Source organism: Bombiscardovia coagulans (assembly GCF_002259585.1).
Taxonomy (GTDB): domain Bacteria; phylum Actinomycetota; class Actinomycetes; order Actinomycetales; family Bifidobacteriaceae; genus Bombiscardovia; species Bombiscardovia coagulans.
In genome coordinates this window covers 115,343-173,013 of record NZ_MWWS01000005.1, presented here as the reverse complement: position 1 = coordinate 173,013, position 57,671 = coordinate 115,343, and the positions used below count along the sequence as shown (strand labels likewise).

Genomic DNA, 57,671 nt, shown 5'->3' with positions numbered 1-57,671 from the left:
GACTGCCAAGAGTTCTTGATTGATCGACATACACGGGGCAAGCACAACCAGCACTGAGCAAGCATCCGCGTCAAACGAACAGTTGAAAGGGGGTCAAGATGAGCAGAACAGTAGAAGCTGCGGGAGCCATTGTTTACCGGTGGAAGCAAGGAGATGAGCACATTCCAACCAGGGTAAGCACGCACAATACCCAACAGAACAGCAATCCACGTTCCTTACTTGACCACATAGAACTGTGCCTGGTTCACCGACCAAAATACAACGACTGGTCATGGCCTAAAGGCAAGCTAGAGGCCCATGAAACTCATGCCCAGGCTGCTGTGCGAGAAGTAGGCGAAGAGACAGGGCATGTCATCCGTTTGGGACCCTACCTTGGGGACATTGAGTACCCGCTTAACAACGAAGGCAAGCAGAAAAATGCTCATGGGAATGGCAGGCGTAAGCACATTTCATACTGGATGGCCAGTTTAGCTGGAGAAGACCGGGCAGAACGCTTGCGGGCAGTTATAGGCAGAGTCTCCTCTCCCGATCCTGGTGAGGTCGATCAAGTAACTTGGGTTAGTGTCAAGAAAGCTCGAACTAAGCTCACCCATGCTACCGATAGGCAGATTCTTGATCTCTTTGTAGACAGAGTTGAGCAAGGAGCTTTAACAGCTTCCTCCATCATCATTGTCCGGCATGCTAAATCTATTGCCCGCAAGGAGTGGAGCGGGAATGACGCAGAACGACCCCTAACTCCTCGAGGAGCAGCAGCTGCTTACGCTCTCAACAAACAGTTAGTCTGCTGGGCTCCAGATGAACTATTTTCCTCTTCATGGACCCGCTGCGTACAGACGATTCGCCCCTATTCAGCAGAGACTGAGCAACCCATAGCAACTGCTGATTGCCTGACCGAGTCAGCATTTGCAGAGAATCCGGCTATTGCATACGCCTGGTTAGATGCGCTCATAGAAGACTCTTTAACACAGCAGACAACTAAGCTAGTCTGCATGCATAGGCCTGTTTTAGGAGGCATTTTTGAGCACCTCCGCTCACTATGCCCCACAAAAAGCTTGAGACGCTTCCTCCCCAGTCGTTCTCCTTACATGCCTACCGGCACAGCTTTGACGCTGCACATCATTGAAGGCGAGCAGGGACCGACTATCATTGATATTCAGAAAGTAGGACCTATTGTCTACTAGTACTTCAAACCTCGGTTCCTCTTCAATTCGATCTTCTCGCTCTGGGTTCATCAATACAGCTCAATCCAACCACCCCTCCCGCCCAGGACAGCTCGATGCTTCTCTGCTCGACCAACTTTCTGGAGGTAGGGACCCTCAAGAAATTGACGACATGAGTCACGTATCAGCAGCTTCCCTGCTTGATAAAGTCCATCACACTACTGACCCACAAATTGTAGAGAAAGTAGTGTCACTTGTAGACCGTGAGGGGGTAGATATCGTAGCGGAGCTGTGGAGCAGCGCACCACCAGATACCCTGCCAGGAACCTTGTGGAGACTCTACCTTCTTCGCTCTTGGATGCAGCGCCAGAGCGACAGTATTAGTCATTTATGGAAGATTGGGGAGCCAACGCATACGGCAGCCTCAGCCATTGCGGGGGTAGATTCAACACCAACAGCAGATGACATGGATCGATTAGCTGATTCCATTCTGACAGGAGCTTTTACTGGGGACTTTGCCATAGCCCTAGAAAGAGCCAGCGCTTTTTGCGAGGTAATAGCTCGAGGTTTAGCTGCAACTACGCCAAGCTTCGACCATGCCTCCCAAGCTAGCCAACATCTACAAGCAGCCCAACAGGCAGGACAGGCGGGGCGAAACTATGCCACTGCCCGAAAAACTGTTTCATCATTAATGATTACATCTAAAGATTTTGCGAAGGCTGCCAAACTTTGGCGGCAGAACAAACTGGAATAACAACCTTTGCGTAACGCATTACCCATCTCCCCAAGCGTAAAATGTGATATCTGTTCTCACAACCTAAATCTGCCGTAGAATAGGTACTGCGTCGGATCGTGTTTAAGCCCCGGGCTCCATTGGTTGCCGCTGCGAGCGGCGTTTGCGCCGACAGGCGCTTTCACGGTTCGGCGTTTCTTTCTTTATGAGCATCATCTTCTCAAATACATGTTTTTTCTGTTTTGTGCTCCCTATTTGTAAGTAAAAATGAAATTCCTGCGCTAGGCTAAGAAGTATGGAACTCCACGTATTACAGCACCCGCTCATTGAGCACAAGCTCACTGTCTTGCGGGATAAGAACACTCCTTCCAACACTTTCCGCGACCTGACTAGCGAGTTAGTCATGCTCGAAGCATACGAAGCAACCCGCAATCTGGACATTGAGGACTCCCGGATTGAGACACCCGTGGCCTCAATGGTTGGTAAGAAACTCTCTTCACCTCGCCCCATGGTGGTACCTGTCCTCCGTGCTGGACTAGGTATGCTTGACGGCATGACACGCCTGCTTCCCACAGCAGAAGTAGGCTTTCTCGGCATGAAACGTGATGAAAATACACTTGATATCATCACTTACGCCAATAGACTTCCTGAAGATCTTTCTGGACGACAATGCTTCCTGCTTGACCCTATGCTAGCAACCGGCGGCACCCTTATCGCAGCCACCAATTATCTGGCAGAGCGCGGCGCTAAAGACGTCACTTCTATCAACATTTTGGCAGCTCCAGAGGGGTTAGACCGACTGAAAAAGGAAATTGATCCCCAGATAAACCTCAAGGTCGTTGTCTGCGCAGTTGACGAGAAAATCAATGAGCATGCGTATATTGTCCCTGGTCTTGGAGACGCAGGAGACCGACTCTACGGGGTCATTGACTGAGTAACACTCATACCCGCAAGCTGGCCCTGTTTCAATTCCTAATCTGATCTGAAACAGGGCCAGCTTGTACTCATGGACAGTTACGAGGACCGTTAGCTTGTTATGCTGACACGCGACTTAGGCTTCGGGAGCAGACGGCTAAAGTCAACCACAGACATGAGGATAGCGACAAAAATCAAAGCAAACCCTATCAGGGAAGTTACTGTGATGCGTTCGCCCATGAACATGGCAGAAAAAGCTACGGAGAAGAGCGACTCTGTGCACATAATGATTGAAGCTGAAGACGCCTGTATGTGAGCAAGACCAACATTTTGCATAATCTGAGCAGCAAAAGTGGCGAAGAAAATAAGGTACAAAAAGCTCAACATCACTGGTGTCTGAAGCCAAGCTGTACTTGGCGCAGGTTCAAAGACAACAGCGCTGGTAAGGAAACAGATCCCTGCAACAGCAAATTGCAAGAAGGTCATTGATAAAGGCGAGAAAATACGGGTGAAATACCCCATAAGCGCCAAGTTAAAGGCATATAGTAATGCACAACCTAAGGTCATCCAGTCGCCTACAGACAGAGCAAGCCCTGTAGTGCCTGGCTTTAAGGATACAAACCCAACACCTAACAAGCAAATAACCGCAGCAATTATGTTGACGAGGCGGGGTTTCTTGTGGAAGAGGCCCCAAATAGCAAACGGCGTAATGACACAGTAAGAGGCAGTCAGGAAGGCACTCCGTCCTGGTTCTATCGATTTGAGGGCTATCGTTTGCAAAGACATATTGCCGTAGTAGGTCAGTCCCACAGCAAGTGCAGGCCAAATAACCTTTCGCGTCAAATGAGGCGTAATGCGCCTACGGAAGAGCAGCATAAGTAGAAGGCAAGCGCACATCATGCGAACACCCATGAGCCATAGGGGAGGAATTACTCGTATAGCAACCTTGGCCACAATGTAACTGCCGCCCCACAAGGCCGCACAAGTAAAGAGCAGGATGCGGGCTAGATTCGGCGGAAACGATCGAGACAGGTAAGAATTCAGCTTACGGAAACCAGCTTTCACCATACGAATCCGGCCACGGAAGCCAGACCCATCTCCATGAAGCGCTCTCACGCCGCCCTTTATGATCCGTACACCCGAATGAAAGCTCATAATCGCCCAGCCTGTTGTAGCGTTTAGCTAAGAACACCCTTTTGGAGTAGCTTTACTATAAGCAAAAGTTGCCAGCAACATGCCGCTTAAGGCTACAAAAGTGTGAAATAATCTGTATTGTTTTGTGAGTTCTACTATCCAGCATACCTTCCACAGCAAACCGATGAGCCACTATACCGTTCTCGAGAAAACTATTGGGATGCTGATGGCAAATAGCCTTCAAAAATGAAGTGGTCGAACATCGCTGCTGCTTCACACTCTGCCTGCCGAGATCTCACTGTCCAAGCCACAGGAATACCACCCAGGGCACGAAAGAGCTTCATCGGAACAGAAGAACCAGAATGCCATTCGTAGGCCACAAAATCGGGTCGTCCCAACCAGTTAAACAAAAGAGAACTAGCCATAGCTTGACACAGTTGCTCACTTGATGAGATTCGTCCGTGGAAGGACACAGCCAGCTGCCCCCTACAGACTGATGGTCGATAACGACGGTACCAGGCCAAGACCAGAGGATTAAACGATTCAATCACGTATGGGCCCTTATAAGCAGCTAAAAGAATGTCTGCACTCTCCATGAGCTGTCGGTCTAGGACCCTGCCCATTTTGTACTCAACAATTAAAGGAACGCGACCATCGACTAGGCGAAGCACATCACTCAACAAAGGAACATGTACAAAAGCTGTTTCTGGCGAACGCCGGGCATGCCGAGCACGCCGACCAGCAGTGGAGACTGGCCCGTGGTTGATGGCCTCTCCGCCAGTGTTAGAACCGTGCACTGAGCTCAGAGGTATCTGCTGTAGTTCTGCATAGGTTAAGTCACTTACCTTACGGCCGTCTCCAGCAACGCGCTTGAGGTCATCATCATGGATAACCACAACTTGCCCGTCCCGACTCAAGTGCAAGTCTAATTCAATGCCATAACCCATCTGGCAGGCTGCCGCAAATGCGGGTAGTGAATTTTCTGGCGTCAGAGATGCAGGTTGGCTTCCGGATTGAACGGTAGCCAAATCTTGTGTGACAGCGTCCGAATTTGTCCCTGGGTCAGCAGATTCGATGTTCCCTACAGCCAGCTGACGCGATACAGACAAGTATTCTCTCTCATCACGTGTGGCTTGAGACCAATCAGATTCGATACCAGAACCCGAATCATGAAGCCCCCTATGCGCAAAATAAACACCAGGCACATCACTAGCCCTTTGCTTCTTCCGGACAGTTTTACCTCTGGGTGCTATTGCCCAGACTCCAAGTGCTCCAGCGGCTAATCCAGCCCCCAGCAACACTTCACCCATTCTGGCAATTCGCCCCAGAAACCCCATGTACACACCTCCCCTGCCTATCGTAACGGATAAAGACATGAGTACCTACTTATGACCACACTAATTAGATGACTGGCCTGTCTGCCGACGTTTAGAAGCACGATTTTTTAGGAGGATGTCTAAGACAATCCAAACTGAAAGCATAAAAGCTACTACGTAGCCCAGCATTCCCACCAAGGGGATACCAAAAACCAAGGGCTTCATATGAGCAAAGTACACAATTGAGGAACCCACATATAAGCCTGCCACAATTAAAGCCATAGCCAAACGATTCACCATATCGGAGAGCTGACGTAACGGTTCCTCAGATCCTACGACTTGCACATTTGCCCTGAGCTGGCCTCTTGTGAGCATGCGCGCCGCAGTTCGCGATTCGGAGAGCGTTCCAAGCAGCCCATGCAAAGCTTGGTCAGATTCAAGAGCTAGTTTCTTCCCACCTTGCTTGAGTCTGTCATTAAGACTTACAGAACTAGCGACATGTTGAGAAATAATCTCAACCATGTTGGCATTGGGCATGAATTCGTCTAAGAGACCCTCCAAAGTCACTAAGCAGCGGGCAACCATAGTTGCCGAACTAGGTACTGTAATATTATGGCGCTGGGCCAACAGCATGATTGAGTTGATATATTCGCCGATATCTAAGTCTGCCAAATCAACCTTGCCGAACTCTTGAACGATGGAATCCAGGTCAGACAGTAAAGCGGAATAATCGTCAGCTTGGACAGCGCTTGTACCTGCGAAGCGCAAAAGACCTTCCGCTAATCCCGGTGAATCTTCCCTACCAACTGCAAAGATCATATCTTTCAACACGGAACGCGTTTTAGTATCTAAGCGACCAACCATGCCCAGATCAATCAGAATAATCTTGCCATCGCGCACAATGATATTACCCGGGTGCGGGTCAGCATGGAAAAACCCGACGTCCAGAATTTGAGTAGCATAGTTATCTACCAGCTTGGTGCCAATCTCATCTAAATCGTAACCAGCAGCTACCAACTGTCCCGGTCGTGAAACGGAAATACCGTCCACGTATTCCATGACGACTACGTGCTCAGTGCAATATTGCGGATAGGGTTCGGGGCAATCAATGTATGCGTAGTTCTTACAGAAGTCCTTAAATTGCACCAAATTGTGGGCCTCAGTCACAAAGTTAGTCTCTGTTTGGAAGGTCTGCCACAGCTCCTCCACCACACCTTTGATATCGACCACCTGAGCTTGCTTGGGCGCTAGCCGCCCGAACCATTTGACAAAGGTGCGCATGATATCGATATCTTGAACCATGGTCTCACGGACACCAGGCCTTTGGACTTTCACTGCCACATCTTCGCCGGTCACAAGCTTTGCTCGGTGAACCTGGGCCAAAGAAGCCGAACCTAATGGAGTTGGATCTATCGAGGCAAAGATACTATCTAAAGGTCGTTTGTACTCCTTTGCAAGGGTATCCATTACCGTCTCATAAGCAATGGGGTCAGCGTCCGCCCGCAATTTCGAAAGCTCCTTGCAGAATGCCTCAGGCAGAATTTCGGAACGCATGGATAAAATCTGTCCCATTTTTACGAACGTGGGCCCTAATGCTTCAAACATGAGTCTGAGGGTTACTGGCGTTAACCCCTGAACCACATTAAACTGGGTTACAATATGCCATATTTGCCTGAGGCGTTTAAACCTACTATGGCGATTAGGGCGGAGTCCATTAACTCCACTGACCGAACCTCGTTCCGAAATACCAAAGAGACCAATGGTAGGCATCTTCTGATCATCTGAATTAGTTTGATCGTTCTGAGACGAATTATCTAAACCTGAGGCTTCTGCACCTTCCCTTGTCTTATTCACTAATGCCGCTACCTTGACTACTCTTGATGCTTAATGGTGTAGACCGTACCGGGGGCAGGAGTCGGCATCGAAGCAGTAGCCTCATCCTTCGGTGTGGCAGGACTTGCTTGCTGTGCAGGACCCTCATGCTGGGCCTGAGCTTTCCGCTTTAGCTCAGTATTGAGTTCCTTGCCCTGATTTACGGTCAGCTCCCCCTTTTCGACCAGCTGATCCACAATCTCTTGCCCCTTCTCAACGCCAGTTGCCAGAGCACCAATGCCTGCTAGCATAACCTTGCGCAAACCATCACCGATATTGAAATCACCCATCGCAAACCTCCTTTACTTAGGGCCACGCCTCTATGCGACATAGCACCTGCTTACCATACTAGTCGCAATCGTACAGAAATCTTGCTCTTCTCCACATCATGGATCCGCACCTATTGCACCCTCACTCTGTGCATACTCTTGCTGGCTTCGCGTTTGCACAGGATTACCAGCGAAACTGGTCTCCACTACTTCTCTGTAGATGCAGCGATTCACATTGAAAGTAAACCAAAAAATGACAGTACCTCATATGACAAGTGGTCACATGCTTGAAACATGTGACCACTTGTCTGGCTCCTACTTGTGGAGCGTAGTTGTGTCTCTTCTCAGCTGTTATTGGCTGTCGGCGGCTTGTACCGTGATGGCACGCACATAACCACCAATTGTGTGACCACAGCAGCGATCATGCAGATTACTGCACCATATGCAGAAGGAGTGGCTACGCCCCCCTTGCTCATCTCTCCGTTTAGCAAGAAACCGACTGCGGCGAAAGACAGACCCCAAGGAATCAGAGCCAACCAGCCTGACAGTTTCAAGTCATGCAGCCGACGCACAGTCAATGCATACTGTGGAACTGCTAGCACCAACGAAACTACACCAGGAATAAACGTCCAATCACCAGTACGATAGATGTGGGAAAGTATAGAAGTTATCGCCGTAACAAAAATCGCAAATACCCATATTTCCTTACGGCATGCACGACCCTTACCTCTTGCAAACAAGTAAAACGGTCTCTGTAAGCATTCCTGCAAGTTTGCGTCAGGCATGGCATCGAAACCTTTCATAACCTCTACCCGACAAGGTCCCTTTGAAAATAGGGCAGTAGACATCTTCTTTTTTTCTCCTTGAACTGCTCATGGACCCACTCAACAGGTCACTACTACAAATCAACACAATAACATCTAAAAGCCACACACAGCAAGAAACAACCTCAACAGTTATCAGAGGCAACAGCTAGCTTTCCTGTACGGATCCCAGACTAACGGTCTGTTCATAGTAGTACCGAACCGGCAGCACCGGCAGCTCAACGAGGACGAGCAGAGGCAACTTGGCGGGCCTTATCAGCTAGAGCATCCAAGCGTACAATTTCTGCTGAACCGGGCGCTCCAGTTGAATCAAAGCTTCCTTTTCCATATCGGTTTTCCACCGCCGTTTGGATTAAAAAGTCACTGATGGCAGGATTTTTGGGCAGGAGAGACCCATGCATATAAGTGCCGATGACATTGTAAACACGAGCTCCTTCAGTACCATCTTCACCATTGTTGCCACACCCTTGGGCATCCACCAAGCCAAGAGGCTCCACACCCTCATTGAGGAATGTTTGACCTGAATGGTTTTCATACCCAATCACATCGCCAAAGACACTGGTATGTTCAACTACATTACCAATCATTCGTACAGGCCGCCCCAAGCTATACGCCCCAATGATGCCTATACCATCTAGACGTTCACCCTCAGCAGTCTCAAAATAATCGCCAAACAGCTGGTATAGGCCGCAAACCATTAACATTGGCACACCCTTATCTGCAAGCGAGTGCAGAACTTGCGAGCGCTCGAACAGGTCAGCCATAATTTTGCTCTGTCCCTGATCCTGACCACCACCACCGAGAATCATATCGACTTGGTCCGGCCATGGATCACCCTGATTGATCTTGTGTATAACTGGCTGATAACCGTATAAGCGCAGGCGGTGAGCGATTGTGAGCACATTACCCGAGTCACCATAAATGTTCATATCACGGGAATACAGAGACACCAAGTCTATCTTCTTATTGGCTGTTTCAAGAGCACTTTGATTTTTCATATCTTCGGTCGAGGTTACCTTCATCACACCATTCTCCCTCTTTTGAAGTTCCGACTGCCCACCAATGAGCTCACATACCAGCAGCTCTCATTATCATGTTCAACCACTCCACCAGCAATTTCTTCCTGCATACTAGCCGCTATACTCTCACCAGATCAGGCGCCTACTCCAACATCGCTGACATGCGTCATCTTGCCTAATGCTGTGCGCACATTGAGCATGGCAGTATAGGTACAATATATGCGCTTGCGTCTGCTTGGATGCATATCTACAAACTGCCCTAGGGCAAGTGCCAGGTCAGGCTCCACTTGCACAACGGGTACTTGATCGTAATCCAAGCGAAGAGCCATATCATAGGCTCGCGTCCCCGAAACCATGGACACCCCTTCAGTCCTCAAAGAACTGAAGTCTACATCCCACAGCCAACTCATGTCTCGCCCATCCGCATATTCATCACGAATCGCAATCATCGTATCTGTATCTGCTGGACTAAATGAAGATAAAGCCAGCCTAAAGCCCATAGGGTTCTTGACTAGCACCAAGTCTATTGGTACACCCCGGTAGGTAATCACCTCACCTCGCCCGAAAGCTGGAGTTACCGTGGATAGGGCCTGTAAGAGACGTTCATCAGACGGAGCTGCCGCAGACGACTTATCAGCCAACACTGCTCTTACTATAGCTAAGGCAGCAGCAGCATTATAGAGGTTGTATACACCCTCCAACTTGACTGGGGTGCTCCGCTCACGTCCAGCGATAACAAAACTTGCTCGATGATCACCTACAGATTTGAGGACCACTTCAGCTTTCAATTCATGCTGTGGTCTTGCATCTAACCTTCTCTGTTGGAGGCTAGGTTCGTGCGGCTCCTTCGCATTGGATTCATCAGCTCCCGCACCAACCTGGTCTAACTCATGCATCTCATCATCAGAGGGGAAGTACGACAGCAGGCTATCAGCCAAGCCAAAATATCGAATATTCGTACCATGGTGAGCCAGCTGAGCCAGTTGGGCGATACGGGGATCTTCCCTGTTCAAGACAAGCGTTCCAGTGGTCGCAGCAGCCACTGAACCCAGGAGGCGGGCAGTATTATCAATTTCACCAAAGCGGTCAAGCTGATCACGCATCACATTCAGTAGCAGTGTATAACGGGGGTGTACTTGCTTCACAAAGTGCACTGCATATGCCTCATCTAGCTCCAATACGGCAATATCTGCGTCAAGTTTTCTTCCACCCAGTACCGTCATGTGCTCAACTAAGGCGGAGATCACTCCTCTAGTGAAGTTGGAGCCCGTAGGATTAGTAAAAACCTTCAACCCTAGAGACTGAAGCATACTAGATACCATGCGTGTGGTAGTCGTTTTACCGTTTGTACCTGACACGAGAACTACTCCCATAGGCAGCTGAGCGAGTGTAGAGGCCAAAAATGTGGGGTCCATTCGCTCTACCACCCGGCCAGGCAAAGCCGACCCCCCATGGTGAGTCAGACGAGAAATCGTACGTGCAATCTTCGCTGCCGGCAGTGCCAAGCCGGCATACCAAGGCCTACGCGGTGTGCTCCTAGGAGTATCGTTATATTGCTTTGCTTGGTCCTCGTTCAACTCACACGCCCCCCTGCTGATCTTGAGGCATATCTTTAAACTTTGATTTCTCACCAATAAAGGCCAGCGTAAAGGTGTCGGTCGGACCATTACGGTGCTTGGCCATAATAATATCAGCCTCCCCGGGGCGATCCTCTTTATCATAAAAGTCAGGTCGATTGACCAAGAAGACCACGTCAGCGTCCTGCTCGATAGAACCGGATTCTCGTAAGTCCGAAAGCATCGGTTTACGGTCAGTTCGGGCTTCGGGACCTCTGTTGAGCTGGCTGAGTGCCACAACTGGAACTTCTAATTCTTTCGCTAGCAGTTTCAATGCACGGGAGAATTCGGAAACTTCTTGCTGTCGCGACTCCACCTGCTTGCCGGAACTCATCAGCTGCAAATAGTCAATCACAATGAGTTTGAGATCATTAGTTTGCTTGAGACGACGGCACTTTGCACGGATCTCCATCAAACTCATATTCGGTGAATCATCGATAAAGAGTGGAGCATCTTGAAGCTTCCCCCAAAAATCGTTCAGTACTTTCCAACGCTCAGAGGAGATATCATCTGCACGACGCAAGGCAACAAGAGGAATATCGGTCTCTGCGGCAATAATACGCTGGGCCAATTCGTTTTTACTCATCTCCAAGGAAAAAATAACTGTAGCCATCTTGTGGTGCAGGGACGCTGCACGAGCAAAATCAACACCCAAGGTGGACTTACCCATTGCCGGACGACCTGCTACAACCACCATCTGCCCAGGTTGCAATCCTTGCGTTACATCGTCGATGGACCTGAAACCAGTGGGAACACCCCTCTCTACCTGTCCATTTTGAAGCTTGTCGAGCTGCTCGAGGGTATCTTGCACTACCGGACCTATGGCCTCATAGTCTTGGCGAACCTTCCCCACGCTCATTTCGTAGACTTCTGCCTGAGCTAAGTTGACAATTTCTTCCGCCTGCGAGCCTTCTGCCGAGTATCCCATCTGGGCAATTTTTGTTCCAGCAACAATTACATTTCGCAGGATAGCTCGCTGATGAACAATATCAGCATAATATGTTGCGTTAGCTGCCGTCGGCACTGAGGCCACTAGCGAATGCAGATAGTCAGTGCCTCCTACTTTTTCCAGATCACCGTCTTTGAGAAGCTGGTTTGCTATCAAGACTGCATCGACAGGCTGTGAAGCCGCAAACAAGGTGATAATAGCCTGGTAAATGGTCTGATGTTTGGGCTGGTAAAAGTCCGTGACATCGATCATTTGAGAAACTTCACCAATGGCATCCTTACTCATTAACATGCCACCCAAAACAGCCATTTCTGCATCGTCATCATGGGGAGGTACGCGATCAAAAAGGGTATCGCGCGAGCCTGCCCGCCCGCTGCTACTCTTCCGTTCTGGGTGAGAAAAATCTGTATAGTGCTCACTTGCCATATACCCGATTCTATGGCCCACCCTCTATTTCAGGATGAGACTTTTATCCCAGCATATTACCGTTCTTACGTTCCGCCAACCGTTACTATTACTCCACATTGGTATGCGTGTCACACTTCTTCACCGCTGTAGGGGACGGGCTACTTCCTGCTTGTGGACAAAAGAAAAAGTTATCCACATTATAGGCGTGTCACCGAGGAAAACTAACCGACTTATCCACATGGTGGGTATAACTATGTGCAAAACTTGGGGACAAGCATCAATGAAGCCTGAAGCCCTTGCAACACTCAACCTTATATGGTATGAACAGGAATACTTCACCGGTAGACACACCCCTCCGAAGTCGTTCAAACCTGATAAAAGCAGGCAAGCATTCACTTCACAACAGGCCACATATCCCTTAAGGAAAGTTGGCAACATCAACTGCAATACAGTTAGAATCATTGGGTAACCCATGAGCGAAACAGAGGGCAGATCAGCGATGAATGTAGAAGAGGCAGACTCTGAAAAACATACAGCCCACAACAATACGGTGGACTTCAGCCAGCGATCCATATACAGGACTATTACAGCGCTTGCAATACCCACTTTCGGTCAGCTCATTGCAGAACCAACTTTTGTCATGATCGATACCGCTATTGTGGGGCATATTTCTGATGCAGCTTTAGCTGGCTTATCAATAGGCTCTACCGTCCTGCTTACTACAGTAGGCTTGTGCGTCTTTCTGGCATACGGCACCACTTCTCAAGTCGCACAACTTATGGGAGCCGGCAAGCGCAAAGAAGGCATGGAAGTCGGCATTGATGGCATGTGGCTAGCGCTAGGAATCGGTATCATCGTTTGTGCCTTACTAGTCGCATGTAGTTCACCCTTATGCCAGGCTATGGGAGCGAGCGGCAATGTCCTAGCAGCCGCGCAAATATACCTTAATGCCACCATTTTTGGACTGCCCGCCATGCTCCTGGTATACGCAGCCAATGGCATCTTCCGCGGCCTGCAAAAAGTCAAGGTTACGCTCATAGCTGCTGTCAGCGGAGCCATACTGAACACTGTTTTGGAAGTCCTCTTCGTCTTTGGCTTTCATTGGGGGATCCTCGGTTCAGGCGTTGCCACCCTCATCGCAGAATGGTATATGGGTGTCTTTCTCTGCTTGCCGGCCCTTATCTGGGCCAAGAAAGAAGGGGCCAGCTTGAGACCACGATTGTCTGGAATCGCAAACTCGGCAGGTGACGGATTCCCACTCTTCTTACGCACACTAGCCTTGCGAGTGTGCTTAGCCTCTACGGTCGTGGCTGCCACCCACCTTGGTGAGCAAGTACTAGCCGGCTACCAAGGCGTTAACTCTGCTTGGAATTTTGCTTTAAATGTTTTGGATGCGGTTGGTATAGCAGGCCAATCACTGGTTGCAACAGAGCTTGGTGCCCGACACAAAGATAGGGCACGCATTATGACCAAGATTTCTGCTCGCGCAGGCATGATGCTTGGCATCATTGTAGGCGCGGCGATGATACTGCTAGGCGTTGTGGCCGCCCCCTTATTTAGCCCCAACCCGGCGGTGCAAATCCTCATCACAGTGGGAATGGCTGTCGAAGGCGTATTTATGCCTATAGCAGGCTGGATGTGGGCCCTCGATGGCATCTTGATTGGCGCTGGAGACTATCCTTACCTAGCAGCAACTTGTTCAGCTACAGCTGTCATCTACGTTGCAGCCCTCATCCCCCTCACATGGTGGGCGGGTAATTGGACAAACCAAATCTGGAAGATTGTCATGCTCTGGTCAGCTATCAACTTCCTCTATATTGGAGCACGCGCACTATTCAACGGCCTGAGAACCAAGTCAGATCAATGGATGAATCGAGCCTTAGCGCATACGTGACACCGCACTCATTGCGCTTGTATCCACACAAAGAGGCAGCAGAGTGAGTCCTTCACCCCACTGCCTCTTACTCGTCACGTTCGTTTACTCGAATTTGTTAGTCAGCTGGTAAGCCCGTTCTCCTTGAGCAGATATATCAACACCTGCTTCTTCTTGAGCCTCGCTCAACCTCCAGCCCAAGACCTTCTCAAGCGCGAACGCAATGATGCCCGTCACAACAGCTGAGTACACCATAACAATAAGGCTCACAACCAACTGGACAAGCAGTTGTTTATAACCACCACCATAGAACAACCCTGTACCGGTAGCAAAGAAACCTAACAGCAACATCCCTAGTAGGGCAGCAACTCCGTTAACTCCCACTACATTCAAGGTATCGTCATACTTTAGGGAGTACTTCAGAGTACAGGTATAGCAACAAACTACTCCGGCAATAAGTCCCATAACAATAGCCCAAAGCGGAGCTACAGAAGGGGCAGCAGGACTAATAACCACCAACCCTGCCATGAGACCATACGCCGCACCGCGAGCTGTATAGTGCCCAGCACGGATCTTCTGCGTCACCATCCAGCCAAGCAAGGAGGCACAGGCAGCCAAAGCGGTTGTCACCCACGCATAACCGGCTGTGCCCGTAGCTCCGAATGCTGATCCAGTATTCAAACCCAACCAACCAAGGAAGAGCAAGGATGCACCGAGCAGCGACATAGGCAGGTTGTGAGGACCAGCTAAACGTTCTCCGAAGCCTTTACGCCCACCAATAATGAGAACAATAACTAAAGCAGCTATAGCCGCATTGAGTTGGACTACGGAGCCGCCAGCGAAGTCACGTAAAGGCGCACCCAAGGCGTTAGAAATAGGACCGTCTGCCGCCAAGAGGCCATGGTTGAACACCATGTGAGCTAGAGGAGCATAATCAAACGTGACCCACAATCCAACAAAGACAATCCACGTAGAGAACTTGACTCTTTCAGCTAGGGCACCTGTAATAAGGGTCACTGCAAACATGGCCAAAGCACCCTGAAACCCTACATCAATAATACGCGGATATAAAGCATTTTTGAGGTCTACAGAAGTAAAGAGACCATCCTTAGCGGTCACTACATCTTTAAGGAGGAATCCAGTGGTGGGATCACCAAAAATTCCACCGATATCCTTGCCCCCAAAAGCAATTGACCAACCCCAGATTCCCCATACTAAGGTCGTCATCATTCCAGCACCGATCGATAGCATGAGCATATTCAACACGCTCTTAGCACGCACCATGCCGCCATAAAAGAGAGCAACTGCCGGCGTAAGAACCACCACAAGCGTTGCTGCCATGAGCATCCACGCTGTAGAACCTGAATCCATATCACTCACCTTTTCTCAAGACTGTAATGCTTCACTCGTCACCTAGAATGCCGTCAACGAATGACTGCGGATTGAAGGGCGCCAAGTCATCAGGCCCTTCACCCAGACCAACCAGCTTAACCGGAACACCCAACTCACGCTGGACGGAAATCACAATACCGCCCTTTGCTGACCCATCCAATTTGGTTAGTACGATGCCGGTAATACCGATTGCTTGCGCGAATACCTTAGCCTGAATCATGCCATTTTGCCCGGTAGTCGCATCGAGGACTAACAGCACTTCACCTACGGGCACATTCTTTTCTACTACCCGGCGTATCTTGCCCAGCTCATCCATCAGGTTAGCCTTGTTCTGCAAGCGACCAGCGGTATCGACAATCAAGAGATCAGCTTGCTCTTCCTTTGCGCGAGAAGAGGCTTCGAAAGCCACCGAAGCAGGATCGGCTCCCTCTCGCTCTGATCGCACAACAGGAACGCCGACTCTACTACCCCACGTCTCCAGCTGATCAGCAGCAGCTGCACGGAAAGTATCCGCAGCACCTAATACTACTGTTTTACCATCGGCGACGAAAAGACGTGCTAATTTACCGGCAGTCGTGGTTTTACCAGTACCATTCACCCCAACCATGATGATAACTGAAGGCTTTGCAGCCCCTGGCATTGACGCCAGCAGAGAACGGTCTTGCCCGGTCTCGACTAAGTCCAACAGTTTCTCCCGCAGCATGGCACGCACACTTTGGGGATCTTTTTCACCAGTCACTCGAGCATCAGCCCTGAGTTCATCTACCAACTGCTCACTAGCCTCCGCACCTACATCTGCTCGTAGGAGCGTATCTTCCACATCTTCCCAGTCTGATTCGCTCAGGTGGTCTTTGGTAAGAATAGCAAACAGCGCCTTGCCAAAGGGGTTAGGACTCTTAGCTAGCTTCGCCCTCAGTCGCACAATTCGTGAATCTGAAGATTCAGGAGATTCTAAATTACGGGTTGACCCTTGTTCACTCCGCCCTGATCGAACCTTACCACCTTGAGATTCCTGAGCTCCAGCATCCTGACCAGCAGATGTTGCACCAGCTTGTGCCACCTGTGCAGCAACCTGACCTACTTGTTCTTCAATCCTTCGCTTGCGACGCCTAGCCACAAGCCACCAAATTCCTAGCACAGCTAAGACAACAACTACGCAGATGAGAGCGATAATAGCGTAAGTATTCATACCCTCAAGAGTAAAGTCGCGAACGGACACGTTCGCATATTAGCTTCAGCTGGCAGGGGTCCGGGGTATCTGGTCGGAGGTCTCAGCAGCAAGCTCTCCTGTTTGTACTGTCTGAGACAGCTGAGAATCAGCAGTTTTACCACTCGTCCCATCAGAATCCGTAGGACTTGGAGTCATCAAAGCTTTAACCTCCACTACAGAGGAATCGTTCACATAGACAGGATGGTCCATGGTGTCTTCGTTGTCTTCATATGGGCGGGCACGCCTCAGCTGTACCGCTGGAGTCTGAGGCGTGTATGCCGGAGCTGATCCAGCCCTTCGCGGCATCTGCTGATCACTAGAGGCACTCGCATGACTATCCTTATCAGACCACCACTGATTTCGCCTAGCTTTTGCGCGAGTGAGAATATGGTCTTGAGATTCTCCCTGAGCCAAACGTAAAAGAGCAACAACCAACACGACCACTACTGCAATCCATGCAAGTATTATGACCCAAACCATATTGATTATTGTGCCAAAATTGATACCTGTAACCAGGCAAAAGCAATAAACATGCCAAGCTCATTCACAAGCTACATACACAGCACCTACTGTAGGTCAATCCAATACCGCTGGCAGAGGCCTTCTTCTGGATTTAGTCGGGTATCTTCAAAACGCCCACCACAGGACAGAATCGTCCTTCTACTGCCTTCATTATCTACACTACAAGTTACTAATACACGATCTAGTCCATGCTGGCGGGCACTTCCTAAGCACTCATGCAACATGTAGTGCGCATACCCTCTGCGCCGAAAGTCAGGATGAACAGAATAACCGATATTTCCCAGATAATTGAAAAGGAAGTCGTTCAACTCAAGTCGCAGCTGAATCATACCTACAATCTGATTGTCTTGATTCAAGGCACAAAACTCTATAGCTGGAACCCATCCATCAGGCAAATGCTTACCCTCGGTTTCATTGATTACCTGCGGAATCCAATTCTCTTCCACAGCCTGTATAGATTCTAAGTCTTCCAAACTGCCTAGTCCTGCTGTATAACCATTATCAGCAGCTTTACAATCCTGCATGTACTGCCAAGCGGATCGTGCAAGTCGCTGAGACTGCTCCCCTACTTGCTCAAGGCGGATTCCGTCTGGTGCTTCCATAAAGCCTCCTCCACTTGTGTTGATGAGGTGCCGTCATCGTCATACATCATCGTTTCCATGTTCTGCTTCCCCTACACATACCATCTTACTGTGCCCAAGCAGCGTTGTTCAGGCTTTAAAAATGACCGACTTTTTTCATGAAGTCAAACAGATGTATGCATTGGATTCCGCAAGCTTTAGCAACCGTGGGAATTTTTGGATGCTTCCAAGGCGCATCCTTTTTTGATTGAGCATTTTCGAAGGTAACGATTGTAGATTTCAAATGAGACGCAGCTCCTATGAGCCAAGGATCAGCAACCTTTTCATCCGCCCAATCTAGAATAGCGGTCTGTTGATATTGACAATCAGGCGACTGTAGAAACTGTAATACTTGCTTATACTGTCCCACAATACCTTCCGAGCCCTTACACTCGATAATGGTATTTGTAACCTCATCCAACCACAGGTCAAGTTTGTCGGAATTTTTCCCGTAGACCTCATCCTTAACCTTGTCAATCACAGCCACAACGCCCGATGTGACGAGTTGTTTTAAGCGATTCCAGAAACGTTCAGAAAGATCAAAGCTCATTTGGTAATACCGGTTGTATGGGTCAATGAGACAATTTGCATCAAGCAGATACTCAGGATCATTTAACGACAGGTCCAACACACCTTGAACTTTTTCAATCATATCCCAAGCCTTTCTAACAGTTTAGGAAAGGTCTTTCTCCCCGTATTGGTCAGCCGGTATGCATCTGTATAAGAAGTTCTACCTTCCGCAACACTCGTCGCTATCCGATCTAAAATACGCCTGTCTATCCTGCTACCGAGAGTATTGTAAAAGCTTCCACCTTCAGACTTCTTAGGCTTCTCAAGTTTCTGCTTGTGCGCCCACTGCTGGGCTAGCTGTTGGCATTGCTCATATTGCTCTTGCGTGATACAAGCAAAACTCAGCGCCCTCACCGCTATACTCAACTTTGAAAGAGGAAAATAATTCTGTACCTCTTGTATCTTTTCTTGTACAGACAGCTCCGTTCCTCGATCCCAAGCTTGCAAAAACGCCTCGTCTGGCATAAGGATCTGACCAGCAACCTCATTACAAACCTGCTCTACCACAGATACCGCACTTGGTATCCTGCTGTCGTTGAACAACTCGGCTTCACCCAAGAAAACATGGACAAGCTCGTGAACCAAAGAAAATAAGCGGGCAGATTCAGACTCATCAGCCCGATTGATAAATACGAGAGGCGCGTATGTATCAATAAGAGCAAATGCACGAAATTCATCAGGATCGAGTGGCCGGTGAGTATCCCTCCCCGCAACACCGTTCTGCATAACAATGATGTGCGCGTATTCTGCGCGTTCACGTAAATAAGGGAATGCAACCTCTGCTTTGGAAAGAACGCGGTTCTTATATCGACCCTTGTACCAGTCAGACTCTATTCCTAAAACCTTCCTCATAGCGCGGGCTATAGAACCAACACTGGTTTGAGTGTCTACAGATCCCACAAAGGGAAGCACCTCTTCACCAGCGTCTATCTGATCTTGCCTTGCCCAATCCTGCAAAGCTGTCATATCAGTAACTGTGTCTACTAGCTCTCTAGAAGGTCGACTGTATGTATCAACTGAACCGATCGTACGACGCGCAAAAACTGCCGGAGTATCGTCGATAGGCTCCCGCAGAAAGAAGTAACCAAATGGAACGTGCAGCTGGTTACTCAGACGGGTAACATCTGTGATATTAGGAGATTCAATCCCTTGCTTCCACAGCTCAATTTGATGTTGTTGGTCACTGTCAAGAGAATCCTGAGCGCCAATACTCACGACCCAATCCAAGATACTGGAAGGCACCTGCAAGCTTACTGAAGAAGCCATTGCCACCTCCCAACACAAGTCGCATGCATACCAGAACACTATTGTACTAACTCTGACAGCTGCACGAACGGAAGCAAAGAAATTCTTTACGCAAGTCTCATTAGCAGGCAATGGCCCCTCCCTGCCACTGCCCTATGAACCTCGGGTATTGCAAGAGCAACAAGGATTAGTGCCTTTTTTTCAAAGCATTAGTGCCCTCTTAACGAGATGAAACTGTGGTTCCCGCAAGAGGTCTATCACCCGGACGAGCCAATGGTCCGACAAGTTCATGAGCCACGTATGGTTCCTCTACATAGGCAACATCTTCGGGACTAAGCCTGACGTCCAGAGCACAGACTGCCTGTTCAACCCTTTCCGGCGACGAGCAGCCGACAATGGGCGCCGAAGGTCCATGCGCCCAATGCCAAGCCAAAGCCACCTGCGCCATGCTCACACCGTAACGTTGAGCAAGGTCATGCACCCGCTCAACAATTGGCAGGTCCTTATCTCTATCTGCATCATATTTGCTACGGAGCACGGTGTCAGTTTGCGAACGCAAGGAATCTGAATTCCAGGTAGACCGAGCTAGGTGCCCAGAAGCGAGGGGACTGTATGGAGTAGGCAAAGCCCCATATTGACGAGCTACCGGCAGTAATTCACGCTCATCCTCCCGGTAGAGCAAATTGTAGTGGCATTGCAGGCTGGATAACGGAGCCCAGCCGTTCTCCTGCGCAACAACCTGGAGATTGTGGTACTGGTATGCATACATTTCACTGGCACCCAAGGCTCGAACTTTGCCCTCTTCTACCAATTCGTTGAGAGCTCCCATTGTTTCTTCTATCGGGGTCTCGTAATCGAAACGATGAAGAATATAGAGATCCACATAATCCGTCCCTAACCTAGAGAGGCTACCTTCAATTTCGCGCTTAATAGCTTTTGCACAGGAGTGGCCTTCATTGAAGTACACCTTAGTAGCTAAAACCACTGCATCTCTCGGTATGGCAAGCTTTTTCAACGCTTTCCCGATGAACTCCTCACTAGTCCCTCGAGCGTACACATTAGCAGTGTCAATAGCATTGACACCAAGTTCAACAGCCTTAGCTATAACTGACTCCGTAGTAGCCTGATCCACAGTCCACACGTGCTGCTGCGGGTCCGGCTCCCCAAATGACATTCCTCCAATAAACATGGGAGAAATTCGTATACCTGACGCACCTAATTCTATATACTCCATTGTTTCGTCTACCTATTCAGCCGTCGAACGAGAATTTTAGAACAATTACCCCCACTATATAGCGTTCAAATTATCGTAAATCTTGAGGTTCAACAAAGTCAACGCACGAAGAACTTGCATTGAAACGATCAAGCTGTAAAATAGTGTACGTTGCCCCTCTGGCTCAATGGTTAGAGCAGCGTCCTTTTAAGTCGTGGGTTCTCGGTTCGAATCCGAGGGGGGGCACTTTGATCGCACGAAGTTTCTTGATTGCAGTAATGTCAAAGCAGTTTTATTGTTCCAAACGGCATCATTTTCCACTACTGGTATTTGTACAAGTACATGACCCTTTATAGCGTCTGCCTAATAGTTTTAACTCGTCTGCTCAACAATACAACCTTCTGTCTGGATTGTTGCAGCACTACAAACTAGAACATCAATTCTGGTTTGTAGTCACAGCTACCGATTGTCAGACATACTCACTTCCAACGAAGCCCATATACAGAAATAAGACCCAGGGGAATGCACCCTATGGCGAGATATACCAACCCAAGCCAGGCATGAGGCCAGGTACCAGAGCCAATCAACATCATCGAGAGAGCCTCTCTCATGTGATATATCGGAGTGTATGGTGCAATAGTCTGCATCCAAGACGGCAACATTTCTACAGGCATCATGGCTCCACCAGCAAAGCCCAAGGGCAGGATGATAATGTTCGCAAGCATGGACACACCTGCCATGGAAGGAACTAGTAGCGCAATGATGACGCCCAAGAAAAAGAAGAAAAGGTAACCAAAAACCAATGGCAACAATCCTAGTAATGCTGTAGGTTTGAGAACCATCCCCAAAACTACACCCATTATGGTGAGCACCAAACCTTGCGCCAGCAAGAAAACAACACCAACAAAAGCCTGAGAGAGGATAATCACATTTGAAGACAGCGGAAAGTTGCGGAGCACCCGAAGCATGCCATTTTCTCGCCAGGTAGCAAGGTGTGTGGCCCCCGCAAAGATACCAACATAAGCCGCACCGAAAGCGATCACATTAGCACTAATCTGACTGGTAAGGTCAAGACCAGGAACTGCTCCCTTCATAGAGAACACCAAAATCAGCAATAGGGCCATAGGAAAGATGAATGTGAATATGAGCGTGCTCCAATCACGAAGATCACAGCGAAACATCACCCTGAACATAGTTTTGCAGTTTTTCATTCAACGCTGTCCTTTTCTAGAAGGCGGAGGTAGACGTCTTCAAGACTCCCATCTTTGACTTGCGCCTGATGCGTATTGATTCCACTAGCAGCCAATTGCGCGAATGCTGCTCCAGTATCGGTGGTGTGTATCGCCAATCCATCGGAAGTAACTCTTACACTATCTGGTCCTACCAGCTGAGCTACATCATCTACCTGCTGTAAGGCATTGGGCAGTAGAATGGTTGACCCCATTTTTGCTTGAGCGATAAGTCTGCTGGGACTGGCCGTCACGAGGATGTGTTGATCCGCTAAAATGGAGACCGTGCTACACAGTCTCTCTGCCTCATCCAGATGATGCGTTGTATACACAATTGTGGTAGCCAATCGCTCACTAGATTTGAGGAGGCTGACTAGATTGTGACGAGCCTCCGGGTCAAGTGCTGCTGTCGGTTCATCCAGAAACAGTAAGCGAGGGGAATGAATGACAGCCGTCGCAATCGCCAGTCGCTGTTGTTCGCCACCAGACAATGACTCAACCCGAGTAGCTGCCACATGATCTAGTTTCAGCGCATCAATAAGCTCATCAGCATGTGACCTCGGCACCTCGTAAATATCCGCTACCGCAGTGAGGTGCTCTCTGAGAGTTGTTTTAGGAAAGAAGGAAGACTGCTGAGGTTGAACGCCAATTTTACGAAGTAGAGCCACATTCCGCGGATAGGGTACTGTGCCTAGAACCTGTACCGTACCCTCAGTTGGTTTTCGCAAACCCTGCAATACCGTAAACAGGGTTGTCTTCCCTGCACCATTGGGTCCAATAATTCCGTGGAAGGATCCCTCTTCAACCTGTAATGAAAGATGAGAGAGAATCGTCTTGTTCTTAATTCGAACGGTGAGATCCGAGACACTCACTTCAATATCGCTCATTTCAGAGCCTTTCACAGTCGATGTTCAGACCGGGCCACTGCTGCACGGTCAGATTCCTTAAGCTGTTCTCAACATCAGCAACAAACGTGCTTACTTGCTCGTGCAATAAGTCGAAAAATACTAGCGACCTCCTACACCTGGCAAGTGCCAACCATCAACATCGTCATTCCCACCACACATCCTCACTGTGAGCTCGTACCATGCGCCCTTATTATGCGTCCCCTTACACATAATCAATAACCACACTATTCGATCGACTTTCCTTGCAAAACAACCGATCTTGAACATCCCCTGTACATACAATAACAGATATTTCGTAGCATATCGCCAACACATCTAGTTAGCCCTATGTATGCGCCGCTCGGCCCATCACTAACTCTTATTAAATCAGCTGCATTACAGAATTATTCGAAACCGCATCAAAACATGGGGAAAACTGTGCCTGACCAATAGAAAATCATAAATAAGATTTGAGATAAAACCGAGACCATCCTTCACACAGGAAACTTCAGTAACTGACACAACGCAGTCCATATATTCCAATGAAACCAAACTGACACCCATCAAAGCCAACAACACACAAAACAAAAAGAATCGCACCCCAAGTTTGCCAAGAACATCACAACACAACCAACATTCCCGGCAAACCACAGGCAAACAAAACTTTAGGTTCTTGTGTTAGGCACGATTCTCTGTTATTCACCTATGGAAGCTTGAATGGTAGCGATTGCTGGTTGTTTCAAGGTAGCGTGTGCCATCACAAAAGTTGCAATCGATCCAATAGCAAGAATAGGGACACCCAAGGCAATGAAGAGACTCCACGGGAAGATTACCGAAAAGCTCTTGGAGAGCGGCAAGTATGCAACGGCGGTGGCAGCGCCAACCACAAAGGTCGCTCCAGCTGCAAGGAGAATACCTGTCATCATTAGAATGAAGCCATCCAAAGCAGATATCAGGAGAAGCTGTTCCGGACTTGCACCAGCTATGGAAATCAGAGCTAGATCAAGGTTGCGTTCCTTGGCAGAGATGGCGAAACTTGCAACCGCACCGATGAGAGCAATAAGAAGTGCTGCCCAAAATCCTGAAAGTATCTCCAACGGGCCACCAGACGACATGTTCTCTAGCCCAGGAATTTTCTGTATGGAAGTAGCACTAGTCTGTCCTGCCGCGAGCAGACCACCGACTAAAAAGAGGCAGGATGTCAAAGAAACGATTGTGGAGCCGAAGGCTTTACCCCGACTCCTCACAACAGCTTGTGAGCGCGCTATCTTCCACACAGCTGAAGGAGACGGAACCAAGTTGGTCCAGAGCCGAGTAACCCATCCGATAACAGAACCGCCTGCACGAGATAACGCGATGAGCAAAAGAATAATAGCTAGCAGTGGCCCGCTGCTGGTGGTACTGAAAACACCAATGATTTGCTCTCTACTCATAGTTTGAGGATTACGGTGGGCTAAATAGAGACTGGTAGACAGTGGTATCAAAAGAACGATCAAAGCCGCTACAAATAAGGCTTTACCACGAGAGTGTTTGTCATTAATAAGCACCTCATCACCGTGAGCACGACCTAAGGTTTGGACAGGAACCGTCTTTTCTAATTCTCGCAAAGTCAGACGGGTCGCCAGTAGGGCGACAACAATACCTGTAGCCAAACTCATCAAAGCCGATCGCAGAAAATTGTGCCAAGTAAAAACAAAAGGCATCGGCATTTTCATACCTGAGGAATGGAAATCAAGAATCCGCGGAGCAAGAACCGGAGATAAGACTAACCCCACTAGAGATGCCAATAGAGTCAGAACCACGACCTGTAGCATGGTGAACAACAAGACCTGACGTGGCGTGGCCCCCAAAAGAGACAGAAGAGCCAACTCCTGCCGTCGTTGCCGAATCGAAGCCTGAAGAGTCTGCATAATTACCAAACAGCCAAGGATGATGGCGGTTCCGTATACCAAGCTCAGGCCAGAGGCGAGATGTTTAGCAGGGTCCCTCGTCTCATCCGAAATTCCCATATAATAACTGTTGATTCCCATGCTCACGCCCATAGAACATAAAATTGTCTGCGTGACAACCAGCACTAACAAGACCCCAGACCAGATATCTTTGTTGACCTTTAAATCATTTAAGGCCCACTTCATAAGTCACACCCCCAGTCAAACTGCATGACTGGCATTTTCCCAAGAGAATGTGAGACACAAGAGAGTCGTTCCACTAATACAACCGTATGAGCAATCATCACACTTGCACCCCCGATGGCGCAGAACCATTGAGGTTGCCGTCCTGCATTATATAGACAAAGTCGCAGAGCTTAGCCAGACGCCAATCATGGGTGACAATAATAACGCACTTACCAGGTCGATGAGCAAAAGCCTTTAACTCTTCAAAAACCAATTGTCCTGTACGTTGGTCAAGCGCACCCGTTGGCTCGTCAGCAAATACGACATCCGGATCAGCCACCAGCGTGCGGATCAAAGCCACCCGCTGCTGCTCCCCACCTGAGAGCGAGCCAGCAGCATCACCATCGTGTCCATTTAGACGAAACCTCGTAATGAGTTCCGAAATTCTCTCACTACTAACTTTGCGACCTGCAAGATTTAAAGGCAGTTGAATGTTATCCCACACACTCATTGATGGAACCAGGTTATAGGCCTGAAAAACGAAACCTATGTGCGTTCTACGAAAGAGTGCCAGATCTCGTTGGTCTTTTTCGTGAATTGCCTCACCCAACACCCACACGTTGCCTTGTGAGACAGGTTCCAAACCAGATAAGCAATACAACAAAGTACTTTTCCCACATCCAGATGGTCCCGTGATTGCAGTCATTCCACTACCAGCGGTAAAAGCAAGTCCACTGAAAACCGGTGTTGAAGTTCCGTCACCAGAGACAAAACTTTTACCCAGATTATCTGCAACAATCATATTATTGTACTGAGCGCCCGTATCCATAGCAATTTCACCGCCTAACATAGTTGTTATATTGGTTTATGAGACAACACAGTCCATTACGCTGGATCAACGTCTTACCTGTATCCGTGAAAATACCATGTTCAACACGGGTTACCATGTCAGAATACAACAATTCATCAATTACGAACAGTTTTAACTAGTACTTAGGGTTCAATGAGCCTCAGCTATAAATATGGCACTTACATCGCTTCAACCTAAATAATTAAGACAGATAGTCGAGTTACTCTCATGCACGGAAAAGGCAAGCAACTGAGCATAGCTTATCCGAACTATAGTACCAACGTTAATGAATTCGTACGGAGAGTAGAAGACTACCTTACCTAAGAACTCTCATATGATAAATCCCTATTAGCCATGATTACCAAACCAACAATAGCGCTTGCCAGCACTATGCCAATAGCCGCTCGAGAGACAGAAATGTACATGGTATGTTTAACCAGTATGAATGCCATTTCCATTTTGCCTTTTGGAAATCAGCTTTCAATCTTGAACCTGACAGGCCCAACCCTAGTTTTGGTACTTATTTAGCAAAACTGTGTAACCCATAGCATTTTTCGCTGGCGTTTACGTTGGAAGGTTACTTTATGTCCCTCTACCGTAACTATTATTCAGTCTTAACCACGTTATACTAGCTCGCTTTAGCTTAAGATTATGGAGGGAGATACCCATGAAAGTGCTTGCACTTATTATGAATGCTCTGAGCCTCCTTGGCTTAGCTCTCACAGTCTATATGCAAATAAAAACTGGAGTCTATAGCGATGAGCATGCTGACCTTTATAGTCAGTTCGATCAATCACAGTCGAGTCTTTTGTGGATTTGTATCTTGCTGTTCTTTATCCTTTTTATACTTTCACTCTCAGTGCTGCTCTACTTCTCAGAGCAAACAAAAAAATAACCCTTCAATGAAGAGAAGCTGGCTTTGTCGTATTGCCCTCGGAGCAGGCTGCAAGCCAGAAGAATATAGCTGTTATGTCTGCTCACTAACTGACGAAGAGTCACACTAGACCCCCCGTCCATCGACTGCACTTGGCGGGTTCTAGGGATCGTTGCAACACTCGTCTGATTGGGGAGATGGATGAGTGGGTGCTGCGAAGTGTTTGTGGGTGCTCGGTGGCTTGGCTTACGAAGGCCGTGGAGATATGCCAGGCCCGGAGGGGTGGCGTAGTGCGAGCCTTGGAATCGGGATTGAACTTCACTCAGGCAGCCGGCCTGGCGGAGGCAAACGCACTGGTAAGGTCTGGTGTAACGGGCACACCAGGGTTTGTGACCGCAACGAGGACCGAATGTTCCTGGCCCTGACTGACTCTTGCCCCCCCCCGGCAAGGCCTGGGCGTGCAGGCCATGGCTCATCTTCTGGACCACAGCCTCTCGAGTGTGTCGTGCGAGCTGCGGCGCAACGCCCACCCGGTCGACGGTATCCACCAACCCCGGAGGGCCGGACTATGCAGGCTAATTCAACTGCCAGATACGTCCACAACCTAACAAACCAGCGAAATTTAGTTATATTTGAACGCCAATCATGCAAAAAAAATAACGTAACGCTGCACACTCTACTAAAACATTGCGATACAAAGCCATGAATATTTCCTAAATGCAAGAGAATTCTTCGCTTATTCCCCCCCCCCCAATCTTTTAAGTCGTGGGTTCTCGGTTCGAATCCGAGGGGGGGCACTGGCTGAACTAAGCACCTCGGCCCCAAGCAGCCAAGGTGCTTTTATTACCATTTTTTATCTGGCGACTAAGCGCCATCAACGAGTCGGACTCTCTTTCTGTTTCTCTTCAAGTTTTTCGACATTCTTGTGGCATCGAGCAGCTCGTCAAGCGAGACCCCGAGAACATCCCCCTATGCCCAGAACGTCTTCGAATCGCAAATGCCGTGAACCAGGTAACATTTGCGAGAGTGCCGCTAGAGTAAAGAGACCTATGCATCAAGCGTTTGTCGTAATTCCACGCATAGCAGTTAACGGAAAACGGGAAGGGGTGGGCGCGGCACATTTCCTCGTCAACAGCGACGGTGTCTCGTTGAGTCGAATCCAGACCGTCCAACAAGGAAGTCCTTTCCTTTCTCCGACATAAGCCCAAAGGTTGGTTGGCTCCCATGGAAAAGGCAGTAAGTCGAGATAGAAGCAATCACGGGCATGGACTTCGACCCATACGTCTTCTTCGGGCATACCGTGGACAGCGGACGCGACTTTGCACGAAGGACAATCGTTGCCGAAACCTCACATCATCTGCCGGTAGATGTCGATTTTCCTGTCGATGAAATCCATCTGCCCTTGAACCTCCCGCATTTTTGCCGTGAGCTGCTCACGCTGGCAGTACAGCATATCCAACCGCTCAGGAATGGTCGAATCGCCATGCTCGCGCAGACGCGAGTATTCCTCGACCTGGGCCAAGGACATACCTATGCCCAACAGGCGCTGCACAAAAGCGATCCAAGAAAGATCCTGTTCCCTGTATTCCCTGTATCCTTCCGGAGATCTCATGGGTCGCAGGATGCCTCTGCGTTCGTAATATCGGAGGGTGGACACAGGCAACTGTGTCCTGTCCGAAACCTCACTGATTCTCATATTCCCTCCACTTGCCCTAAACCTTGGTTCATATCCTACTCTGTAAAAAGCCATACAACACCAAGATGAAGGAGCAGTCATGGACGAGTCTAGATTTGAACGCGGTTCGAGTATATTGGATGCCATCGATGGGCAGGGCGGTCAGGCAGTCATTGATTCACTGCAGGACATAGCACCCGAACTGGGGAGGTGGATCGTGGAGTTCGCGTTCGGCGACGTGTATGCCAACCAGACGCTTGATGCCAGGCAGCGTGAACTTGTGACCTTAGGAAGCCTGGTGACTCAAGGCGGAACCGAACCCCAGCTGGAGGTCCACATCGCCGCAGCTTTACATGTGGGACTCTCCCGGGCCGAAGTCGTCCAGGCCATCCTCCAAACCTCCCCCTATGTCGGGTTCCCGAGGGTCATCAATGCAGTCAATGTCGCCAGAACCGTTTTCCAACGTCATTCCTGACAGTGCCCTTGGGCGCGACCACGAGCGCGGACGTGTCCAAGGGCCATACCGAGCCTTATGCACACTGGGCTGGGTGAGGGTCAGGAGATCAATACCCAGATTCCTCCACCCACGTGCCGCCACGAATCCAAACTATGCGTAGATACCGTCCATAGAGAGACCTGAAGCTATGGCGACACGTTCACCGTACTCGCGGTCCGTTGTATAGAACTGTCTGGCCTGCAGCGTCTTGATCTCCTCGCCACCCACCATCCACAGTGTCCCGGCGATGGTGTGTCGATGAGGCGATCTTTCTGATCCGCACTCATGAGACGTTAGAGATCCCCTGCCTGGGAATAGTGGTCCGTCACGTATGGCTTCGAGTACTCGGTCTCTCCGTGGAGTTAGTCGGGATGCATACGAGTGCCGTTGTTTTCGACCGGTACATGATGGAGTTCGGCTCGTAGTTCACTGAGGATTCCTATCCCTGCGACATGAATCCGTCACGCTCGTAGTTGTACACTTCGTTGACCGTATGCTGATGGAGTTGCTCGTAGTGCGCTCCCAGGCGGTAGCACTCAACATCCTTATAGCCGAATAGGTGACCTTGCAGGAGTTTGCCGGGCGAAGGTTCGATGCCGGGATGCCGGGAACGAGGTTCGCAGACGAGAACGCTAATTCCTCGACTTCATCGAAGTAGTTGACGGGATTCTCGTTCAGGGTGAATTTACCTATCTCAATGCAGAGATAGTCCTTTTGGGAAACGGTCTTGGTCACGTCGAAGATGTCGTACTTATAGTTGAGGCCCTCTTCATACGGCAGGATCTGTATGCACACCTTCCATGACGGATAGTCCTTGCGGTCGATGGTGTCATATCTGCATTAACACAGCGCAAATGTCCGGGCGAAGTCATCGAAAGAGAGTTGAAAAACAGTTGAAACTGTAACTCATAGCAGACATTTGGTCCATGAATGATTACCTTTCATTACACAAGGTTCTACCTTGGTTGTATATATTTGATGCGTTTCCGTACTGTCATATGCATGCGTGCTAATCTATGAAGCTCTGGCTGAGGAAGCAAGGAATATCCTATAGTGAGTTTTCTTCTTTACTTAGTCAGACACTAGCGAACATAAGCAACAAAGTGAATGGAGTTACCCGATGGCAGGAACATGATCTAATTTGCCCACACAATATGTTTGGTCTTTCTGCTGATTTTGTTCTTGGGTTGTCTTCCACATATAACACGAAGGAGCTTGCTACCACACCTTAATAAAGGGTTCTACCTTTTAAGTAGAACCATTATGTAACACACTCTAATCCATAAACTATAAGCTTTCAGACTCATATCTTGCCGGATTACATCTGAAAGCCCCAGTCAAAAGGGAGTTCACACATGCGTAATGATACCAATGTAGCATGTCGTTCGCATATTATTTATTCCACATGCTCTATTTCGGATTCGTGGACGTTAAGTTGTAAACATTTTTTGAACACCGCTATACGACATTCATCTTTTGTGGCACAGCTGCCACAAAAGATGACCAAAGTAAACGACAATTTATCTCTACTAGATATTCTACACATTTGAGTATAAGATTTTTTATAATCTTCGTACTGTCACCTAAAAGGTTTCGTGCTCGAATCTAAAGAGACACTTGATATTAAGAAAACAGCGCAATTCAATTATCGCAAGGCCAGTTTTATTGACACACAGAATGGGTCAACCAACTCTCATGCATAATCAATTCACTATATCCAACCTACAATTTCGCCATATATATCACAATTACCAATATTAAAGTCCAACTAACATTCGACTTCATCAGGCAAGCAGTAAATCACCATACCAATTAATCATAAACATACAATTTCTAAAATCTCGCGTTATTTCAAACAACCAGTAGCACAAGTGCAATTCCAGTCTTTTCCAATTTTTGACATGTTGATATGACTTGCTAATACAGCATTGCATTTATGCGACTCGTTGACAATATCATACATAGACGAATAACTACTATCTTTCTATCTACGTCAGCTAATCTTTACCAATTGGAATGATTAATAAACATGAAAAAACAAGTTTGCCTTCGTATTAACCGCAAATTTACTGTGCCTCTGATCTTACAAATAAGGTTCCAGCTTGTTATCCTATATAATTATTTCATAGCTGCATGATCCTTTGCAAGCTGTTCTTTGTCTTTTCTTGTCATTGAATGACCACTGTGTGAGTATTTTTACTTTCCCGAAGTTAAAACCATCATCGGATGTTCTTTTGTTTTATAGCCGCACTCACTTAGTCACTACTATGTAGCGAATTTTTTTCTACGATGATATTATAGGCATGCTCGATGGGCAAGCAGAAGGCATACAAATATTTGCATATGTGTGTATATATTAAAAAACTAAGTTGGATTTTTCAGCTTCTATGTACTGCAATGGTCAGTCTGATAGCAGTATCCATGCCCGAAGCATTTATCCTACCCCCCCCCCGCGAATGCAATAACAAGCTCTAGAAATGATGGCCTCGTTGTCAATATTTCCCCAGATGTTGTCGCTCAAGGCTCACCTGACGGGTTTACTTTAACCATAAGCGATGCAAATACCAGTGAGACTAATTTCGCTTCCTATTCACTTTCTGGAGTTCCTTCAGGCTGGTCGGTTTACGGTCCGGAAAAACTAATCCCCATTCCCCCAGATCCAATCATTTATTCTTTCAGTAAGACTATCAAAATAATCCGCGTAGTTCCTCCCTCTGATTTCAGTGGCACACTTAGTGACGTTAAAGTCTCGCGAATTACAAAATCACCGAATCTTATTACCGATTTTGACCACGGTTCTTTTGACTACATTGGACAATCTCATCCAAAGCTCCCCGACGGATCATCACCATACAAGTACCACAATCCACAAACTGCCTATGAGGACCATCCTGACGATGTAGATACAGTACAGTACGGACCGATGGATGGTTACTACTCTATTTGGCCAACAGGTGACATGAACGGACCTGATGTAAAACAAGACTGGTGGTGGGAAGGAACAACACGTCCTTATAACAACTACTGGGCCGATATTAGAAGCATTGATAAGCCCATGCAAATACCTACCAGTGACGAAATCACCGAAAATTGGATGACTGGCGGACAGCACACATCATCCGTTAACACTAGAGTCGTAAGTAATGATGAATCATCTCAATCAGGTAAACTTCTGATCGTAAATGGTTCTCGGAAGTTTCCCATCCCTCACGACATTATCAAGACGACAGTCAGGGGTTTGAAACCACACACTGACTACACCGTACAAGGCTTTATAGCTAATCTTAGTGACTATCCATACAGCGACCACACTGTCGATCCAGTTCAGCTTGGATTCGTAGTTAATGAAAATTTCATAGGCACATCACAAGAATCACCCAAACAAACAGGAGCTCTCAATAGCCAGACCCACTGGACTCCCATTTCCTCTATCGTCAACACTGGAGATAGCAACGAGCTTACCATTAGCGCACGTAACTATAAAGAAGGTAGTTGGGGCAACGATTTCGCTATCGATCAGCTATCCCTGTATCCATTAGCGACAGCTTCAGCGAAACTCGCTGTTAATGTTCCCGGTTATGACTTCAAGAAGTCATCAGACCCCAAAACCGGGTCCAAGGTCATGCCCGGAGACGTAATCACCTACACCCTCCAAGGCATCAACACCGGCCAAACCGACCTGCTCCAAGTGAGCGTCAACGACAACCTGACCGATGTACTCAAACACGCTGACCTGCTAGAAAACCCAGTCTCCGATATCGGAGACGCACACACTGTGTCCAACGGCATACTCTCTTGGAAAGGATCTTTCAATCAAGGCCAAACCGTCCACATCACATACAAAATCCGAGTACACGATGGAAACAAAGCAGCATGGAACGTCAAGTTCGAAAACCATGCCACCAGCCAAGCCACACCGCCTGGCAACGTTCCACCCATCACACCACCAGAAGGACACACCGACCACCACACACCACAAAGACCAGCAACTTCAGAGCAGCCAATAGATTACGATCTTGCAAACACGGGATCTAATGTTATTCTCATGCTCATTGCTACATCATTACTACTTGTTGGAGCATTAGCTGCTGTTCTCATAGAACGGAGTGGATATTTTAAAAAGAGTTAACAAAACTTGAAAGGTAAAATCGGTAACTACACGCTGTCTTACTAGACTGAATGACAATATCTCAATCGTCCGTATGGCAGCGTTTTTATATTACAACTAGCAATGCAACCGTTAGTATAAGCGCAGTTCACCTACCTATCTGGGTTGACGGCCGTACCGATCAGCCAGTGGCGGGAAGGACTGGTGGGGCTCCAGCTGGTACCAGTAGGCCACCGACGCTAGGTCGTCAGACCTTTCAAAAAGTCCCATTTCATCAGTACCAATTTGTTGAATTTCTACCCGAATGTCTTTTTGAAAATATATGGGATCTGCCATATGCCAGCGGTATAAACCACGCATAACGGGTGCAGATTGATCCCAGTAATCACTCTCCCTGCCAAGTAACCGTTGAGAACGGAAGGGGAACCCCATGAAAGGACCGCTATAGGTTTGCTCATGCATGGAACCCTGTTCATTAAAACCAGCAAAGCTCCAAGCTCCACCAAAGTAATCTTCCGTACCTGTAGAACACCAGGTGGGATATTCATCATCACCATCCATATAGATTTTCACCTCACCTTCTCCCCACCAACGACTTTCCAAAGCCGTCAGCGCAAGGTAGGTACCCAGGTAGGTACCTCGCCCACGAACCCCATCCAAAATTACGTAATCCTGAGCGAGACTGGTAACCTTCTGCCTGCGCCACTGTGCATGGAAACGCATTGCTTCCGCAGGTAAAGAGTCTAGCTCTGTGTAATCAATTTGATAGAAAAAGGCAGGTACATCTTCATTATGATCATTACGCAGCACGATTTTTGCATGTTCAAAGGGCATAGCAAAAAAGCAGTTAAAACCACGGTTCGGATTCACCATAACGGGCAGCGAATTAACCTGACAAGCTTGCGCATGCCCGCAGCAAAAGAAATCACCTATAGGGCACTCCACCGATGGGGTTTGCTCACCATCCCAGTAGAATTCCAAAATCAGGTTACGCAACACATTAGGCCCGGTCGGCGAGGTTTTATCGGTCACTGTCATCCAGATATGCCGTATGATTCCTGGTCCGTCCACATCCATCAGCGTCACTGACTCCCCTGATTGAACAGTATTCAAGCAAGGTGTTCCTTTCCGGGAAGGACCCAGATGACTAGCTGTCATAGCTGCCTGCCCTTTACCACCGGTAGGGTTTTCCGCGTTAACACAGCGCGAACGTCCGGTCGAAGTCATCGAAAGAGAGTCAAAACTGTTGAAGCCGTAACTCATAGCAGACATTTGGTCCATGAATCATTACCTTTCACTACACAAGGTTCCACCTTGGTTCTATCTTGGTTTTATATAACTTGATGTGTTTCCGTACCGTCATATACATGTGTGCCGGTCAGGGACATCGATCAGTTCGAACAAGCAGCTTTGTTCTGTAGGTTGTGTGGCATTCCGACGCTGCCATCTTCCCTTCTGACTGAACCCACCAAGCTCCCTTGCTTGCAAGTAAGAGAGCTCAGTACTGGTTCAGGTCTGTTTTGTTTGCACACTATTTGACTGCTCCAGCAACTATGCCTTGGTTGAGCTTGCGCTGGAAGATGATGTAGAAAATAATGGTCGGAATGATGCTCAGCAAGGAGGCAGCAGCCAGCTGAGTAGCATCAATAGTGTGTTGCCCTTGCAAAGCAGACAGGGCGAGAGGAACTGTCTGCACACTGTCGTCCATCAAAAAGGCCATTGGAATCATGTACTCATTCCAGGTCCATACAAAGAAGAAGACAAACAGCACGCTAATGGTCGACCAAGAGATAGGTAGCACTACCTTAATGAGGGTCTGCCAACGGGTAGCTCCGTCGATAGTTGCAGCTTCCAAGATTGCCTGAGGGAAAGTACTGTAGACTGCTGACAGCAAGTAGGTACCGTAGGCACTTTGGACCACCGTAAAAATAATGATGATAGACAGTTGCGTATTGTAGATACCTGCCTCTTTGAACATGGTGTAGAGGGGGTAGAGCAGTGCTTCCTGGGGCATCATATTCGCCAGCATAATCAGCAAGATAATCCAACGATTCCCCTTAACTCTGCCGATACCGAGAGCAAAAGAGTTGAGCACCGAAAGCAGCACACCCAACACAGCCACCACCAGTGAAATCACGAAGCTGTTAAGGAATTTCAGCGGAAAATTGCTAGATTTCCAGAAGGATTCGATACCGCGCATAGTTGGATGGGCCGGCAAAGTCAATGGGCCGGTGGCATTGTAATCCGCAATGGTTTTGAACGCGTTCATAGCCAATATGATGAGTGGGAACAGCATAATCAGTGCACCCACAATCAGCAGGACCAGCGTCATCCAATCAGCCCATGTCCTGATGTGCTGAGACTTATTGGTTTTGCGAGACCTGCTGGCTTCCGCATCAGCCGCCTGTGAAGTAGGTGCCTGCATAGTTGCTTGTGACATTTCTATAGCTCCTTTGCCCTTACGCTGCATTTTTCTCGACACGACTTTGGATGATGGTGAATATCACAGAAAACACTATGATTACCAGGGTCAACGCCGTAGAAATAGCAGCACCATAACCAACCTGATGCAACTGGAAGAACTGGTTATAGGAATAGTAAGAAGGTACGATCGTGGTCGTCCCAGGACCGCCCTTCGTTAACAGGTACACAGGGCCGAAGGTTTTCAGTGCACCGATCGTTGCTGTGAGGATAACCACTAGCAGTTCAGGCATAATAGACGGCAAGGTAACGATTTTGAATTTCTGCCACCAATTGGCACCGTCCAAACTCGCTGCCTCATACAGCTCTGGGTCTACCCGCTGCAACCCAGACATAAAGATGACAATAGGATAACCTAACTGAATCCAAATCAAGATAACCATCAAAATTGGTAGAGCACTATGAGCATCTCCCAGCCAATTGTGCTGCAAAAAACCGAGGCCAACCTTACTCAGCAGATCGTTGACAGCACCATCATCAGGACGGAAAATCCATCCCATAATCACCGAAGCAACTGCTACAGGAAGTAACTGCGGAAGGTAGTACAGAGCCCGAATAAAGGAGGCTTTCCCGGAACCAAACTTCTTTTGTATAACATCGGTAAGTACTGAAGAAATTAACAGACCGAGCACCGTAGGAACAACCACAATAGCAACAATGATCCAGAACGAGTTGGCGAAAGACTTCCAAAAGGTTGCATCAGCAAACAGTCGTTGCCAATTTTTGAGTCCAACGAATTTGACCGGCCCCACACCCCGCCAGTGAGTCAGGCTCAGATAAATGTTCCATACAAAGGGAACGATAACAATAACTATCAGTGCTGCAACACCTGGCAGCAGGTAAGGAATGAACTTCGAAGATTTACTTCCAGGAAGTCGTGAGTATGACTTCTGTTTAGACTGTGTTTGTTGAGGCATCCCAGTCTCCTATCTCACATAAGTACGATTATTACTACCAAGTGCCAGACTGCTTCTTGCCAGCTCATCATCTGGCACTTGGTTGATGCAACAGAGGGACAAGCACTCATTCCTCAGTTCTTGACATCCATGTCTTTAACCCCATCGGTGTAGGCTTTTTGAATTTGCGCTTCAACATCACTTGGCTTTTTAGTGCCGTTCACCAGTTCTTGGAGGGCCGCAGGTATGGCGTCAGTTAGGTTCGATGCTGGATAGTCAGGATAATATGACAAGGCATTTTTCTTGGAGAAGGTTGAGTACTCCTCTATCATGGCCTTATTCTTGTCATTCTTAACCGACTTCACGTTTGCAACGACCGGGATACCACCTTCTTCAGCAATGCCAGTCTGTATGTCTTCAGACAGGACATTATTGAGAAGCTGGGCAGACCAATCCTTATGCTTCGACTTTTCTGGAATGACAAGGAGATTGCCAGTGCATCCCTGAGCCATCTTGGAACCAGGCAAAATGTGACTCTCCCAGTCGAAGGTTTTAATTTGGGTAATAAAACGACTCTGGTTCCAAGTTCCAGTCTGGTAAATAGGGAAGTCGCCCTTAATAAAGGAGCTGTTGGTGTCTTCCGCTTTGAGACCAGTGGCGGTGCGAGAGATATAGCCCTTTTCTAACCATTCATTGATCTTGTTAGTTGCAAAGGTAAAGGCTTCACCCTTCCAATCAACTGGCTGCTTATACATTTGCCAAGCATCCATGAACTTGTTATCAGCCTTAGTCGAGATCAACTGCCACCAGAGCCACATGACTCCATATTCTCCCGCATCAGCGTCGATAGGCGTCACTCCAGCTGCCTTAAACTTCTGGCATGCTTCTTCAAACTCGTCCAGGGTTTTAGGAATCTGTATGCCATATTTCGCAAACATGTCCTTGTTGTAATACACTCTTTGGAATTCAGCATAGCTGGGCACACCATACCAAGTGTCACCATTCATAACACCTTTGTCTGTGTAACGAGCCATCGAAGAATCAGCCTTGGTAACTTTCTTATCCCATCCATACTTATCAACATAAGGACTGAGATCCGTGAGTAAACTCATGGAAGCGAGCATCCCAGCACTACCATTGCCCCTGTTGGACTCCATCACATCGGGGGCCTGATCCGAATCCAGGAACTGGCTACTATTCTGCGCAATTTGAGTGAACGACTTGGTTTCAAACTTCACCTTAATACCAGTATCTTGAGTAAACTTATCAGCGGATTTCTTCCATGCCTGGTACTGCGCTGACGTAGTAGGCTCATACGTCCAAACGGACAACATATCTGGCTTTTCGCTACTTTGCTTGTCTGAGCTACCACATGCTGCTAACGACGTTACAGACATTGTAGCGACTGCAACGGCGGCTACTATAGATTTGATATTCATTGCTCCTCCTTGATTACTGTCACCCGATTACAGACAGGTTTATCGAAACGTTTCAACAACGGGTAAGCACTACTGCTTCCGAATTGCATATACTTGACCTCACTTCATTGGAAGGTTTACATAGAGCTCAACTCTCATTCACTTGTTTCAACAAGACCAGCACCAACACTGTGCGTTAGCCTTGTTCCTCACATTCGTTTGTTGTCACCTCCCTTCCTTGGCGCAGATGCCGCAAGACCCAAGGAACCGCGATCAATGTACTGCGGTTCAGTAAGTTCAACTAAACCGCGAATATCACGCTTGTTCTCAATGGAATCAACTAACACATCGATAATCTTGCAACACAACCCCTCAGGGTCGAGAGGCAGTTCACTGACCGGATAGCGCGGCATCTCTCCTTGCATATAAGTACCGCAAGAGATGATTGACAAATCTTGAGGAACACGCACACCCAAATTGCCCAAGGTGTCAAACACAATGTTGAGAATGTCAGCATTAGACTGACTGACGATGGCCGTTGGCGCCTCAGGCCCCAAAACAACTTCATGAACAAAGCGTTCAGCATTAAAATTGATGGTAACTTCTTCGGATTCTATGACCTTGATACCCAGCTTTGCACAGTGCTTAAGGAAGGAATCGCGAAAGAGCAACATGTATCCAACACCACGCTGATAGTTGACTTCCAAGGACCGAAGCAAGGCTACCCGTCGGTGACCAAGATCATACAGCTTACGGGAAGCTATTTCTCCCAAAGCTGTGAAGTCAATATCAATACAGGCACAAGCTTCATGAACGTGAGGATAGCCGATGGCGACGGACGGCTTCGCAAACGTATCCGCAGCGGCAGCCCGACTGTCATTCTCCATAACATCAAGCAGCACCACCCCATCAACTAGGTTCCCACGAGTCACCCGTTGAATGTCAGACACAGCATCTTCCGCACCAAGCAATAGCACGTCATACCCTGCCTTACGGGCTTGAAAGGCTGCTTGCATAAAATAGGCACTATACTGTGCCTGATTCATATCTTTACGAATCGGCTCACTGAGAGCGATAATATGGTTGCGCCGTCCGCGCAGACGCTGACCACTGGCATCGGGTGTGTAGCCCAATTGCTCAATTGCCTGCATGACGCGATCAGTTGTCTTGGCTGATATGGAGCGTTTACCCGACAACACATAGGAAACTGTAGAGACAGATACATCAGCCAACCGGGCCACATCTTTTATTCCGGGCATCATCACCCCTCTCTACAACCAAAGCATACCTAGCAGCAGCCGTTTCGCTTGCTCATCACAGGGAATCGAAACGTTTCGCTTACTGTATCACAGCATGCTGAATGCTGTCAATGTTGCTCATATCGCAATGACACCTACAGACCACAGCTGTATAGTATGTAAAAACAGAAATCCAAGAAAACTACCGTTCTTTGAGCCCGGCAAGGATTGCAGAAGATTACCTATACTCCCACATTTAGAGTTTCACCAAGGAACGGTCGAGGCGCAAAACACTGCGGTCAGAATATTGCTTCGACGCAACAGTAACTGAACCGCAATCGAGGCAACCCGATCAAACTAATACTCTGGCAGGTCAAATTCGTAGGAATGTGCTTGCACATGCAAGGCTTTCTTACGTTTGCCATCCACAGCTGCCTTCGACCGTTTCACCGCATCAGAAGACTCTGCAACAATTCTTCCATTAGCGTTAATCTTCTCGTCTACCTGCTGATACTGTTGCACCAACCGTTCCATATCATCCAAGGTTGCAACTGAAGAGCAGGGTGCAGGCTGCTCAATGTTGACTTTCATGGCCAACGAAAGTGCCTCAAGTGAAGAAATATCATCAACATCCTGCTTCGTTAAAGCAGCCTCCGGCTCTGCACTCTTGACCAGCTTGCGGAAGTTATCAATATCGCGCCTATAATCGCCACTCACTGTTTCGCAGATAACCTTCGCCTGAGCAAATTGACGCTGTCGAATAAAGTGCCATCCGCCAGCCACTAAGCCCCCAATCACAACCATGAGGATGGCATAAAAAGCCAATGCAGGCAACCCTATACTGTGCTTTTTGCTAGCTTCTGAGTATCCGCCCGCCACCATCGCAGCCTCCTCGCTTGTTGTATCTGGTCTTGTTGACACCCTTATCATTGAGGACGCAGATATAGACTAATACTTGTCCCATCCACTGCACTGATACTACCAAGACGCTAGAAGCTGTTGCTCATTAACCCTCAAGTACTGCCCTGCCCCGTCGCGACATAACTTTGCTTCCCCCAGCAGCCACCGCAACAAAATCTCTACCATCAGATGCTATTACTTCAATTCCACCATTCTTTTTATATGCGCGAAAACGACAAGATGTGCCATCAATTTCACTAACAACAACCTCTGTCTGCTCAACGTTATTCAGGAAGACATGGACCTCAGCACTGTGCCCATATTCACCCTCAGGGCTCTTAGCAGCAGGATTTGTGACTACTATGCTTCCATCTCGAATCCACAAGGGTATTGAGTCAAAGTTATGGACTTCACGGCGCCAGAGACCATGGTTACTATCCACCTGCTCGCCAGTAAACCAATTCGTCCAGCAACCGGCAGGCAGGTAATACTCAACCTCGCCACTGTATGTAAAGACTGGCGCAACTAATAAGCTAGGACCAAACATATACTGGCGGTCAAGCGTACGGGCTATAGGATCGTCTGGGAACTCCAGAAACATAGAACGCATGAGTGGTGTGCCTGTTTCATGTGCCAGCAATCCTAGCTGATAGATATAAGGCATGAGAGACAATTTAAGTAAGGTGAATTTACGAGCCACTTCCACAGCACTCTGACCAGGAGCTATTCTTTTGCCCTGCTGCACGTCAACCTCATCAAAGAGCCAAGGAACCCGATACACAGTAGAGCCGTGCATGCGAGAATGAGAGCTCAGTAACCCAAAAGCAACCCAGCGTTTATACACAGCAGAATCTGGGCTAGCTCCTTCGAAACCACCGATATCATGACTCCAGAAACCAAAGCCTGAAGTCAACAACGACAATCCAGCCCTTAAGGTCTGTGCCATACCGTTGAAGGTAGATTCGCAATCTCCTCCCCAGTGACAGGGCTGCTGCTGACCGCCGACTGTTGCCGATCGCGCATACAGTATGGCCTCCCCCTTGCCCTTGACCTCTTCGACAGCTTCAAACACACATTGGTTATACAACTGGGTATACCAGTTATGCATTGATAGCCTTTCCGAGCCATCAAACCAGACCACATCGCGCGGAATACGCTCACCAAAATCGGTTTTTATAGCATCAACACCCTGTGAAAGTAAAGTTTTGACCTTATGCTTAAACCACTGCCGAGCCTGGGGATTAGTAAAATCAACCAAGCCCATACCCGCTTGCCAAAGGTCTGTCTGCCATACATCACCATTGGTTTTCTTAACCAGGTATCCCTTATCTTTACCATCTTTGAACATAGCAGTGCGCTGCGCCACGTAAGGGTTAATCCACGCACTAATATGGAGCCCCCTATCGTTGTGAAGCCGGCCTAGGGTCGATTCAATATCGTTAAAGAAGCGCTTGTCCCATTCAAAATCGCACCACTGAAATTCTCGCATCCAATAACAGTCATAGTGAAAGACACTGAGAGGAATATCTCTGTCAGCCATGCCATCTATGAAGGAGTTAATAGTTTCTTCATCATAGTGAGTCGTAAAAGAAGTTGTAAGCCACAGGCCGTAACTCCATGCAGGAACCTGAGCTGGTCGACCAACCAAGGCCGTGTACCGCCGTAGAATCTCTTTCGGCGTTGGACCATAAATAATAAAGAAATCGAGATGCTCACCTGGTACCGAGAACTGAACAGCCTCAGTGTCCTCACTACCAACTTCAAACGAAACATGACCTCGATTATTGACCAGAACACCGTACCCTTGAGATGTCATGTAAAAAGGAATATCCTTATATCCTTGCTCGCTGGCCGTACCACCGTCCTCATTCCAAATATCGATAGTTTGCCCATTTTTTACATAGGCCCCAAACCGCTCGCCGAAGCCAAAGACCTGCTCACCAACTCCCAGCGATAGTTTACAAGCACTGAAAACTGTTGATTCGTCATATGCCGATCCATCTGAAGAAACGCCAAATTCACCAACTGGACTGGCACTTACTGCGGCATTTGGCTCAAGCGCAAAATGAGCTAGTGCCTTACCTTCTGACTTAGTTAATACGCGACCACCAGCGCTCAATGTTAAATTCCAGGGCGATCCCTTGACCACCCGGGCGCAGAGCGGCCCTGAAGATAAAGAAATACTGGCACCTTCTTCACCTACTTCACCATCTGCATTGCCTTGCTCACAAAGACGGACATACCCACATTCATCTTGTTCATCTACATTGACAGGAAAACCTGGGGTTTCAGCACCACCATCCCAATGGCTACTGCGCACCCGAATGACACCTTCAGCAGGAGCAGTAACATCCACATCAAAGGCAGGGAGATTGAGCGTATCTTTACGTGAGTTCAGCCGACCAGCTGGCGCAAAAATGTTAAAACCTTTGCCGTTGCTGTGACTTCTCAGCTCATATACCTGCCGAGCGTAGAGGGCAGTAACACCGGGACGGGTTAACCAGTATCCATTCGTAAACTTCATTTACTTCACTGCTCCTGTGGTAATTCCGCGAGATAAGGTCCGCTGGAATATCAGATAGAAAATAATGGTAGGAACCAGACTGATGAGAGACGCCGCAGCAGTTGTTGTCACATCCATGAGCCTGTCACCAGAAAGAGAACTTATTGCAATCGGTACAGTCTGGGTAGCATTGTCAACCAAAAATGCCATGGGAATCATATATTCGTTCCATGTCCAGATAAAGAAGAACACCAACATAACACTTAAAGTTGGTCGAGATATAGGGAAAACAATATCTTTGAATATTCTCCAGCGAGAAGCACCGTCTATGGCTGCCGCTTCGAGAATTGCTTTAGGAAACGTACCATACACCGATGAAAGCAAGTACGTACCAAAAGCACTTTGAATAACCGTAAAGATAATAACAATGGCCCATGGGGAGTTATAGAGGTTTATGCCCTTAAACATGATGTAGAGGGGGTACAACAAGGCTTCCTGCGGCATCATGTTAGCCAGCATTATCAACAGTATGATCCAACGGCGGCCTCGCACACGGCCAATACCTAAGGCAAATGAATTGAACATTGACAGCACAACACCAAAGATTGCCACCAGAGCAGAAATCCAAACACTATTCCAAACCTTCTGAGGAAAATTCACCCGACTCCAAAACTTCATCAATCCCGCTGTGCTCAAGGCATGAGGCAAACGTAAAGGTCCTGACGATTGGTAATCGGCAGCAGTCTTAAAGGCATTGAGTAACAGAACGATAAAGGGGAAGAGCATGAGTAATCCGCCCACACAGAGTAGGACCAAAATAGCCCAATCTCCTATGGAACGATTTTTCTTGGCATGGAAAATAGCCCTCTCACCAGCATTACTTCTCCTAGCTTGTACCCGCATACTTGAACTACTCATGGTTACTCCTCATCCTCCCGCTCAACCTTCTGCTGGACACTGGTAAAAACAATCGACACCACAATGACCACCAAAGTTAAGGCTGTAGCGATTGCAGCTCCGTACCCAACTTGCTGCGTTTGGAAAAATTGCGTATACGAGTAATACGAAGGAACGATGGTGGAGGTTCCTGGCCCGCCTTTAGTAAGCATGTATACCGGTCCAAAAACTTTCAGAGCCGCAATCGTGCAAGTCAAGGCCACTACAAATATTTCTGGTTTAATAGCAGGAAGCGTTATGACAAGGAACCTCTGCCACCAGTTAGCGCCGTCAAGACTAGCTGCCTCATACAGCTCAGGATCGACCCGTTGAAGACCGGACATAAAAATAACTAAGGGGTAGCCCAACTGAATCCAAATCATAATGATCATCAGAAAAACCAAGGCCGTATCTGGCGCCCCCAACCAGTTATGCTGAAGCTTGCCTAATCCAACCGCTTTGAGCAGCGCATTCAGTGCTCCATTTTCTGGACGAAATATCCAGCCCATTACCAACGAGGCAATAGATATGGGAAGCAGCTGAGGGAAGTAATAGACAGCCCTCATAGTTGAGGCGGTAGCAGCTCCAAATTTCTTCTGAACCACATCGAAGATTAATGAAGACAGCAATAACCCAAGCAGGATTGGTATAACAACCATTGCAACGATCATCCAGATCGAATTACGGAAAGATACCCAGAAGGTAGCATCTTTCATAAGACGTTCCCAGTTTTCTAAACCAACCCATCGTGGTGGTTTTATCCCCCTATAGGAGGTAAAACTCAGGTATATATTCCATACCGCTGGGATAATGATGATCCATAGAAGCATCAGAAAACCAGGAATGAGATAGGGCCAGAAACGACTCGAGGGACTACCCGGTATACGTGATTCTTCTCTAGAACGAAGCCTCACCATTGAAGCCTCACCTCCTATTTGCACTGTTAATTGCATAACTCATACCTACAAAGAGGTACAACAGATGTGTAAAAGCAAGGCAGGATGCCCGGTTCACCCTGCCTCAGTTAGGGAGCTCAAACGACATTCAGTTAGCTTCTTTGTGTTTTACGCCAGCAGCTTCTACACCTTTGTCATAATTCGTTTTCATCTGGTTGAGAGCTGTCTTTGGATCAGCTGTACCATTTACCAACTCTTGAAGTGAGGCATTGAGCTCGTCGTAGAAAGTTGAGGTCGGCCAATCAGGATAGAAACCAAGCTGGTTCTTCTTGAGCACAGTGTTATAGGAACTGATGAGTTCCTTCGTCTTCGGATCAGTAATAGCCGAAGGATCGGCCGCAATGGGGAGACCACCGGAATTACCCATAAGATTCTGCACTTCCTTACTCAGGGTAATATCGATGAATTGGGCAGCCAAATCCTTTTTCTTTGACTTTTCAGGAATAACCCAAATGTTCCCCGACGATCCTACAACCTTTTTAGCTTCAGGGAACAAGGCTGTAGTCCAATTGAAGGTTGAAATATCATTTTGGAAACGACCGAACCACCAGGTACCCGAGAAGAAGATAGGGTGGGTACCGTTTTCAAAAGCCTGACCAGCATCTTCTGCTTTGCTCCCCGTGCAATCCTTAGAGATGAAACCCTTCTTAACCCAATCTTGGATAGTTTGCGTGGCGTAGGTTGTAGCCTCACCTTGCCAGTCAACATTACCGTCATACATTTCATATGCCTGAATAAACTTTTCATTAGCCTTCTGTAAAACCAACTGCCACCACAGGTGCTGCAGAGGATATTCAGCAACACCTTCAGACAACGGCGTCACACCATTATCAACAAACTTTTGCATGGCAGCTTCAAGCTCCGGCAGGGTGTTCGGAATAGCAATACCATACTTATCGAACATGTTCTTGTTGTAGTACATCATGACATCTTCGCCATAGTTAGTGATGCCATACCAATCACCGGACCCCATGATTCCCTTGTCGTTATACTTTCCAGTATCAGCCAAGGCACCTTGAATCTTTGTATCCCAGTGATACTGAGAAACATAATCATTGAGATTTGCAAGGAGCCCTTGGCTGGCTAACAGTCCAGCTGTGGCGTTGCCTTTGTTATATTCCATCACATCTGGTGCCTCTTCTGAGTTAAGAATTTGCGAAGCATTTTGACGAATTTGCTCAAAGGACTTTTTCTCAAATTTGACTTTGACACCAGTTTTTTTCTCGAAAATCTTTATGGCTTGAGCCCATGCTTTGCCCTGAGCTCCCGTCTGCTCTTCATAATCCCAGATTTTAATCATGCTCGGATTTTTCTCTTGGGCATCATTGCCCGAACCGCAGGCGGCCAAACCCAGAACACCCACTGATGTTGCCAAGGATACAGCAGCCGCAACCATGCGTTTCGCTGACTTCATTGCATTTCCTTCCAATAAGCGACATTGCCTACCAGCAGTCATCTTCAATGACCGCTCCTCATCAAGTTTATTGATTTGACTAAGTGAGCACGAATTATTTCGATAGATTTCGACAGTCTGTTCTGGTGAGACAAACCATGCAAGGTTAGAATGCTACTTTTTCCCAACGAACGGTACCATCGAACCCCGTTTAAGATATTTCGAAGGGATCGTTTCGACAGTACCTACGTCTTTACACTTACCTGCCAGCATATCAAGTAGGATTTCTACCGCTCGCCCACCAACAGCAAAAGGAAGCATGGGAATCTCATCAATAGGAATTGTCATATTTGCCGCGTTCCCCAGCGTCCCCAAGGCAAGTACAGATAGGTCATATGGAACACGAAGACCTCTTGCCTGACATGCACTCAGGAGAGACTCCAATTGTTCCAGACCGCACTGAGCAAACAAGGCACTAATGTCTGGATCTGATTCAAATGCCCTATCTAGTAAACCTTCAGCCCACTGCCTGCCACTGGATTCAGCTGTATAGAAGGAGACCTGCATACCAGAGCAAGCAGCATAGTGCTTCACGGAATCTCGAGTCCTAATCAAAAAGTTAGAGCCATTCTCGTAAGAACTTAACCCACTCCCCACCATCAAAATATGCTTGTGGCCTAAGATCAAAGCACGATTCACCGCCATTTTAGCCATCTGTTCAAAATCAAGATCTACCGAGATTACACTGCTATGGTCACTGCTAATACCGATAGAAACCATAGGAACCAGAGTTGTCTTAGCCATCTCAACACGTGAATCGTTGACGGCAACATCAAGCAACACAGCACCATCAACTAGTCCGCTATCACTGATTCTTTGAAGTTCATCAGTACCATCCTCGTCCATAAGCAACAGAACTTCATACCCATGCTGGCGAGCGCGATTGGCAACTCCGAAGAAAAAAGCTGCGTAATTTGTATAGTAGGTCCATGCATGCATCGGAGAGCTGAGCGCCAAGATGTTAACGTCACCCGTCGCCCGTAGTATTTTGGCTTTAGCATTGGGGTAGTATCCCAATTCTCGTGCGGCTTGCAAGACGCGGAGCTTGGTTTCACCACTGACCGAGCGTTTGCCAGACATAACATAGGAAACTGTGCTCATTGCGACACCAGCACGCTTAGCTACCTCTTGTATTCCAGCCATAGCAGACCTCATTCCAGAAGAATGATACCGATTTACTGATACTCAATCAGTATAAGCTGTGCTTTTTTGAGGACGATAAGGCATCAACCGATCTTTTTTTGCGACGGCTCTTAGAAATGCAAGTAGTGTAGCTAGAGATATATTCAGCTAGGACCCCTTTCCCTACAAGAGTGGTCACGGCAGCCAAGTATATAAACTGTTGTTTTAGAGCGCTATCTCGTGATTGCACGCCTGTAAGTTAGCAGAGCGTACTTGTGGCAAAATTGGACAAAAGTGTATATTATATCAACTGGGTGCTCTCACTCTTTGCCGCACATTGATGGTTAATGTACGACGTTGTGGTTTTCTTCTGCTTCGTCCTGCATCTACGGATAAGGCAAAGTGACTAGTGAGGGTTATTGGGGGACCATTTAAATACATGCGTCGCATTCCACTGCGCAGGGGAGCAGGTGGAAGCTTTTTTGAATGATAAGACCATGTGTAACTTGGGAAGAGGATTGTTTATATGCATCCGACACACAAAATTTGGTCATTCATCGTTATGGCAACGATTTTTGTTGCTTGTTCAACAGGCTTCCTGGTTCATGCTCAATCATCCGTCGCTGCTGAGCAACCATCCGCTATTACCATGCCAGTTCCGAAAGATAAACCTGATAGTAAGTCATCAATCCCGGTCAATGTGAATTTATCACAAACCCAAAAAGTAACGCCAGCGTCAAACACAACTCGCGTCTATCAGGCAAATGAGGCTCTGCCGCACGCAAATGTGTCACATACTGTTACCTTCGATAAGGCAGATGGTGTTAGTTCACCTGAGATAAAGGTGGTTAGCGACGGCTACCGGGTAGAGTGGCCCACTCAACCCGTACGCAATGGGTATCTGTTTGACGGATGGTTTGTTGGAGAAGTTGCTTATGACTTTGATCAGCCTGTTACTACTGATTTAAGCTTGACAGCCCACTGGTCCAAGGCCAATAGCACGTGGGAAATGAGTCCTGATCACGGGCCAACCTCAGGTGGTACGCAACTCAAACTCTCCCCACCTCCCGCAAGAGGTATACGCTTCTCTCAAATCTATGGAGAGTATCAATCATCTATCGCTATGGGTTCTGATGGTGAAGTATATACATGGGGACGCAATGATGCTGGCATGTTGGGTGATGGAACCGATATCGATCGCGAAACAGCTGTGATAGTGCCCAAACCGGCAGGAGTGAACCGTTTTAAACAGATTAGTGCCGGTGGATGGCATTCCTTAGCTATTGATGATCATGGTGACACTTGGGCATGGGGTGAAAACGAATATGGACAATTAGGTGACGGTATCACTACTCCACCTCCCGTTTACGGTGAGTTCGAGCCCAAAAAAGTAGTAGTACCTGCTGGCACCCATTTTTCTCAAGTCAGTGCCGGCTACTGGCATACAGTGGCAATTGACGACCAAGGAAAGTTGTGGGGATGGGGATACAACTTACATGGAGAAATAGGAGATGGCACTACAATCAGCAGGTCTACGCCAACAAAGGCAAATATGCCCGACGGCGTGAACCGTTTCATCAGAGTAACCACAAGGGGCTGGCATACGTTTGCTCTTGATGATCAGAACCAGTGGTGGGCCTGGGGACTCAATGACAACAACCAGATCAGCAGTGATAGCCAGGAGGGCATACTTCAACCCACGAAGCTAACGATGCCTGCCGGTGTATCACATTACACTCAGATCAATCCAGGTTATGGTAATACTTTTGCTCTAGACACCAATGGTCAATGGTGGGCTTGGGGTTCTAATTACTTAGGGGCGTTAGGCGATGGCACCATGATGGACAGGCCTATCCCTATCAAGATTTCATTGCCAGCCGGAGTTTCCAGATTCGTAACTGTTGAACCAGGGGGTAACTACTCAGCAGCTCTCGATGATCAAGGCCAGGTATGGACTTGGGGAGATAATAGGGCATGTCAGCTGGGAGATGGTAACACTGCTTGCCAAAATAACAATTCTGGTTCTACTATAAAAAGTCTCACGCCGGTTAAAGTGATTATGCCTGCTGGAATAACCCATTTTACCAAGATTAATCTCGGATATTTCCACTCATTTGCTTTTGATGACAAAGGTCGGATGTGGACGTGGGGGTCCAACAAAAAAGGCCAACTAGGAGATGCTACTACAATCAATCGCTCGATACCTGTTCGATTGCAATTTCCTGATACGATTCCCACCGAAGTCACTTTCGATGGCAAGCCAGGCACTGGGTTGGATAGAAATGGTGATGGTACATGGAAGGTGATTACTCCTCCCCATGCTGAGGGTCCAGTAGATGCACGAATTGCTTGGAAAGTGAGCGGTGTACCTCAACCTGATGCACACTTAACGTACACCTATGATTTTGACGGTCATATAGTGACATTCGACAAAGCAGATGGTTCCAGCCCGGTTACCAAAGTTAGGGTACCTCATGGGTCTCCAGTGAGATGGCCAGCTGATCCTGTTCGCGCCGGATACATTTTCGACGGTTGGTTTACTGCCGACGGAAAAGCTTGGGACTTCAACCAGATAGTCACGCAAGATATGACTCTCACAGCAAGATGGGAGACGTGTAACTGCGAACTTAAACCTACTCAAGGACCTACTACAGGTGGCAATACAACTCTCCTGACCGGATTACAAAGTCCTAAAGGTATAACTTATACCCAGGTAGTTGCGGGAGAACGCGTTTCACTGGCCTCTGGAAGTAACGGAAAGATCTATGCTTGGGGAGACAATAACTTCGGTCAACTCGGAACAGGAAACACAACCAGCACAACCACACCCGTAGAAGTAGAACGAGGCGAGCTGCCAGCAGGTGAGCACTTCCTGCAAATCAGTCCGGGTTACGAGCATTCAGCAGCTCTCGCCACAAACGGAAAGATATACGCTTGGGGGCGGAACCAATGGGGTGAACTCGGAAATGGCAACACAACTGATGCAACAACTCCAGTTGAGGTCAAACAAGGTGCTCTGCCTGCGGGTGAACGTTATATTCAAATCAGCGTAAACAACGATCGCACCATAGCGCTTGCCAGCAATGGCAAGGCTTACACATGGGGTTGGAACGAGTACGGACAGCTCGGCAACGGAAACTCTGGAGTAGGTAGTTACCAAACAACACCCGTAGAAGTGGCTCAAGGAGCCTTACCAGCAGGAGAACACTTTACCCAGGTTAGCGCTGGATACTGGCATACTCTAGCCTTGGCAAGTAACGGTAAAGCATATTCCTGGGGCAGTAATGGCAGCGGGCAAGCCGGGGACGGCAACAGGGCTCCGTATGTCTCACAACCCATAGAAGTAGCCCAAGGAGCGATTCCAGTAGGAGAACACTTTACTCAAATTAGTGCCGGCTCAGGGCAATCACTTGCTATAGCCAGCAACGGTAAAGCATATGCTTGGGGAGGTCTCGGCAACGGTCAATCCAACGGAATCTATTTACCCCAACCAGAAGAACTAAACCGAGGAGATCTGCCTGCCAACGAACACTTCTCTCAAATCAGCGCAGGCTACACGCACTCACTAGCGGTTGCAAGCAACGGAAAGACCTACGCTTGGGGAAACAACAGTAAAGGTGCACTTGGTATTGGATCGACTATTGACCAATCTGCCCCAACAGAAGTTAAGCAAGGTGAATTGCCTGTAGGAGAACACTTTACCTATGCCAGCTCCGGTTATACGCACTCACTAGCATTAGGAAGTAATGGAAAAATATACTCCTGGGGCGACAACGATAAGAATGAGCTTGGCAACGGCGATAACAACATCCAAATAACTCCAGTAGAAGTCGGATTCTCTAAACGACCTGTCAAAGTAACTGGCATTACATTTGATACAACCGACAGTCCTGCTTTCCACTGGAGTGAAGGCAGAAACGGTTGGGAAGTAACCGTTCCCAAGCATCGTATGGGCGCAGTAGACGTCCATGTCCATTGGACCCTTGGCGGCACAGTTCAAAACGACTGCATTTTGCGCTACACCTACTACAGTATTTTACAGCTCCCGGCCGCAGGAACCTTACCTCTTGCACGTATCACTGGAGGTACTCTTTTTACTCTTGCAGCAACCATGTGTATTAATTGGTTATCCACCAATCGCAAGGGCTTACATACGCCCAAACACCGGTAGGCTTGTGTAGAGACGAATAGGTTCCTTCCTTTTCTCAGACTTTGAAGGAACCTATTGAACAACTTCCACCAAAAGGACCTGCATTACGCAAACTGTGTACTCATCACTATCTCAGTAAATTTCAAATTATGGCATTTAGTAGAAATTGCAGTTGTTGTTATAGCGCTACTGCTTCCTGTCTTTACTCCAACAATAACCACCAACGACTTTGTGTTTGCTGATAGACCAAGTTCATACACTCTGCCATACCTCACCGGCACCATGGTTAGATAGGGAACTTCAGTTGAGCAGATAACAAGCACACCGCAACCTACTCAACTCGTTCCCCCTTTGCAGGCATTATACGAAAACTGCACCGAGACCGTGACATACTCTCAAATGAACCACAAAGATCGTTACTTACTGCAAGACTCTTCACTCATTACCTGCTTCCCACGGTGGCAGCACTCTCGGCAGCTTTGGATTTTTAATACGGCGTGCAATTGCCTTTGCTGCGGCTTTAATGATTGGAACATATTTTGCTAAGTGATATCGATCAGCACCTACTACGATACTGATTGCAGCAATGACTGCACCTGTCTGCCCGAAAATAGGGGAAGCAATCGAGTGTATAGATGCATGCGCGTTCTCAATAATCGTAACCTGCTGCTGGCGGATGCGTTCTAAATCCGTACGAATTTCATCTGATGAAGGTCTTGGTATCTCCCAGGTCGGCCACACGAACTGGTTACCAGCGAGAACGGCATCAATGGTCTCAGGAACCGCATATGCCAAAAGCGTTCTACCTGCTGCCGTGGGAACTAAGGGCAGACGATCACCAATGTGGTAGTACACAGGAATTTTGTGTTTTCCTTCCCGCCTATCAAGGACGACCATTTCCTCTCCATCGAGCGCTCCCAATTGTATGTGCTCTTCTGTCGCTCTGGCTAAGCTGTCAAGTACCGGTGAAGCTAACTCTCTGATGGAGAGCATAGGTTGAGCATACTGAGCAATCTCCATAAGTCGAAAACCAATAGAGTACAATCCAGTTCTTTCATCCTTAATGAGAGCTCGATGGAAGGTCAATTCTTTGAGAAGCCTGCTCGTAGTACTAGCAGGCAAATGAGTCCGACAGGAAATTTGAGTCAACGTGAGTGCAGGCTCTTCCGAGGTGAAGCAGCTGAGAATTGCAAAAGCCCGATCTAATACGCCACTTCGTGATGCCCTTCCAGATTCTTGAGTTGCTGCCATAGCTACATACGCTCCCCTTCCTTTATAAGAGACTATAAGTACTGACTCAACAACGAAAACAAGACATTTCCATTGAGTGGAAACTGAGTTCTCATTGGCGCCAGTGAACGTGTAAAAAGACAGATACCACAGTTGCGCAGAGGAAGCATTCACGGCAGGTTGGGCAACATTCGCGCCTCACTGCCAGCACAAAGATGTTCGAGAGGACGTTATCCAGTTACTGCGCCAGAATATGAAGAAGAATCAAATCATAGTCCAAAGGAGGGCTTGAAGTGATTGAACGAGAGACGCCAGATCTCAAAGCCTGCGCCCAAACAGAACATGATCCAAATTACCTTCCTCCGGAATATCCAAAGCCGGGAAAAACTATTGCCCTAATCCTGATTGCAGCTGTCGGACTGTACATTATGTGCATGAGTCTTGGAACAGCACTCTCTCTTCGCATTGCAGCTGCTCTGCCTACCCGGAAAGACACCATATACAGCCAAATCACATCAGTAAGCTCACTCTTAATGCTCTTTTTCATCCCATTAGCCGGAGGACTCTCTGACAGAACCACTAGCAGATTCGGCCGTCGTCGCCCTTGGATTGTTGGCTGCCTTGTAGTCTCACTCATTTCTGCTGCGGTAGTTGGAGTATCAAGCAATCCTTTAATAATGGGGATTTTCTATGTCATCTCAGTAGTAGCAATGCAAGCAGGTTTTAACGCATACTCCGTTATCGCGGTAGAAGGTGTCCCTGAAAACCGCCGAGGCACTGTGATGGGATTAATGGGGTTATGTGGTGCGCTATCCTTCTCTGCAGGCACCTATCTGACAGGCGCTTTAGTAAATAATGGCCTTTTGCTTATGACCATTCCAATCGTTCTGGGTTTGATAAGCTCTATTCCCCTTCTGCTCTTGTACAGGGATCCTGTCAAAAACTCTCATGAAGTACCCGACCTAAACTTAAAGCAATTATTTGGAGGATTCTTTGTTAATCCACGCCAGCATCCCAACTTTGGTTGGACATGGTTGTCGCGTTTCATCGTAGGGTTAGCCATGGCTTCCATGCAAACCTACTTTGTGTACTACCTCATTTCAGGCTTGAACATTCCTCTCAATCAGGTGGGCAGTAAAGCAGGTTTACTAACCTTGTGTTCAGCCCCTATTTCGGTCATTTTCTTCTCTTGTTCAGGCATCCTTACTGACCGTCTCGGACGGAAGAAGCCGTTCATAATTTTAGCTTCTATCATTATGGCCGTGGCGCTCTGCCTTGGCGGAACCTCCCACAATTTTACTCAATTCCTCATCGCTTGGGAAATCTTCTCAGTCGGACAGGCCATGTACCTGACAGTAGATTTGGCACTTTGCGCTGAAGTACTTCCAGAGAGCAAAGACGCCGGCAAGGATATGGGAGTATTTGGACTTGCACTCAATGGAGCTAATGTTTTGGTACCTGCTGTAGCCCCTTTCATCATCAATACAGCCGATGGCAACAATTACACCCTGCTCTGGTTTATCGCCGCCGCGCTCAGCCTTTCAAGCATAATCATCATGCCACTCATTGAAGGCGTCAAGTAAGATCCTATATAGAGGAAGGTTGAATAAACCATGACAGATATACTTGTCTCCAAGGTACGTTTCGGCCAACATCGAGTTTCTGACCGCGTTTTGGGATATGCGAGCGCAAGACCAGCACTATCCTGGGAAATATCATCAGCTCCAAAAGGTTGGAAACAGACTACCGTTCAAATTGAGGTCAGTCAAGACGCAGAACCGGCGGAACGGTACACCGTATACACTTCCAATCAGATTTGTGTCCCCTGGCCAAGCAAGCCTTTGCAGTCTCGGGAAGCTCGTGCTGTTCGTATTCGGGTTGCTGGCACTGATGGAGCTTGGAGTCCATGGTCCCAACGATCTTGTGTAGAGACAGGCTTGCTCCACAATGAGGACTGGCAGGGCTCCCCTGTAACTACTGACCGAACTATCGGACGCGAGAACCCAGCTCCCATCATGTCCAGAACGTTCACCGTAGGGCAGGAATGTAATCTAGCACGTCTGGATATAACAGCTGGCGGTATTTTTGTTCCATACATAGATGGACAACGCGTCGGTTCTGACCAACTAGCGCCTGGGTGGACTGACTACAAGCAAAGGTTCAATGCCCTTACCTATGACGTAACCGAATTACTTTCTGCCGGAGAGCATGAGCTGGCTGTTGTTCTCGGTAACGGTTGGTATCGGGGTCAACTGACATGGAACTGCCGGACTAACGTTTACGGTAGTCAACTGTGGCTTCTTGCCAATGTACGGTGGCAGGACCAAAACGGCAGTCATTCTATAGCTACCAACGAGGATTGGACCTGGCGCCCATCGTCCATTCTTGAGAATGACTCATACGACGGTCAGACCCAAGATATGCGCATCCCCTTACTCAATCCTCATGGTAAAAGGGGCGGAGTCATTCCTCTCCCCATGCCCTCTGCGCGGATTAGACCTCAAGAAGCACCCACCGCCCAGGTCATTAGACAACTACCTGGCCAGAAGCTGATTATTACTCCTTCAGGTAAGCGGATTGTGGACTTTGGACAGAATCTGTCGGGCTGGGTCCGAATGCACATTCATGCAGGCCACGCCGGTCAAGAGGTGGTGTTGAAGCATGCTGAAGTCTTGGAACATGGAGAATTGGGCACACGACCACTGCGAAAGGCTAAGGCAACTGATCGATTTATTCTCTCTGACCAGGAAGAATATATAGAACCCATGTTTACCCAGCATGGTTTCCGATATGTCCAAGTGGATGGTATTGATGATTTTTCAGTTGATGACTTGCAGGCTTGCTTAGTTTCGGCAGCAATGGAACCTTTAGCTTCGTTCATTTCCTCTGAAGCCGACTTGAACCGTCTTTTCCACAATGCTCGTTGGTCAACCATGGATAATTTCCTTACAGTACCTACTGACTGCCCTCAACGTGATGAACGTCTCGGTTGGACTGGTGACATCGCTATGTTCGCCCCTACCGCACTGAGCTTGTTTGATGCGGGAAGTTTCCTTTCATCATGGTTGGTGGATATGTCCAATAGCCAGTCGTCAGATGGAGGAATCCCAGTCGTGGTTCCCGATGTCTTAGATGGACCGAAACTAACTTGTGGTTGGGGCGATGCAGCTGTTCTTGTCCCAATGGCGGTTTACCAAGCAACGGGTGACACTGAAGTACTACGTCGTTTTTTGCCAATGATGGATAAGTTTATAGACGGCGTAGATGCTCAATGTGGTCACTCACATCTCTGGAGAGGAGGTTTTCAATTCGGCGACTGGCTTGACCCTGATGCGCCAGCTGACAATCCCGGTGGTTCTAAGGCAGATCCCGATGTAGTTGCAACTGCTTATTTTGCGCATTCAGCCCGGCTTGTCGCTTCAGCTCATGCTGTGCTGAACCAAAAAACTCATGCACACCGGTACGCCCAGTTGGCAGACGAAATTGCTGTGGCTTTCCGCCAAGAATACGTTACTGATATGGGCAATATTCTGTCAGATTGTGAATCAGTATATGCTATGGCTTTGGTCTGGGGTTTACTCGAAACACCTCAGCAGAAGAAGGGCGCTGCCGAGCGTTTAGCTGATATTGTTCGAGTCAGTGGCTTCCGTATTGCAACAGGCTTTCTTGGGACACCATTAGTATGCGAAGCTTTGACCCTGAGTGGATACTCACACCTGGCAATCCGCTTGCTTCTTCAAAAGCGTTGCCCAAGTTGGTTGTATCCAGTTAGCATGGGCGCCACTACTATTTGGGAGCGTTGGGACTCCATGTTGCCCGATGGTTCAATTAACCCAGGAGAGATGACCTCTTTCAATCATTATGCCTTGGGTGCGATTGTCCATTGGATCTTAGACGGTTTGGCTGGCTTACACATGAAAGAACCAGCTTGGCGCAAAGTTCGTATTTCACCGGTAATTGATGCTGCTCTACCACACATTGCCGTGAAGCAGAAAACCCCATATGGACAGATTGCTTTGGACTGGACGCTTGGTGATGATTCCTTCGACCTCAATCTTGACTTACCGGTCGGTATAGAGGCCGAAATAGCCTTGCCAGGAGAGGAAGACCGAATATATACCCACGGGCATCATTCGTGGAAACTGCCCAGAAGCAAAGTTTGCAAGCCGCAGGGATCTATCCAATCGATTCGCGATTTGATAGATTCTCAGGAGCATTTGGAAGCTCTTGAGCAGGCCCTCCTTTCTTCTAGATCACCCTTATATCAAGGCAACCAGGCAGATGTAACTTTTACTAAAGCTGCCAAACCCTGGCTGGACGCAGACCTGGCTGCATTACCTGATGTGGCTTCACAGCAAGGATATGTTCCCAAAGCTGACGACATTGTGGAATCAGTTAAAGGCTTTCTTTCAGCCCAGAGTTCTTCCAAAGAAAACCAGCATCAATGAACACCAGTATGTGGCAATACCAATAAATAACCATAAAGGAGCAGTCATCATGACAGCACATTTCCCAGATCATTTTCTGTGGGGCACCTCCACAGCCGGACACCAGATTGATGGTGGCGATACCGCATCCGACACTACTTTCTTGGAGGGTGTTACTCCTAGCATTTTTAAAGAGCCAGCTGGTCTGGCTTGCAATAGTTGGGAACGCTGGGAAGATGACTTAGACCTGGTTCAAGAAATGGGATTGAACTCCTACCGATTCTCAGTGGAATGGGCACGAATCGAACCCGAAGAAGGTGTTATTGACAACACAGCATTAGACCATTATGACCGTCTGACCGATGGTTGTCTACAGCGAGGCATAGAACCAGCAATCACATTGAGTCATTTCACTATTCCAAACTGGTTTGCAGCCAAGAGTGGCTGGTTCAACCATGATGCTCCTGCAATGTTTGCTGACGAGTGTGCAAGGGTTCTCGATCGAATAGGTGATCGTATCGCTCTAGCCATCACTCTCAATGAACCAGACCTGCCACGTATTCTGGTCAATGGAACTTTACCGGCTGAAGTCATTAAGATTCAACGCAGTTGCTTAGACGCTGCAAGCAAGAAGGCCGGCGTAGCACGATACCGCGCTGGCAACGTGTTCAATCCTGAAGAGCTCACTTCTTTAGAACTCGGTTTCGTTCGAGCACACCGACAAGCCGTGCAAGCGGTCCGAGCATCTCGTCCTGGTGTTCCTGTTGGACTATCTCTGGCTGTCATCGACGAGAGTTACGTAACAGAAAAAGGTAAGCAGCTTGCTTTATCCAAGCGACAGTCCTGCTATGCCCCTTGGGTTGAAGCA

47 protein-coding genes, 1 tRNA gene and 1 pseudogene (2 of these 49 running past the window's edge) are annotated in these 57,671 nt (G+C 48.0%); 14 read left to right on the top strand and 35 right to left on the bottom strand.

Annotated elements, in window-relative coordinates:
• The 4 genes from BOCO_RS05485 to upp all read left to right on the top strand — a co-directional run.
• A protein-coding gene (locus BOCO_RS05485; RefSeq protein WP_094723089.1) for an RNA degradosome polyphosphate kinase crosses the window boundary here: on the top strand, positions 1 to 57 show its end. Its footprint begins 2,184 nt before the window's first position; the window shows 57 of its 2,241 coding nt (coding positions 2,185–2,241); its start codon lies beyond the left edge, outside the window; it ends in the stop codon at positions 55 to 57.
• Positions 58 to 98: 41 nt separating this feature from the next.
• The gene (locus tag BOCO_RS05480; RefSeq protein ID WP_094723088.1) at positions 99 to 1,181 is read left to right on the top strand and encodes an NUDIX hydrolase; all 1,083 of its coding nucleotides are present in this window, start codon (positions 99 to 101) and stop codon (positions 1,179 to 1,181) included.
• The gene (locus tag BOCO_RS05475) at positions 1,171 to 1,914 is read left to right on the top strand and encodes a thymidine phosphorylase (RefSeq protein WP_094723087.1); all 744 of its coding nucleotides are present in this window, start codon (positions 1,171 to 1,173) and stop codon (positions 1,912 to 1,914) included. The genes BOCO_RS05480 and BOCO_RS05475 overlap by 11 nt, the downstream gene beginning before the upstream one ends.
• A gap of 274 nt (positions 1,915 to 2,188) precedes the next feature.
• Positions 2,189 to 2,827, top strand: coding sequence for a uracil phosphoribosyltransferase (gene upp / locus BOCO_RS05470; protein ID WP_094723086.1), 639 nt, complete (start codon positions 2,189 to 2,191; stop codon positions 2,825 to 2,827).
• 92 nt (positions 2,828 to 2,919) lie between these two features.
• On the opposite strand, the gene BOCO_RS05465 is transcribed toward upp, so the two are convergent.
• From BOCO_RS05465 to dnaB, 8 genes are all read right to left on the bottom strand, one after another.
• Complete coding sequence (locus BOCO_RS05465) at positions 2,920 to 3,963, bottom strand: DMT family transporter (protein WP_244568761.1); 1,044 nt, start codon at positions 3,961 to 3,963, stop codon at positions 2,920 to 2,922.
• A 191-nt stretch (positions 3,964 to 4,154) separates the two neighbouring features.
• Positions 4,155 to 5,279: a glycerophosphodiester phosphodiesterase family protein gene (locus tag BOCO_RS05460; protein ID WP_244568760.1), complete on the bottom strand. Its 1,125-nt coding sequence runs from the start codon at positions 5,277 to 5,279 to the stop codon at positions 4,155 to 4,157.
• Positions 5,280 to 5,339: 60 nt separating this feature from the next.
• Positions 5,340 to 7,028 (bottom strand): ABC1 kinase family protein, encoded by a 1,689-nt coding sequence (locus BOCO_RS05455; RefSeq protein WP_094723123.1) that lies wholly within the window; start codon positions 7,026 to 7,028, stop codon positions 5,340 to 5,342.
• A 101-nt stretch (positions 7,029 to 7,129) separates the two neighbouring features.
• The gene (locus BOCO_RS05450; RefSeq protein WP_094723084.1) at positions 7,130 to 7,420 is read right to left on the bottom strand and encodes a phasin family protein; all 291 of its coding nucleotides are present in this window, start codon (positions 7,418 to 7,420) and stop codon (positions 7,130 to 7,132) included.
• A gap of 323 nt (positions 7,421 to 7,743) precedes the next feature.
• Positions 7,744 to 8,202, bottom strand: coding sequence for a DUF805 domain-containing protein (locus tag BOCO_RS05445; RefSeq protein WP_158520423.1), 459 nt, complete (start codon positions 8,200 to 8,202; stop codon positions 7,744 to 7,746).
• A gap of 239 nt (positions 8,203 to 8,441) precedes the next feature.
• The gene (locus BOCO_RS05440) at positions 8,442 to 9,221 is read right to left on the bottom strand and encodes a type 1 glutamine amidotransferase (RefSeq protein ID WP_094723122.1); all 780 of its coding nucleotides are present in this window, start codon (positions 9,219 to 9,221) and stop codon (positions 8,442 to 8,444) included.
• A gap of 155 nt (positions 9,222 to 9,376) precedes the next feature.
• Positions 9,377 to 10,819 carry a Mur ligase family protein gene (locus BOCO_RS05435; RefSeq protein WP_420835403.1) on the bottom strand — a complete coding sequence of 481 codons (1,443 nt, stop codon included), beginning with the start codon at positions 10,817 to 10,819 and terminating at the stop codon, positions 9,377 to 9,379.
• A 1-nt stretch (position 10,820) separates the two neighbouring features.
• Positions 10,821 to 12,233 (bottom strand): replicative DNA helicase, encoded by a 1,413-nt coding sequence (gene dnaB, locus BOCO_RS05430; RefSeq protein ID WP_094723081.1) that lies wholly within the window; start codon positions 12,231 to 12,233, stop codon positions 10,821 to 10,823.
• 454 nt (positions 12,234 to 12,687) lie between these two features.
• Between dnaB and BOCO_RS05420 the strand changes: the two genes are divergently transcribed.
• A complete protein-coding gene (locus BOCO_RS05420) occupies positions 12,688 to 14,109 on the top strand; it encodes an MATE family efflux transporter (protein WP_338023403.1) in 1,422 nt (473 codons plus the stop codon).
• A gap of 84 nt (positions 14,110 to 14,193) precedes the next feature.
• Here BOCO_RS05420 and BOCO_RS05415 read toward each other — a convergent pair whose 3' ends face one another.
• From BOCO_RS05415 to BOCO_RS05385, 7 genes are all read right to left on the bottom strand, one after another.
• The gene (locus BOCO_RS05415; protein ID WP_169711891.1) at positions 14,194 to 15,468 is read right to left on the bottom strand and encodes an ammonium transporter; all 1,275 of its coding nucleotides are present in this window, start codon (positions 15,466 to 15,468) and stop codon (positions 14,194 to 14,196) included.
• 22 nt (positions 15,469 to 15,490) lie between these two features.
• Positions 15,491 to 16,669 carry a signal recognition particle-docking protein FtsY gene (ftsY, locus tag BOCO_RS05410; protein WP_094723077.1) on the bottom strand — a complete coding sequence of 393 codons (1,179 nt, stop codon included), beginning with the start codon at positions 16,667 to 16,669 and terminating at the stop codon, positions 15,491 to 15,493.
• Positions 16,670 to 16,714: 45 nt separating this feature from the next.
• Positions 16,715 to 17,170 carry a hypothetical protein gene (locus BOCO_RS05405; protein WP_094723076.1) on the bottom strand — a complete coding sequence of 152 codons (456 nt, stop codon included), beginning with the start codon at positions 17,168 to 17,170 and terminating at the stop codon, positions 16,715 to 16,717.
• 86 nt (positions 17,171 to 17,256) lie between these two features.
• The gene (locus BOCO_RS05400) at positions 17,257 to 17,814 is read right to left on the bottom strand and encodes a GNAT family N-acetyltransferase (RefSeq protein ID WP_094723075.1); all 558 of its coding nucleotides are present in this window, start codon (positions 17,812 to 17,814) and stop codon (positions 17,257 to 17,259) included.
• A 115-nt stretch (positions 17,815 to 17,929) separates the two neighbouring features.
• Positions 17,930 to 18,484 carry a DUF4411 family protein gene (locus BOCO_RS05395; RefSeq protein WP_094723074.1) on the bottom strand — a complete coding sequence of 185 codons (555 nt, stop codon included), beginning with the start codon at positions 18,482 to 18,484 and terminating at the stop codon, positions 17,930 to 17,932.
• On the bottom strand, positions 18,481 to 19,668 hold the full coding sequence (locus BOCO_RS05390; protein ID WP_148140065.1) for an ImmA/IrrE family metallo-endopeptidase: 1,188 nt from the start codon (positions 19,666 to 19,668) through the stop codon (positions 18,481 to 18,483). Before BOCO_RS05390 ends, BOCO_RS05395 begins: the two co-directional genes overlap by 4 nt.
• A 199-nt stretch (positions 19,669 to 19,867) precedes the next feature.
• Positions 19,868 to 20,881, bottom strand: a complete 1,014-nt coding sequence (locus BOCO_RS05385; RefSeq protein ID WP_094723072.1) for an aldo/keto reductase — start codon at positions 20,879 to 20,881, stop codon at positions 19,868 to 19,870.
• A 152-nt stretch (positions 20,882 to 21,033) separates the two neighbouring features.
• Here BOCO_RS05385 and BOCO_RS05380 point away from each other — a divergent pair.
• Positions 21,034 to 21,106: transfer RNA gene (locus BOCO_RS05380), tRNA-Lys, on the top strand.
• A gap of 233 nt (positions 21,107 to 21,339) precedes the next feature.
• Here the strand turns inward: BOCO_RS05380 and BOCO_RS05375 are convergent.
• From BOCO_RS05375 to BOCO_RS07600, 5 genes are all read right to left on the bottom strand, one after another.
• Positions 21,340 to 22,053 (bottom strand): ABC transporter permease, encoded by a 714-nt coding sequence (locus BOCO_RS05375; protein WP_275542070.1) that lies wholly within the window; start codon positions 22,051 to 22,053, stop codon positions 21,340 to 21,342.
• A 14-nt stretch (positions 22,054 to 22,067) separates the two neighbouring features.
• Positions 22,068 to 22,976, bottom strand: a complete 909-nt coding sequence (locus BOCO_RS05370; RefSeq protein ID WP_094723121.1) for an ABC transporter ATP-binding protein — start codon at positions 22,974 to 22,976, stop codon at positions 22,068 to 22,070.
• A gap of 695 nt (positions 22,977 to 23,671) precedes the next feature.
• A complete protein-coding gene (locus tag BOCO_RS05365) occupies positions 23,672 to 25,111 on the bottom strand; it encodes an FtsX-like permease family protein (RefSeq protein WP_094723070.1) in 1,440 nt (479 codons plus the stop codon).
• Between the two features lie 97 nt (positions 25,112 to 25,208).
• A complete protein-coding gene (locus BOCO_RS05360; protein WP_158520422.1) occupies positions 25,209 to 25,919 on the bottom strand; it encodes an ABC transporter ATP-binding protein in 711 nt (236 codons plus the stop codon).
• A gap of 341 nt (positions 25,920 to 26,260) precedes the next feature.
• Positions 26,261 to 26,392 (bottom strand): hypothetical protein, encoded by a 132-nt coding sequence (locus tag BOCO_RS07600; protein WP_275542069.1) that lies wholly within the window; start codon positions 26,390 to 26,392, stop codon positions 26,261 to 26,263.
• On the opposite strand from BOCO_RS07600, the gene BOCO_RS07685 reads away from it, so the two are divergent.
• Entirely contained in the window at positions 26,369 to 26,488 is a 120-nt protein-coding gene (locus BOCO_RS07685) for a DUF2599 domain-containing protein (protein ID WP_094723068.1), read from the top strand. The two genes, BOCO_RS07600 and BOCO_RS07685, sit on opposite strands and share 24 nt — an antisense overlap.
• 119 nt (positions 26,489 to 26,607) lie before the next feature.
• A complete protein-coding gene (locus BOCO_RS05350; RefSeq protein ID WP_094723067.1) occupies positions 26,608 to 26,835 on the top strand; it encodes a hypothetical protein in 228 nt (75 codons plus the stop codon).
• Positions 26,836 to 28,162: 1,327 nt separating this feature from the next.
• On the opposite strand, the gene BOCO_RS05345 is transcribed toward BOCO_RS05350, so the two are convergent.
• Entirely contained in the window at positions 28,163 to 28,510 is a 348-nt protein-coding gene (locus tag BOCO_RS05345) for a MerR family transcriptional regulator (RefSeq protein WP_158520421.1), read from the bottom strand.
• A 79-nt stretch (positions 28,511 to 28,589) separates the two neighbouring features.
• On the opposite strand from BOCO_RS05345, the gene BOCO_RS05340 reads away from it, so the two are divergent.
• Positions 28,590 to 28,964: a carboxymuconolactone decarboxylase family protein gene (locus BOCO_RS05340; protein ID WP_094723065.1), complete on the top strand. Its 375-nt coding sequence runs from the start codon at positions 28,590 to 28,592 to the stop codon at positions 28,962 to 28,964.
• Positions 28,965 to 29,424: 460 nt separating this feature from the next.
• On the opposite strand, the gene BOCO_RS07680 is transcribed toward BOCO_RS05340, so the two are convergent.
• On the bottom strand, positions 29,425 to 29,556 hold the full coding sequence (locus BOCO_RS07680; RefSeq protein WP_420835406.1) for a catalase: 132 nt from the start codon (positions 29,554 to 29,556) through the stop codon (positions 29,425 to 29,427).
• A 68-nt stretch (positions 29,557 to 29,624) separates the two neighbouring features.
• Positions 29,625 to 29,810: pseudogene (locus BOCO_RS07675) on the bottom strand (catalase); the annotation flags it as partial.
• 2,098 nt (positions 29,811 to 31,908) lie between these two features.
• On the opposite strand from BOCO_RS07675, the gene BOCO_RS05330 reads away from it, so the two are divergent.
• Entirely contained in the window at positions 31,909 to 33,114 is a 1,206-nt protein-coding gene (locus tag BOCO_RS05330) for a DUF7927 domain-containing protein (RefSeq protein ID WP_094723064.1), read from the top strand.
• Between the two features lie 135 nt (positions 33,115 to 33,249).
• Here the strand turns inward: BOCO_RS05330 and BOCO_RS05325 are convergent, their stop codons facing one another.
• From BOCO_RS05325 to BOCO_RS05275, 11 genes are all read right to left on the bottom strand, one after another.
• A complete protein-coding gene (locus BOCO_RS05325; protein ID WP_420835405.1) occupies positions 33,250 to 34,365 on the bottom strand; it encodes a glycoside hydrolase family 172 protein in 1,116 nt (371 codons plus the stop codon).
• A gap of 259 nt (positions 34,366 to 34,624) precedes the next feature.
• Positions 34,625 to 35,518 (bottom strand): carbohydrate ABC transporter permease, encoded by an 894-nt coding sequence (locus BOCO_RS05320; RefSeq protein ID WP_094723120.1) that lies wholly within the window; start codon positions 35,516 to 35,518, stop codon positions 34,625 to 34,627.
• A 34-nt stretch (positions 35,519 to 35,552) separates the two neighbouring features.
• Positions 35,553 to 36,491, bottom strand: coding sequence for a carbohydrate ABC transporter permease (locus BOCO_RS05315; protein WP_094723062.1), 939 nt, complete (start codon positions 36,489 to 36,491; stop codon positions 35,553 to 35,555).
• A 113-nt stretch (positions 36,492 to 36,604) separates the two neighbouring features.
• The gene (locus tag BOCO_RS05310) at positions 36,605 to 37,909 is read right to left on the bottom strand and encodes an ABC transporter substrate-binding protein (RefSeq protein WP_094723061.1); all 1,305 of its coding nucleotides are present in this window, start codon (positions 37,907 to 37,909) and stop codon (positions 36,605 to 36,607) included.
• A gap of 188 nt (positions 37,910 to 38,097) precedes the next feature.
• The gene (locus BOCO_RS05305) at positions 38,098 to 39,150 is read right to left on the bottom strand and encodes a LacI family DNA-binding transcriptional regulator (RefSeq protein ID WP_244568757.1); all 1,053 of its coding nucleotides are present in this window, start codon (positions 39,148 to 39,150) and stop codon (positions 38,098 to 38,100) included.
• Between the two features lie 333 nt (positions 39,151 to 39,483).
• Positions 39,484 to 40,008, bottom strand: coding sequence for a hypothetical protein (locus BOCO_RS05300; RefSeq protein WP_094723060.1), 525 nt, complete (start codon positions 40,006 to 40,008; stop codon positions 39,484 to 39,486).
• Positions 40,009 to 40,132: 124 nt separating this feature from the next.
• Positions 40,133 to 42,550, bottom strand: coding sequence for an alpha-xylosidase (gene yicI / locus BOCO_RS05295; RefSeq protein ID WP_094723059.1), 2,418 nt, complete (start codon positions 42,548 to 42,550; stop codon positions 40,133 to 40,135).
• Positions 42,551 to 43,432: a carbohydrate ABC transporter permease gene (locus BOCO_RS05290; protein ID WP_094723118.1), complete on the bottom strand. Its 882-nt coding sequence runs from the start codon at positions 43,430 to 43,432 to the stop codon at positions 42,551 to 42,553.
• A 17-nt stretch (positions 43,433 to 43,449) separates the two neighbouring features.
• Positions 43,450 to 44,382 carry a carbohydrate ABC transporter permease gene (locus tag BOCO_RS05285; RefSeq protein ID WP_211278693.1) on the bottom strand — a complete coding sequence of 311 codons (933 nt, stop codon included), beginning with the start codon at positions 44,380 to 44,382 and terminating at the stop codon, positions 43,450 to 43,452.
• 127 nt (positions 44,383 to 44,509) lie between these two features.
• The gene (locus tag BOCO_RS05280) at positions 44,510 to 45,835 is read right to left on the bottom strand and encodes an ABC transporter substrate-binding protein (RefSeq protein WP_094723057.1); all 1,326 of its coding nucleotides are present in this window, start codon (positions 45,833 to 45,835) and stop codon (positions 44,510 to 44,512) included.
• Positions 45,836 to 45,988: 153 nt separating this feature from the next.
• Positions 45,989 to 47,017 (bottom strand): LacI family DNA-binding transcriptional regulator, encoded by a 1,029-nt coding sequence (locus tag BOCO_RS05275; RefSeq protein WP_094723056.1) that lies wholly within the window; start codon positions 47,015 to 47,017, stop codon positions 45,989 to 45,991.
• A gap of 505 nt (positions 47,018 to 47,522) precedes the next feature.
• On the opposite strand from BOCO_RS05275, the gene BOCO_RS05270 reads away from it, so the two are divergent.
• Positions 47,523 to 51,167, top strand: a complete 3,645-nt coding sequence (locus BOCO_RS05270; protein WP_094723055.1) for an RCC1 domain-containing protein — start codon at positions 47,523 to 47,525, stop codon at positions 51,165 to 51,167.
• A 414-nt stretch (positions 51,168 to 51,581) separates the two neighbouring features.
• On the opposite strand, the gene BOCO_RS05265 is transcribed toward BOCO_RS05270, so the two are convergent.
• Complete coding sequence (locus tag BOCO_RS05265; RefSeq protein ID WP_094723054.1) at positions 51,582 to 52,397, bottom strand: IclR family transcriptional regulator; 816 nt, start codon at positions 52,395 to 52,397, stop codon at positions 51,582 to 51,584.
• 272 nt (positions 52,398 to 52,669) lie between these two features.
• Between BOCO_RS05265 and BOCO_RS05260 the strand changes: the two genes are divergently transcribed.
• The 3 genes in view from BOCO_RS05260 to BOCO_RS05250 are tightly spaced (at most 49 nt apart) and all read left to right on the top strand, a layout consistent with a single transcriptional unit that may run on beyond the window.
• On the top strand, positions 52,670 to 53,959 hold the full coding sequence (locus BOCO_RS05260; RefSeq protein WP_094723053.1) for an MFS transporter: 1,290 nt from the start codon (positions 52,670 to 52,672) through the stop codon (positions 53,957 to 53,959).
• A 30-nt stretch (positions 53,960 to 53,989) separates the two neighbouring features.
• Positions 53,990 to 56,824, top strand: coding sequence for an alpha-L-rhamnosidase (locus BOCO_RS05255; protein ID WP_094723052.1), 2,835 nt, complete (start codon positions 53,990 to 53,992; stop codon positions 56,822 to 56,824).
• A gap of 49 nt (positions 56,825 to 56,873) precedes the next feature.
• On the top strand, positions 56,874 to 57,671 hold the 5' portion of the coding sequence (locus tag BOCO_RS05250; protein ID WP_158520420.1) for a glycoside hydrolase family 1 protein. It continues 447 nt past the right edge of the window; 798 of the gene's 1,245 nt are visible here — the first part of the coding sequence; its start codon is at positions 56,874 to 56,876; the stop codon falls past the right edge of the window.

Bases quoted from the DNA above. Each gene is read 5' to 3' on its own strand.
- BOCO_RS05310 (WP_094723061.1), bottom strand. From the start codon at position 37,909: ATGAATATCAAATCTATAGTAGCCGCCGTTGCAGTCGCTACAATGTCT.
- BOCO_RS05405 (WP_094723076.1), bottom strand. From the start codon at position 17,170: ATGGTTTGGGTCATAATACTTGCATGGATTGCAGTAGTGGTCGTGTTG.
- BOCO_RS05345 (WP_158520421.1), bottom strand. From the start codon at position 28,510: ATGAGAATCAGTGAGGTTTCGGACAGGACACAGTTGCCTGTGTCCACC.
- BOCO_RS05440 (WP_094723122.1), bottom strand. From the start codon at position 9,221: ATGAAAAATCAAAGTGCTCTTGAAACAGCCAATAAGAAGATAGACTTG.
- BOCO_RS05325 (WP_420835405.1), bottom strand. From the start codon at position 34,365: ATGTCTGCTATGAGTTACGGCTTCAACAGTTTTGACTCTCTTTCGATG.
- BOCO_RS05480 (WP_094723088.1), top strand. From the start codon at position 99: ATGAGCAGAACAGTAGAAGCTGCGGGAGCCATTGTTTACCGGTGGAAG.
- BOCO_RS05290 (WP_094723118.1), bottom strand. From the start codon at position 43,432: ATGCGGGTACAAGCTAGGAGAAGTAATGCTGGTGAGAGGGCTATTTTC.
- BOCO_RS05330 (WP_094723064.1), top strand. From the start codon at position 31,909: ATGGATGGTTACTACTCTATTTGGCCAACAGGTGACATGAACGGACCT.
- BOCO_RS05385 (WP_094723072.1), bottom strand. From the start codon at position 20,881: ATGGAGTATATAGAATTAGGTGCGTCAGGTATACGAATTTCTCCCATG.
- BOCO_RS05400 (WP_094723075.1), bottom strand. From the start codon at position 17,814: ATGGAAGCACCAGACGGAATCCGCCTTGAGCAAGTAGGGGAGCAGTCT.
- BOCO_RS05320 (WP_094723120.1), bottom strand. From the start codon at position 35,518: ATGCAGGCACCTACTTCACAGGCGGCTGATGCGGAAGCCAGCAGGTCT.
- BOCO_RS05255 (WP_094723052.1), top strand. From the start codon at position 53,990: ATGACAGATATACTTGTCTCCAAGGTACGTTTCGGCCAACATCGAGTT.
- BOCO_RS05285 (WP_211278693.1), bottom strand. From the start codon at position 44,382: ATGGTGAGGCTTCGTTCTAGAGAAGAATCACGTATACCGGGTAGTCCC.
- upp (WP_094723086.1), top strand. From the start codon at position 2,189: ATGGAACTCCACGTATTACAGCACCCGCTCATTGAGCACAAGCTCACT.
- BOCO_RS05270 (WP_094723055.1), top strand. From the start codon at position 47,523: ATGCATCCGACACACAAAATTTGGTCATTCATCGTTATGGCAACGATT.
- ftsY (WP_094723077.1), bottom strand. From the start codon at position 16,669: ATGAATACTTACGCTATTATCGCTCTCATCTGCGTAGTTGTTGTCTTA.
- yicI (WP_094723059.1), bottom strand. From the start codon at position 42,550: ATGAAGTTTACGAATGGATACTGGTTAACCCGTCCCGGTGTTACTGCC.
- BOCO_RS05445 (WP_158520423.1), bottom strand. From the start codon at position 8,202: ATGAAAGGTTTCGATGCCATGCCTGACGCAAACTTGCAGGAATGCTTA.
- BOCO_RS05450 (WP_094723084.1), bottom strand. From the start codon at position 7,420: ATGGGTGATTTCAATATCGGTGATGGTTTGCGCAAGGTTATGCTAGCA.
- BOCO_RS05465 (WP_244568761.1), bottom strand. From the start codon at position 3,963: ATGAGCTTTCATTCGGGTGTACGGATCATAAAGGGCGGCGTGAGAGCG.
- dnaB (WP_094723081.1), bottom strand. From the start codon at position 12,233: ATGGCAAGTGAGCACTATACAGATTTTTCTCACCCAGAACGGAAGAGT.
- BOCO_RS05360 (WP_158520422.1), bottom strand. From the start codon at position 25,919: ATGGATACGGGCGCTCAGTACAATAATATGATTGTTGCAGATAATCTG.
- BOCO_RS05275 (WP_094723056.1), bottom strand. From the start codon at position 47,017: ATGGCTGGAATACAAGAGGTAGCTAAGCGTGCTGGTGTCGCAATGAGC.
- BOCO_RS05315 (WP_094723062.1), bottom strand. From the start codon at position 36,491: ATGCCTCAACAAACACAGTCTAAACAGAAGTCATACTCACGACTTCCT.
- BOCO_RS07685 (WP_094723068.1), top strand. From the start codon at position 26,369: ATGTTTAACCAGTATGAATGCCATTTCCATTTTGCCTTTTGGAAATCA.
- BOCO_RS05420 (WP_338023403.1), top strand. From the start codon at position 12,688: ATGAGCGAAACAGAGGGCAGATCAGCGATGAATGTAGAAGAGGCAGAC.
- BOCO_RS05395 (WP_094723074.1), bottom strand. From the start codon at position 18,484: ATGATTGAAAAAGTTCAAGGTGTGTTGGACCTGTCGTTAAATGATCCT.
- BOCO_RS05370 (WP_094723121.1), bottom strand. From the start codon at position 22,976: ATGAGCGATATTGAAGTGAGTGTCTCGGATCTCACCGTTCGAATTAAG.
- BOCO_RS05365 (WP_094723070.1), bottom strand. From the start codon at position 25,111: ATGAAGTGGGCCTTAAATGATTTAAAGGTCAACAAAGATATCTGGTCT.
- BOCO_RS05375 (WP_275542070.1), bottom strand. From the start codon at position 22,053: ATGTTCAGGGTGATGTTTCGCTGTGATCTTCGTGATTGGAGCACGCTC.
- BOCO_RS05280 (WP_094723057.1), bottom strand. From the start codon at position 45,835: ATGAAGTCAGCGAAACGCATGGTTGCGGCTGCTGTATCCTTGGCAACA.
- BOCO_RS05340 (WP_094723065.1), top strand. From the start codon at position 28,590: ATGGACGAGTCTAGATTTGAACGCGGTTCGAGTATATTGGATGCCATC.
- BOCO_RS05265 (WP_094723054.1), bottom strand. From the start codon at position 52,397: ATGGCAGCAACTCAAGAATCTGGAAGGGCATCACGAAGTGGCGTATTA.
- BOCO_RS05455 (WP_094723123.1), bottom strand. From the start codon at position 7,028: ATGCCTACCATTGGTCTCTTTGGTATTTCGGAACGAGGTTCGGTCAGT.
- BOCO_RS05305 (WP_244568757.1), bottom strand. From the start codon at position 39,150: ATGATGCCCGGAATAAAAGATGTGGCCCGGTTGGCTGATGTATCTGTC.
- BOCO_RS05350 (WP_094723067.1), top strand. From the start codon at position 26,608: ATGAAAGTGCTTGCACTTATTATGAATGCTCTGAGCCTCCTTGGCTTA.
- BOCO_RS05390 (WP_148140065.1), bottom strand. From the start codon at position 19,668: ATGGCTTCTTCAGTAAGCTTGCAGGTGCCTTCCAGTATCTTGGATTGG.
- BOCO_RS07600 (WP_275542069.1), bottom strand. From the start codon at position 26,392: ATGGCATTCATACTGGTTAAACATACCATGTACATTTCTGTCTCTCGA.
- BOCO_RS05300 (WP_094723060.1), bottom strand. From the start codon at position 40,008: ATGGTGGCGGGCGGATACTCAGAAGCTAGCAAAAAGCACAGTATAGGG.
- BOCO_RS05460 (WP_244568760.1), bottom strand. From the start codon at position 5,279: ATGGGGTTTCTGGGGCGAATTGCCAGAATGGGTGAAGTGTTGCTGGGG.